Consider the following 57,671-nt stretch of genomic DNA (forward strand, 5'->3'; position numbering starts at 1 on the left):
ATGAGTCCGGTTCAATACCGAATGCATGCCTTAGAAGCTGCCTAAATATATATGTCTAACTTTATGGGTTCAGTTCAGAATGGCAGCCTATTCTTAAGAATTTTAATTATTGTTGAATGAAGGTTTTGAGTGTATGAACTTCTCTTCACCTCCATTACTGAAGTTTAAAATTACCAGATGTTATATCTACAATTATTTCATGATCGCCAGACCCAATGGTTCCGATAATTCGATCATTAGATTTTTCCTCATAGTTAACGCCATCTAATTTAACTTTACCATTACCTGAAGTAGCTTTAAAATTTATATAAAGTGATGATGGGGCTTTTTCGTATTCAATTTTTACATTACCACTTAAAGCATTTGCCGAAATATTACCAGAAGATTCCTCATTGTGTAAAGTAATGTTTCCAGATGAACTATGTGCAGTTACATTACCTACTACATTTGTTAAATACATGTTACCAGATGCTACTTCAAAGGATGAAGTAATTGCTTGCTGTTGATCTACTGTTATATTCCCCGATGCTGTTGATGTGTAAACTTTATCGGCTTGCATGTCTTTCATTTTAATATTTCCTGATGCTGCTGACACGTTCAATTGATTTGTGTTTAATTGTTCAGCTTCAATATTTCCTGACGCTGTATTTATTGTTACTGATTCATATACCTTTGTAGGTAAGTAAACTGAAACAGTAGTATCCACGATAGATACGCCAATATTAAAAAACGTGTTAGGATCTTGAAATTCTACCTTTAACAAATCACCTCGTTCTTCTACATTAAGTTTAAATTTATCCTTCAGTTTTTCACTAACTCTACCATTCACCTCAATGATAAAGGAATCATCGTCAGAAGGCTGAACCTCAATATCAGTTGATGGGAAGTCAATGTCTATTTTTTTGATCTCTTCATTCTTTACTTCTTTTTTTTCAAGTAAATCTACAGTATTAAAGGATAAGCCTCCTGTGGCATTTATTGAAACAACTGAACCGATTATTCCAATAAATAATACAACAAATAATCCTACTAACAGCTTTTTCATGCTGTTTTCCCTCCTTATATAATATGAGTATTAAATGTACACACAACTTACGTGATTAAAATACACCTGATGGAATAGCAATAACTTCTAATTTATTTCTATAAGCAAATATTTGTTTTGTTCGTCACTGTTACTTCTGGTTTAAAAGTATCGTCAGAGTGTATGGTATTCAAACTTCTCCTGTTACTATGAAATCTCTGTTACGAATTGAATGAGTTTCTTATAACTTGATTATAAAATCTCTATGTTTTCTATACCTATACTTAATTATTTTTATCATCAATCACCATTAACAATGTTAGTTAAGGTGTTTGTAATACTACGCATTTTATCCCTATCTAAGGATTCATTATTACTTAAAATAATAATGACAAGTTCAGTATTAAGCTCACGATAAAAATTTGCTATAAATCCTGGTAAGTCTCCAGCGTGTTCAACTTTTTTTTCTTGGGTAAACCAACCATATCCATAGTCATATTCAGATCCATATTCGAAGTTAGAAGGGATGTTAGTATAAGGAGCATACATCTTAGCTATAGTCTCTTTTTTTAGTAATTTTGCAGAATATAATGCTCTATCCCATGTTACTAAATCATTCATAGTTGTATACAAACCACTGGAGGAATGGGTTATATAATAGTCGTATTGAATAGGATAAAAATCATTTTCGGTATTGATTTTTTCATACCCTTGAGCTTTATTTTCTAGCACTTCCCAGTTAACACTGTAACCTGTATTTAACATCGCTAAAGGTTCAAAAATGTTCTTTTCTAAAAATTTATCGTATGATTCTTCTGTGGTACGTTCTATGATCAATCCTAAAATTAAATAATTTGAATTGCTATATTCAAACTTTTCACCAGGATTAAAGTTAAGAGGAATGTCTTTATATATTGCAATTGCTTCTTCTTCGGTTATCGAATAAGGAATATTAGACCCGAATTTTTTTTCTAAACTCTCAGCAAAATACGGATGATCTGTACTTACTATTCCAGATGACATCGATAAAAGGTGATGAATCGTAACCCCTTCCCATTTAGAAAGATCAGGTAAATAATCTGTAATTTGATGTTCTAGTTCAAGTAATCCTCTTTCCTTTAGTAATAATATCGCTGCGGCTGTAAATTGTTTAGTCAAAGAACCTATGATGAATTTCGTATCTAATGTATTTGCGATATTTTGATCAATGTCAGCCTTACCAAACGTATTAGAGTATATTTCTTCACCTCCCATACCTACATATACAGCCCCTGAAAAATTATAGTATTTTTCAAAGTGAGTCATCACATTATCCAATTTGGTATATACATCTAAGTCATTTGAATCTTGACTTACTTCTTGTACTTGAGCTGATGTAATGTTTTCTTCTGTTGACTTCTCAATAAGGTCTGTGTTTTCTGTAGTTTGACTTACTTTTTTGGTAGGATTTTCAGCAGAACACGCACTTATAACAAGTAAAAGACTAATGAACACAATAAAAGAGCTTTTTTTCATAGAATCTCCCCTTGTGATTTGTTATCCACGTGAATAGATTAAATTTTTTCTAAGAAGTTATTATTTTAAATACGGATTTGTATCGTAGAGGTTTCAATTTATTTCTTGGACATATAGTTGAATAAAGGATTGGAAGGATTGTTTGGTGATGGAATTAATGTAACTGTGTATAGAAAAATTAAAGGGTAATCAAGTATGAGGTACCAATATTGTTTGTTATCTTACCTATTAACAATGATTAACAATTACCTATTCCTACACCTCCATTTTATATAATACGTTTTAAATGTATTATTGTTATAGTGTTCTGTGTTAATGGTACACTAAGTTAATTTTATTGTCAATTTATTACTCTGTTTACTTTTTAATACAAAGTTGATAAAAAAGAGCTGTAAGTATAGGTAGGCAAGATGATACATTTTATCATACTTAATCAGTAATAAATTTGGGAGATGCGCCATTTTTTATTGCTTAGGAAGATTGTGGAGCAACGAAAAAACAATAATATGCTAAAATCAGGATTAGATCGTGAAAAAGAGAGCATGGGGGGGGGATATGTGACTGTTGCTATTCATTAGAAGTAATGCGAGTGCCGGAAATACGTAATAAGAAGAACAAGTATTAACAATTTTCACCATTAATTTGTATGCTACTTGGTATTTCCGACTATCTTAAGATATACTACCTTATGTTAACAGGCCATATAGGAAAAGCTAGTTCGTTTTATGCTCCAATTTCCGATAAGCAAACGAGAGCAAGATGGCTGGTATGGTACAAAGTAGCATTCCAACAAATGCGTATGTTGATTCTATTTCGTATAAGTAACCTCCTAAAATTGTAAACACTGCAGTTCCCCAGCTAAGTGCGAATCCCGAGTAAATACCTTGCGCGATTGGAATCTGTTCATAAGGAATATTTTTATTTAAAAATTTCATAAAGGCATAATGCGCCATCGCGAACGAGAATGCATGTAATATTTGTGAAATACTAAAAATAATGACATTAGGAAAAGTAAATACTATGATCCAGCGTATCGATGAACCAAGTGCTGCTAGTGTAAGTAAAGTAGCTACTGATATTTTGTAAAATCTTCTATCTGCAATTGCAAAGAAAATAATTTCAGCGATTACCGCAATGTTAATAATAAAACCGATTAAATAGTTTGGTGCATGTATTTCTTGTAAAAAAATATACCCGTAATTGTAATACGAAGCATGTGATGCTTGCAGTAATATCACTATGGCGAGTACTACAACAAAGTGGCTGTTCCGAAATAACTTTAGCATACCTCCTTTTATTGTTTGATCACGGTGTGATTTTTTTGATAAAACGTTGGGTGTTTGCATAAAGCCGAGGATCATGAAAACAATTACACCTAATAACATTGCCCATAAAATCACGTTATCCCCCATAAGATCGATAAAGATAGCTACGATTATACCAGCCAATACAAACCCAACAGATCCCCATAATCTACTTTTTCCGTAATTTTTCAATTCATTATTTTTCATAAGGACGCCAGCTGCACTGTCTAATGCAGGCATCAAAGTTGGATAAAAAACATGTAAGAGTATTGATACCACTAATAAGCTAGTAAAAGAACTAGCTGGAATACAGAAGAAAAGAACAATTAGTGTACCGATTGAAGCACCATTTAATATTGTTTTACTACTAAATTTTCCTGATAATAATGGGAAAACAATTAACGATGAAATACCTCTTGCAATCAAACTTAAGCTCATTATTAAGCCAGTTTGAGAAATCGTCATTCCTTTTATATGAATCAGCCACCCTGTCCAGTAAGGGAGGAAAACACCCCATGTCACAAAAAAACTAAAGAATTGTCTGCTCATCCACCGTTGAGTATTCATTTATATCTCTCCTTTGTTTGAATGATATAATGAATATGAATGTAATAATATGAGATATCTCATATTTTGAGGTGGATAATGAGAATTTATAATGATGAGAAAAGACAACATTATTTAAAAGAAAGCTCTATTGAGGCTTTGTTTTCTTTTCCGCTTGACGAATTTATCGAGGTTCATGAATATAAAAGGGATGAATGGATTATTCAAGAAGGCAGCGTGCCGAATTTTTTATTTTATCTCATCGAAGGAAAAGCAAAAATTTATGTAACCCATCAAAACGGAAAAGTCTCTTTGTTAAATTTTGTTAGTCCTAAGGAATATATTGGAGAAATGGAATTATTAAATGAGGTTTATTATACAAAAGGAATACAAGCATCTACCAAGACTATTTGTCTTGCACTACCTCTTCATCGATATCGTAAACAATTACTAGAAGATGTGGTATTTCTACGTGAACTAAGCAAATTATTAAGTTTGAAATCAACAATAATGGCTGCAAAATATTCTCAAAGTTTATCATTCCCGCTTGAAAACCGTCTTGCGGAATTTATCTTAAATACCTCTGATGATGGCATCTATATGGAGAAGCACGTAACTGTTTGTGAATTTTTAGGTGTTTCCTATCGACACTTAATGCATGTACTTGCACAATTTTGCGATAAGGGGTTATTAATGAAAGAAGGACGTCGATATCGTATAAAACAGCATAACTCACTATATAATCTTGCTGAAATGTTGTGGAATAAATAAGGGTCTCAATTTTTATTTTCATCACGATATGATGTAATAAAGATAATAGCATATTGAATGCTAGTATTTATATGTATGTTGCTACCCAAACAAATTAATGGAGTGTAGGTTTTACATAATTAATCTCTTAGATGTATATGTATTAATATTTTCGTATGAAAAGCAACAATGAGAAAACAAATGTTTGACATAAGAATCCTTATTATGACTTTCCGTTAGCATAAAGGTTGTTGATTTATTGTAAGTGTAGGATAATATATGGTAGTTTATTCGTTTAATGTAAATAATTTCATAAGAGGTGAAAGGATGGTTACATGGAAAAACCCTATCCTTTTATTATCAGGGATAGGAATATCTTATTTAGGGAATTGGATATACTTAATTGCACTTAATATTTCTATATTAGATTTAACAGGATCAGCAGCAGCAGTTGCTGGTTTATATGTTATTCGACCTATCGCGATGTTGATAACTAATACTTGGGCGGGGAGTGTTATTGATAGAATAAACAAAAGAAGGCTGATGATTTTCATTGATATAGTGAGAGGTGCTTTAGTATTCTTAATTCCTTTTATTGAATCACTTTGGGTTATTTATTTTATCCTATTGTTAATTAATATGGTTGGTGCATTTTTTGGTCCAAGCTCAGCTGTATACATAACTAAATTGGTTCCACCTGAAAATAGAAAAAGATTTAACTCGTTGATGAGTATGACAAGCTCAGGTGCATTTTTGTTAGGCCCAGCAATTGCAGGATTACTTATCATGTACGTAGGTACAGATTTATGTATTTTCATAAACTCGATTACCTTTATCATTTGTTCGTTATTCATTTATCTTCTTCCTAATGTAGATGAGGACTTATCAAAAATTCGGGAACCGATTCGATTGAAAACACTAGTGAGTGATTGGAAGGAAGTTAGAGAGTTTGTTATAACAGCGAAGTTTGTTTTTATTGTTTATTTGTTGTTTCAAATTGCAATGTTAATAGGGTTTGCTTTGGATTCTCAAGAAGTTACATTTATTAAACAAAACTTAATGTTATCAGATCGAGATTACGGATTAATTGTAAGTATTACAGGTATTGGTGTATTAGCAGGATCGTTAATAGCTGCAATTGTAACTAAAAAGGTACAACTAAAATTTTATTTAGGGGGAGGAATACTGCTAACGTCTATAGGGTACCTGTTGTTTTATTCATCCGATAATTTTATAACTGCAACAGCTGCATTCGTCTTTTTAGGATTTTTTATGGCATTTGCAAATGCAGGATACGCAACCTTTTTTCAAAATAGCATTCCAGTTCATATAATGGGGAGATTTGGAAGCATAGCGGAAATGGTACAAGGAATAATTCAAATTGGTTTTACACTTATATTAGGGGCTCTTGCAGAATGGTTTTCGCTACAATTGGTTAGTGTTTTATTTTCAATAGCTGCCATATTATTTGCTGTCACTCTTTTGATTATCGTATCAATGCCATCCAAATCTACTTATTTCAAAGATAACATGAATGAAATAGCGGGTTAACTATTCGATCATATGCATGTGAAAAGATCTTAAAGTAGAAATAGTGAAGGGGGATTTGTTGTTATCACTTGATAGGGGATAGTAAATATTATCATGAGTACCCAGCTAGTACAATAGTCTAATTGTTAATTCATTTCCATTCTTAAGTGGAACGTATAAAAGTATGATTTGATAATTTGTCGCGAATATTGATTAATCGTGAACATATTATATAAGGGCTGTTTTCCTATTGGGTGCTACTTTTCGTTCTTACATATAGGCACGTATACATCTAGCGCTGGTGGCAACTTTTCTTCTCTAAAGACTATAACAATCATTTGCTACGCATCAACGACTTAAGTGTAAGTAGAAAATAGCAACAAAGTTTACGAAAAGAGCCTATAAAATATACTGAGAAATATAGAGGAGGAACATTTGGTGGATGAGAGATACCCTATTGGACATTTTGAATTTAATGGTGAAATTAATGCTGATGTGACTAATGATTGGATAAATGACATTGAAAAGCTACCTCAATTATTACGAGATTCTGTAAAGGATCTAGATAATCAACAACTTGATACACCTTATCGAACAGGTGGATGGACCGTTAGGCAAGTAGTCCACCACCTTGCTGATAGCCATATGAATGCTTATATACGTTTTAAATTGGCTCTTACGGAAGATACTCCAGAAATCAGGCCATATGAGGAAGGGAAATGGGCGGAGCTCCCTGATTCCAAAATGCCGATAGATATATCATTATTACTGCTCGATGCATTACATGTACGCTGGACTAAACTACTTCGTAGTCTACATGCTGCTGATATGGAAAAGACATTTATCCACCCGGATTCAGGGGAAGTTACCATCGGTAAGAATATAGGCATCTACGCTTGGCACGGTCGACATCATCTAGCACACATCACTTCGATATCTAGTCACAAAGGTTCATGAAAATTTATGAGCGAATACTTTTGAGAATGTATGGTAAGGTGATGTAGCTATTTATATGCTCTCATCGTCATAATAGGTGCAAATAATTTTATGATGTTGGAGAGATAAAGAATATTAAATTACCTGAGAAATAGAAGCAGTGTTGTTTATATTTCAGTAAGAATAACAATAATTAATGTGAAATAAGTCAAATAAAAAGGAGTAACAAATAATTAAGTTATTTGTTACTCCTTTTTTTTATCATTTATTTAATGCCCAGAGGAAGAAGATAATCCTACTTGATTCACAATTGTTTGGCTATCTTCATTTAGACCTGTAATTATTACTTTTTTGTTTATGTTTTCATATTTTTGCTTTACTTTTGATATGGCAGTAACAGCTGAATGATCCCACACATGTGATGAACTAAAATCAATGACAATTTCATCAGGGTCAGCATGATAATCAAATAAATCTACGAAGTGAGCCATTGTACCAAAAAACATTTGTCCTTTAATATGGTATGTTTTTATACCGTCTTTAACGACTTCGTTTGATTTGATTTTTGCCATCTTCCAACCAAAGAATAAGGCACTTAATAATACGCCTGAAAATACACCCATTGCAAGGTCATGAGTCGTAACAACGATCGCGACAGTTGCTATTAAGACAACAGCATCAGGACGAGGGATTTTGGCAATCTCACGTAATGATGTCCAATCAAATGTACCGATAGAAACCATGATCATAACACCTACAAGTGCACCCATTGGAATTTGTGTTACGATGTCGCCTAACACAATAATTAAAAATAGTAAAAACACACCTGCAACTAAAGAGGATAAGCGTCCACGACCACCTGAACGAACGTTAATGACCGATTGCCCTATCATAGCACAGCCTGCCATTCCTCCAAAAAAGCCAGTTACAAAGTTGGCAAATCCCTGACCTTTTACTTCTCTATTTTTATCACTTTTTGTTTCTGTCATCTCATCGACAATTGTTGCCGTTAATAATGATTCAATGATACCAACAAATGCTAATGGTAAAGAATAAGGTAAGATAATTAATAATGTTTCAAGTGTTAATGGGATATTTGGTAAATGGAACATAGGTAAAGATCTCGTAATTGCCCCCATATCACCAACAGTACGAACATCAAGGCTCAACGTAATTGCCAAAATCGTCATGACGAAAATCGCAACAAGTGGGGATGGGATTGCTTTTGTAAACCTCGGTAATATATAAATAATTGCTAAAGATCCAGCAACCATCGCATACATCATCCACGTTTCTCCAACGAAGTGGGGTAGCTGAGCCATAAATATTAATATCGCTAATGCATTAACAAAGCCAATGATAACGGCTTGCGGAATAAATGTGATAAACCTGCCTATTTTTAAAATACCTAATATGAACTGTATAATTCCTGTTAATATCGTTGCAGCTAGTAAATATTCTAGGCCATGATCTTTAACTAAATCAACCATCAATAAAGCCATTGCTCCTGTTGCAGCTGATATCATTCCTGGTCGGCCACCAAAAATAGAAATAAGTACAGCGATACAGAAAGAGGCATATAAACCAACCATTGGATCAACACCAGCTATAATGGCAAAAGCAATCGCTTCAGGGATGAGGGCTAATGCTACTGTGATTCCAGCTAATATGTCACCTCTTACATTTGAAAACCATTGATTCTTTAAAGTTTCCGTATACAAATAATCACCTCTTTGTTTATATGAAATGGTTCGAAAAATCTGGCAAAAATGACTTATGAAACAACTTAATAAAATGTTCAAACCCCATCCTTACCATTGAAATTACTTGTTTTAGTAAGATGATTTTATACATGTATGGACAAGTGTCATTTCGTACGTCAACTGTTTGCAGAGAATTTAGTCCCCGAAACAATGCAGCAAAGATGTTTTTCAATAGGAGCTTCGCTATGATGCTACATTTCGGAGGCATGTCCTTATTGTTGAACTATTTATAATAAAAAAATTGAGTAATAATGAGTTCTATTTTATAGGCCCTTTTCAAAAATTCATCGTGAAAATTTACTGTAAGATGAGTTTTTCCGAGCCCCATAAGATGAAAATAGCAAAATGCTAGTTGGATTCGTGGTTGTATTGCTTAAATAACAATCAAACAGTTTAATAAAAACAATTAATTATGTTTACACTATGAATTTGACATTAATACACAAATAAACATTATACACATATTTATCAAAAACTCCAATATAGTTTTTATGTAGTGAAAACGCCTACATTAAATGATTGCTCTTAAATGCTTAGCTATATGTAGAAAATCACCAAATTACATAGCTTTAAACAATGTGCTCCTTTCATTACTTTTCTGACTAAGACTTAAACACCTCACGACTACGGCTTTTGACATGTATTCACCTTAAAATAATCAGTTAGCTTTGTAGTGTTGATGAAATGGAAATAATAATTTATAGATGTCTACCAAAAAACAACAAATAGGTCCCAAGATTATCTTGAGACCTTAGCCATGTTATTTAGTTTTGTTTACTATTACGGTTGTTGGTGGCCACCAAGTTGTGATTCAGCCATAGAAACTAATCTCTTGGTAATTTCTCCTCCAACTGATCCATTTGCTCTAGAAGTAGTGTCAGGACCTAAGTTTACACCGAATTCATTTGCAATTTCATATTTCATTTGATCTATTGCTTGTTGAGCACCGGCTACGACAAGTTGGTTTGACGACGAATTGTTTGCTTGTGGTTGATTTTGCATGATTTGTTTCATCTCCTCATCATTATTCTAATTTTGGTTGGGTAGGCTGGATTTGCACCAGCTGTATGGTTTTTAATCATATTCAGCATCTATTGCTGAACATCATACATCCACATGCCTAACTTGGCTTTACCCAATAATCAAATGTTTATTAAGTATTATGACGTATTTGAAAGATGATATTCATGAATTAGATTGGTAATGGTTGTTAGTAAACAATCATTACTTTTTCATTAAATGATACATTTATCCACCTCGTTATTAACAAACTAATTTTATGCGTATGTAAATGAGGTGGTTTAATGTTTATGTGTCCGCTTTGTAATGGGCTAGGAAATTTCTCGGTTAATTGTCCTGTATGTGGAGAAGGGTCTGAAGATAGGGGAAGGGTAATGGACTGTTATGATGATTACAGTCCTTATATGGAAATTGACGATTTAAAGAGAAATGATGGATATGGCACTACGTTAAGTAACCATGAATGTCCACACATATTATTTTGTGCAACTTGTCAACATGAGTTTGTGAGCTTAATTAAAGAACAAGAAAATAATATCATTTGAACATAATAAGCTGCTACCTGTAACGGTAGGTTAAAGCAACTAGGAATGCTATTGAAACGTGTTTAGGTGTTAGTTCGAAAAATACTACTTTTACGAAAACAGCCATATAAAAAGAGCCTAACACTACAGTCATTTATGTAGTGCTAGACCCTTTTCTATTGTAAGTACTTATCGAATACGTTCTTCTGTTTCATTGTCAAAGAAATGAGATTTGTTCATATCGAACGCAAATTCCACTACATCTCCGTGAGAGATTTTTGAGCGAGCATCAACACGTGCGATAAAGCTTTGGTTACCAAGCTGTGAATAGAGCATTGTTTCTGCACCCATAAGCTCAGCTACCTCGATTGTAGCTCTGAATTTTGTATCCGGTGATGATTCAAGGAATACGGGCTCATCATGAATATTTTCAGGACGAACACCTAAAGTTAACTCCTTATTTACATACTTTTTATCACGCAATGTTTTCATCTTTCCTTCAGGTACTGAGATAGTAATGTTACCAATTTTGAAGTTACCATCTTCCTGTAATGTACCTTTAAAGAAGTTCATAGCAGGAGAACCGATGAATCCACCGACAAACATATTTTCAGGGTTTTCATATACCTCTGTAGGAGTACCAATTTGTTGAATAATACCATCTTTCATAACAACTAAGCGTGTAGCCATTGTCATTGCTTCTGTTTGGTCATGTGTTACGTAAACAGTTGTTGTTTGTAAGCGTTGGTGTAATTTTGTAATTTCTGAACGCATAGCAACACGTAGCTTAGCATCTAAGTTTGAAAGTGGTTCGTCCATTAAGAAAACTTTTGCGTCTCGGACAATTGCACGTCCAAGTGCAACACGCTGACGTTGACCCCCAGATAACGCTTTTGGTTTACGTTTTAAATATTCTTCTAATCCTAAAATTTTTGCAGCATCATTAACACGCTTTTCGATTTCAGCCTTTGGTGTTTTTCTAAGCTTAAGTCCAAATGCCATGTTATCATAGACGTTCATATGCGGGTATAATGCATAGTTTTGGAACACCATCGCAATGTCTCGGTCTTTTGGTGCTACATCATTCATTTTTTTATCACCAATATAAAAGTCACCAGAAGAGATTTCTTCAAGTCCAGCAATCATACGTAGTGTAGTCGACTTACCACATCCTGATGGTCCTACAAATACGATAAACTCTTTGTCCTTAATATGAAGGTTAAAGTCTTTAACTGCTGTTACTTCATTATCGTATTTTTTATAGATATGCTCTAATTTTAATTCAGCCATTGTTGTTGCCTCCTAGTAGGATTATTGTGAACGCTTTCTTAATATAGTAATAGTCTACAAAATAATATATCTGATAGTAAATGTAAGGGTTGCACAAAAAAAGTTAGTACGATTGTGCATGTTTCACAAAATGGTATATAAAACACTAAAAACCTATGCTATCTTCACTTTATTGTAACAAGTTTCTAACGGTATTCTGTAAAATGGTTAAGAGTTTGAATTGATTTACCTATAATAGAGGATATAAGAAATTTTAAAAATAAAAACATAACAGAGCTCAATAGCTTAAGAACAAACAAGGAACAAGATTATATTTTAAAGGGGACAGTAAGTTGTAAAGCCAACTTATATCGTCCCCATTAAACATTAGGATTATTACTTTAAAAGTTAACATGTTTATAAACAATTGCTACGTACGTCGTAAAAGCACCTTTGAAGCTTTTAATATCAATCCCTGTTTTTTCTATAAAGCGATCAATTCTATATTGTAAGCTATTGCGATGTATGAACAGCTTTTTTGATGCGAGGGAAATATTTAAGTTACATTCAATAAACAATTTTATTGTTTGAAGTAATTCATCATCTTTTCCAATATTTGAAAATAAATTTTCTGCTACATGAGGCAAAATATTCTTTGATGGTTCATGTAAAAAGAGGATTGGAAAAACGTCTTCAAGCTTATATAACTTTTCATGTGAAAGCTTAGCTTTAGCCTGTTGAAAAAATACTTTTTCCTCGTGAAAATACTGTTTGACCTTCTCGGAGAATAGATGTACATGCCCTACAAATAATTGGATGTTTATAAACAGATCACTAGCAATAATTTCAATAAATTCATGAAACTGAATTTTATCTTGCTTCGGTTCATAATATTCAATGATCGTACCCATTTGATTGCTTTCCCAAAGAATGAAAATATTAGAGTAAAAAAGCTCTTTCATAGTATCTAGAAAGTCATTTTTATCGTATAAAGCTGTAGGTATGTAAAAGTGAATAAATCGTATTTGTGAAGGCTGAATGTTCGATTCATTATTTACCTTATCGTTAAACAGTATATTTCTCCAAAATAATTCTTCCTTTGATAAGGCTTCTTTATAGTTATGCACAGGTGTTAGCAGGAGTGCTAGTAGTTCTTTCTCTTTCTCTGTAACTGCGTTCTTAGCTATATAGATTTCTGTACCGTCTTTCGTTTCAAAACAATCATAATTATTTATGTTTGATGTTGGTTTTTCTAGCATGACTGCTTCACCATATAATTGTTGCAATTTTTCAATCATCGTAACTCACCTTAATATGTATTTTTAGTTCAACATGATTTAGTAAAGTATATCACGCTAATGCATATCACCTATCATTATAACAGTAAACGACAGGTACGCTATGTACCTGTCGAGCTTCTTTTTAGAGGTTTATTCAGTGACAATTATGTTATTTCATGTGGAGGTTCCTCTTCAATAACATCTCTGGCTTCTTCAATATTAGTACAATTGTAGCATGAATGAACTGAACCACCAGCCATTCCTTCGTTAATCATCCGATCAATATCGAAGTAAGCTTTGTCTCGCCCTTCATTTAGAAGGTCTTTTTTGTCAGTTCTTTCATCAGTCATCAATGAACACCTCCTATAGAAGTTACATTCATAGTTTGTGTAGAATTTAAAAAATTATTTTTAAGGGACAAATATTTCATGATGGTGTTTTAAAGGCGGTGACTTCTTGAAATAGTTGGACGAGGTTGTTTATTCCATTTTTTTGTATAGCCTTTTCGTCAAATACCATCGGTTTTGAATTGATTTCATAAATATACAACATACCTTCTTTCGATCTACCTATATCAATTGAAAATTCTCCAATAAACCCCATCTTTTTATTTAAAGCTTGCCCACATTCATCAACTAAAGTATATAGTTCATTTTTATTTATACGGTCTTGGATAGTTTCAAATGGAAGGAGCTTCCCCCCGTTTGGTACGTGGGTAGTAACATCTTGTGTAATAGACTGTCTAACACCGATACCGCTAATAATAAATTGTTTTGCTTGCTTATGGGCAAAAATACGCAAATCATACCGCTTTTGATCTATCTCATCTGAATCAATTGCTTGCTGAATAAGATAACTGCCGTTGAAAAGTATAGGGTATGCATGTAAAAACGTATCAATGCTCGAAAACTGTTCTGTTGTTTTTACATCTTCTACTTGAACTGTATCATTGTGCATTATCGTAACTCTTTTAATACCTTCCCCTTTACAGCCACGATTAGGCTTTATATAAACAACACCGTAAGTGTATAACATGTCTAAGCATTGCCGGGGATTTTGTAGCTGTGAAGTTTCAGGTAAATATTTTTTAGTTATGTTATTTTCAGCTAGCGAGGAAAATACATCTTGTTTTAAGAAAAAGGAAGGATTTACGATAGGTATTTTACGATCCTGAAAAAATTTTATTGCTTTAACATTTGCTCCTAATTGTTCATCCTCTTGAGAAGGTATACGGTTATATATGATATGTGGCAGTGGAGCATGAATTTGTAACCACCCTTTTTTCTCCTTATAATATACGTAGCCAGTTATGCCATTACTACGTATTCCTTCATAAGAAAAAACTACACATACTCCTCCGAGTGACTGCAACGCTTCTTGAATTTGTCGAAAGATATGGTGATTGCCAGAAAAAGCTTTTCCTTTTTTTGATGCACTGGTCATAATACCAATTAAGGGCCCAATCATTGACCCATTACATAGCACGGGGAAATGGATAAGAGAAGATGATTTTGTTTCTACATAAGTAGTGAGCTGTTTGTTCTGGCCGAAAAAAAAGGGGGTATCCTTTGCAAAAGATTGATGCCATTCTTGAGAGTGTGGATCATAATATAACTGTTTCATTGAAAGATAACCTCGGGCTCTAATATTGATTTTTCTGTTAAATAGATGGCAAATAACATGGATAACTTCCTGCTTAATAAATCGTATTCATGTAGTTTAGGATGATTAAAAATTGCTCTTCCTGGCTTAGAGTTCGCTTCAAATAACCAGATATTTAGCTCTTTATCAATGCCAATATCAAATCCAATTTCTCCAATTAAGCCTACTGTTCGAATTTCAATACTTTTACTAAGTGAGATAACAGCATCTGTTAAGCGGTCTACTATATCAGCTCTTTGTTCTTCATTTGGAAAGACTTCCTCGATTGTTTTGACCATTCCTCCATTTTTTAAATGAGTAGTAGCGCTTCCTTTCCCAGCAATTTTAGCAGCGATAACACTGACTTGCCAATTGCCCTCTCGATTTTTATTCGTATGAATACGAAAATCAACAGTTCTACCGTCAATTCTTAACAATGATATACCTTGTTGAACAATATATTGTTGAAGCTGGTTTTGTTTAAATAAGTGATTAATCATTGATTCGAGATTTGGAAATTTTTGAAGCCGATTTTTCGTAAATTTGTCTCTATATCGACAATAGTAGCACTTCTCATCTTCAACATAAAAAAGTTGAAAGACACCATATCCAAGACTGCCATTAATAGGCTTTAAATAAACATGTCGATATTTTTTTAGCAAATCATTTAATTGTGATAAGTCAGCATATTGTTCTGTTTCAGGAAGAAAATGTGAAATGGAATGATCAGTAATTAACTGTTCGTGAATACTCCATTTATTAAAAAATCCTGGATTATACCAAGGAATAGAATATTCTCTTTGTAGTCGTTCTTTAATATGTTTAAAGTAATGTTGATTTTCTGTTTTCCTATTTGGTAAACGATCGTATACCACGTTTGGGAGAGGAACCTCCATTTGCTTCCATCCAGCATCTGTATAAAAATGTCCTGTTACCAATCCTTTCTCCCAGCATATATGATGAGCACCAAATACATAAGCGTAAGCTCCGATTGCTTCTTCTACAGCTAATAGCTTTGCAAAAAACAATGATCTATTCCCTATCGGGCGCAAATTTGACTCTGTAAAACCAGCTGTAAATATACCTATAAGCGGACCTACATATACTCTTTCCTCATCTGTGAAAAGGTGAACTTTACTACATCGAGGTATATGCAAACGTTCATAGACATCTTTAGACATAATAACCTCATGATCATTGTATGAATGTGATTGTATCGAGCATGCGCATGATATCGTTCCGAAGAAAATTTGTTCCATTGTAGGTTTGTATATTTCTTTAGGAATATAGACAGTTTGACTGTGTTCATTTGTAACTATTAAGGAATACTTCATGCTTATTCAGCTCCTACTAAATCGTCTTAATGATTGGTTCTTTTTGCAAGGCTCTTTTCAAAAACTATGTTTTTTATCTACTTATATTTGAGAATCTGATGAGTATGAAATATTTGTTACAGTATTTAGAGTAGAAAAGATGCCCAGAACGTTAGTAAACATTGTGTTAAGCTTTTTTTATGAAAAGGAACAATAATGCGAAAGCAATTTTTTGCAAGGCTCTTTTCGTAAACTATGTCTTTTATTTACTTATATTTGAGAATCTGATGAGTATGAAATATTTGTTACAGTATTTAGAGAAGAAAAGATGCCCAGACGTTAGTAAACATCGTGTTAAGCTTTTATTATGGTAAGGAACAATGAATGCGAAAGCAATTTTTTGCAAGGCTCTTTTCAAAAACTATGTTTTTTATCTACTTATATTTGAGAATCTGATTGGTATGAAATGGTTGTTATCGTATTTAGAGAAGAAAAGATGCCCAGAACGTTAGTAAACATTGTGTTAAGCTTTTTTTACGAAAAGGAACAATAAATGCGAAAGCAATTTTTTGCAAGGCTCTTTTCGTAAACTATGTTTTTTTTACTTATATTTGAGAATCTGGTGTGTATGAAATGGTTGTTATCGTTTTTAGAGAAGAAAAGATGTCAGGAAACTGTATTGACTATACGTGTTTATGTTTTAAATCTGCAAAGGCCTAATAGTTAGATGTAGGTGAAACACGTAAATCATTTCTTTATATATTAGTATTCAAGTAACTAACACGTCATGTAATTATTATCAAAGGGCTTCCTGACTCTTTTCTTTTATGAAGTGGTCAGATTCTTGGTAAGGTGTTGACAATATAGGAGGGGGGCGGTAAAGAGCTCCGACTCTTTATTCGAATTAAGTTGAAAAATAACGCTCCTCCCAGGTTTAGAGTTCGTGTCAATTAGCCAAATTTTATTATCTTGATCAAGTCCAATATCAATACCAAGCTCAAATAGTTCAGAAAATTGCCTTTCTAATATTTGTGGTACCCGATCGATGATCGTTTCTAATTCATCTTTAATAATGTTATTTGTATTCGTAGAGAGTGCATCCAACCAATTTTTAAATGGAATATACATACCCCCACCATGGATATTTGAAATTAAATCGTTTTGTTGCCCCCTACGAATACCACGTCCTCTTTCAACCCAATGACCTTGTTCATTTTTTTGTAGGAGAATACGAATATCAAATGGTCTGTGCTTTTCATCGTGAAGTGATAACAGTGGTTGCATAAGGTAGGATTGGACTGTTAACAGCTTTGTTAACCATGATATAAATTCTGACTTATGTTGAAATTGTTTTGTAATAACTTTTTCTTTACGATGAGTTTTTGCTTCAATATATTGATCTTTAACTGAAAGGCTTATAACACCTCTTCCTTGTGAACCACTTTCAGGTTTTAGTAGTACTTGTTTTGTTTTTCTAAGGTATTGGATCACTTTGTGCCGAGATGTAACCTTTTCAGTTTTTGGAATATAGTGAGAAAGAATTGGGTCATTGTTTAGAATTTTATAAATTTCCCATTTATTTGGTAAACCATAGCCGAGAAAAATTGTGTCTGGCCTTGTCTTTAGCCAATTAACGATAGGTTTACTTCTCGTTGAAATTTCATTTTGACTGTAAAAGCAACGGTCGTAAAGGACAGTCGGAATAGGAAATGTATCCTGCACCCAAGTATTTGTTGTCAGATCAAATTTTTCTCCATGTACTAATTCAGTGTTCGGATCAATTGATAGTGGTGTAAGTCGATAAACTGTGATATTAAATGCTTCAGCATGCTTTGCAATTTCGGTTGCATAACCTCGCTCTTGATTTGGAAGAAGGGTTAAAAAACCAAATTGTTTCATGTTAATTCACTCCTTCGTTAAAAAAATTGGCTAAATTAAGACAATGATTGACAATTGCCTTCGCTGATGGTCTAATTGTATCTTGTTTTCGTTTCGGGTCATGATTTTTTGAAGGCTTAGTATTTATTTCGATAATCCATGGATGCCCCATGTTGTCTACTGCTAAATCAATACCTAATTCACCGTACAGGCCATCTGTTGCTTTACTTATGACAGAAGCGATTTCAATTGCTAGTTCTTTCAGTAATTTATGAATATGTTTTGCAGTTGTTTGATCAAAGCTCTGTTGTAAACAGTCTGTAACACGTATGAATTCTCCTCCTTGATAGATGTTCGATACGAATTGACCAACAGCAGAAACGCGTGCTACTGCGGAAGTGATAGTCCATTCTGTATGGTTTCTACAGTGACATAGAATGCGGAAATCAACTGGACGATTGTCAACAGTTATTAAATTTAACCCTTGTTGACCGACATATGCTTCTTTGATTAGCCGTGGTCTAAGTGATTTAAATAATGTAACAAATGAATCATATTTATGTTCTATTTCAGCAGTAAAGGTTGTGTAATCAAGTATAAATTCATGATCTTTTCTTTTTATTTGAAAAATTCTTTTGCCTTGACTGCCATGAATAGGTTTTATGAAAACTGTATCAAATTTTGTTGTTAAGTCTTGGATGTCTTGTTTATTGTACAATAATAGTGTCTCTGGAAGGTATGGTTGTAGATAATCTTCATTCGAAAGTATATTATAAGCATCCCACTTATTAATATATCGGTCGTTAAAAAATGGTATATTTAATTCATAAAGTGCCTCTTTTACGCTTGAAAAAAGTGTTGATTGCTCGCTTTTTCTTGAATGTATACGGTTGTGCACAACATGTGGCAGAGGTACAGGTGATTCAACCCAGTTGTTGTCTAAATTGTTATATATCAAACCTTTTATTTGTTGTTTACGGAAGGTTTTGGGTGACAAAGTATAGAATAGTACACCTACTTTATGACAATATAGAGCAATCTCTTCACAATATAACTGGAGTGAACCAAAAGTAAATTGATCATCATTCTTTTTAATTTCAGTTAATATTGCTATGAAGGGGCCAATCTCTAATTCATTCGATTGATGTATATGTTTTATTGAAGCAGTAAAAGGAATTGTAGGTAAATTAAGCTTATTTAGCAATTGTGTGCTAAAATATAAATTTAGGTCTTTTTCCTCAATACGAACGATTTCTGTGTTATTGGTAAGCTTGTGACAAGTTATATTCATTGTCTCTTGACATTTTAATAGAGCAAAAATTCTTTTAGGCATTTGAATAGTATCTGATTCTGTAGGTGTTTCAGTAACTATTGGAGAAATTTGAATTCTTAATGGCATTGTCATCATAAGAAACCCCATTATTTCATTATTTTATATAGGCATACGCTGATATCGTATCGTATGATAATGTTATATATTTTGTGACGATGAAAGGTTGATGGATGTTGGAAACTGTTTTAGTAATATTTACTATGATTTTGATCGGAGCGGCTATTGGTGGAATAACGAACTCCTTAGCAATTAGAATGTTATTTCGTCCTTATCATCCGGTGTATCTATTTGGAAAGCAGTTACCGTTTACTCCAGGCTTAATCCCAAAGCGAAGGGAAGAATTAGCAAACCAGCTTGGAAGAATGGTAGTTGATCATCTGCTTACTCCAGAAAGCTTACGAAGGAAGTTATTAGATAACAACTTTCAAGAAGATGCAGTGAAGTGGGTTAAGGAAGAAGGAGACCGTTTATTTTCCTCAACTATAACAATAGAAGAATTAATTACAAAAATGGGTGTGGAAAACCCTTCATTAGTTGTTGAACATAAATTGTCTATGCTTGTAGAGAATAAATATATACAAATGATGAATGACAACGGAGAAAAGTCTATTCGAGAAGTCATACCGGCTGACTTACTAGCCAAGGCAAATGATAAGCTTCCTTTATTGACAGAATATATTATTTCGAAGGGTGTTGTTTTTTTCGAAAGCAGTGAAGGTAAAGACAGACTATCACATATGATTGATGATTTTTTGGCTAGTCGAAGTGGTATGCTAGGAGGCATGCTACAGATGTTTCTTGGTAACGCAAGCTTAGTAGACAAGGTTCAACCAGAAATAATAAAATTTTTAAAGAATGACGGCACAACACAATTAGTTGTCAATATGTTAGAAAATGAATGGCTTAAGCTTCAAGAACGAAAAATAGGAGAGCTAGAAAAAGATATTCCTCGAGAAAAAATAATATCATTCTTAAAGCAAACTATTCATAAGCGCATAGCTGTGAACGTGTATATGGAGAAAGAGATCAATGAAGTATTAATGCCGTACAAAGATCGGATCCTCAATGACATGGTTCCAAAAATAGTTGAACTAGCTACCGGTTTTATAGCGAATCGAACAGAGAGAATGATGGAGCGATTGCATTTAGCAGATATAGTACGTACACAAGTAGAATCATTTCCTGTAGAGCGGTTAGAAGAAATGGTATTATCCATTTCACGAAGAGAATTTAAAATGATCACGTATTTAGGGGCATTACTTGGTGGTATGATTGGTTTAATTCAAGCTTTTATTGTATTATTTATTAAGTAATTATACAAAATGGATATAAAGAATACTTAATTCAAGTTTATATTGGATAATTGCAAGCACTGATGCATAACATCTAGTATGGATTTTGCATATTCATAGTTAAGAAGGAATGTGTTCATCATACTTTGAATGTTTGTTATAGTGTAAGAATTCGCATCGTAAAAAAAACTAGGAGGCTATTTAATGTCAAATAATTTATATGATGTTGCTTACGAATTAGAGAAAGCAATTCGCAATAGTGAGGATTTTAAGCAATTACAACAGCTCTATAATGAAGTAAACAATGATGCTTCAGCTAAGCGTATGTTTGATAACTTCCGTGAAGTTCAGCTAATGCTACAACAAAAGCAAATGATGGGTGAAGATATTTCTGACGAAGAGGTAGAGAAGGCTCAACAGTCAGCTGCTTTAATCCAACAACATACGACCATCTCAAAGCTCATGGAAGCTGAACAAAGAATGAGCATGGTTATTAGCGAGCTTTCCAAAATAATGATGAACCCACTAGAAGAGTTATACGGTAATATGGAACAATAAAATCATTAACAGTGAAACAGGGATGCATAAGCTGCATCTCTGTTTTTGATTGTTATAAAATGGAGTGTCGTTACGGTATGGGGACTTGCTAATTTATATATTTAGTTACAATTCAATTCCTAAAAAAAAGCTGTTTTCGCATTGATTGTTGTTTAGTATTCAGAATTAAACACGTACACAAATAGAGTTCGAGGCATCTTTTCTTCTGTACAATAATGACTAACAAAATAAAACCATTTTTTATAGTACTAATTTGATAACAATAGTAACTATGTTTACGAAAAGAGCAATAAAAAACAGCCCACATTAGGCTGTTTACGTAATAATTGTTATTCAATGAGATAAACTCGGTATAACTAAAGGTTCATGGCATTTTCTTTACACTACTAGAACGCGTGGCATCTTTCATTCTGTAAACCGATGACAAACGTATAAAACCACGTTTTACTCTCCTAATTTGATACAAATATTAACAAAGTTTTCGGTAAAAGATTTTGAACAACTTTATTAAATAATCAAATAACGTTTAGGGGAAGCACTATCCTTCATCAACACTTCTTGCTTTCTTTCTTCAATTTTCTTATATATATCTATATTCACTTTATTTTTTCGTTGGCGTCTAACGATTCCTTTTAACACTGTCATCACCCTTTACTTTTGATACTTTAAGTATAAGCCGATGCGATATTTTTTAAACCGACCGTTAGATTGTTTTTCTCTCATCCTTAAGACTGAAGGATCATCATCCCAATGCTCCATGAGTATAAGTTATTTTATGTATCAGAACTGTTGATAAACACAAACAAATTAAGTCTATACACACAATCATAGAAATGAAATCATGCTGAAAATATTTTATTGAAGCTATCCTTTATTAGAGGTCGGTAAACATGAGTAGTACTTTAAGAAGGTGAGTCCATGTTGTACGGATATACAACTACAGTAAAAGATGAGAATTTGTATAGTTTGTGACTGCCCGGTTGTTACTGATACATTTTAACGCGAAGGTGGTATAGCGGCGGGGCAAACATGTGTTATTAATAGTGGATAAAGCATTGGGTTCACTGAAGCTGTCAATGTAGTAAGTGAGAGTATTGGAATCAAAGAAAATTTCTATTTTAAGCAATGGAGTACAATAGATCAATTAAGGCTCTACAACAATTAACGACTAGACTAACTCCAAAAATGAGAGGTGCATAAATGTGCACCTCGCTGTTTACTTATTTTACATAGATACCATGTGTTGATAGGTAATGAAAAATTATATTGTTTAGTGATTCGTTTCCTTTTGAAGAATATCATTAACAACATCTTCGATCGTTACACCTCCTAAAGCTTTTTCTAAAGCTAATTGGGCAACTGAAAAAAGGGGAGCAATAGTATCCTGAATGTTTCTACCCACTAGACAAGCTGGATTTGGATTTTCATGAACACTAAATAATTCCTTTTCTTGAACGACATTAACGGCTTTATAAACGTCTAGTAAAGTAATATGAGATAAATCTCTAGCAAGGTCAGCTCCTGCTATCCCTGGTTGAACTTTGACCAAACCTGCTTTTTTTAGCATCCCCATAATCTTTCGGATGACTGCAGGGTTAGTGTTTACACTTCCTGCTATATATTCTGAAGTGCTAACACCGTCTTTGTTTATTTCGATGAGAGCTAGTATATGAATTCCTACAGCAAAACGACTGCTTATGGACATTGTAGTCACCTTCCTCATAAATATATTATTTCAAGAATAAACTTGTAACTTATTATATTACAAGTATTTATTATAACTGAAAAATTTAAAAAGTGTTGACAAACATATTAATTGTAATTAATATAGTTACATGTAATCAAGTTAGTTACAAATAACTTTAGGAGGCTTTATCATGACAACGAATAAAGAAAAAGTAATTCAAGTATTAACTAGCCTTGAAAATGGAGATTCAACTGCTATTCAAGAATTTATAAATCCACATAAATACATTCAACATAATTTAACTTTTCCAAATGGAAGAGAGGTCATGTTAGGGGCATTAAATGACCTTAAAGCAGCTGGCACAAAAGTTAATATACAAAGAGTCCTTGTGGACGGTGACTTTGTTGTTACTCACACAGATTATGACTTCTTCGGACCGAAAGTAGGATTTGACATTTTCCGTTTTGAAAACGGTCAGATCGTTGAACATTGGGATAACTTACAGCAAAAAGTAGATAAAACACCTAGTGGACATACAATGCTAGATGGTTCTATTGACATTCAGGATGAGGATAAAACAGCAGAAAACAAAGAGTTTGTTAAAAACTTTGTTTCGGATATATTAATGGGTCATAATCCGGAAAAACTGACCTCCTATTTTGAGGGTGATCACTATATTCAACATAATCCAGCAATTGCCGATGGTCTTTCCGGTTTAGGCATTGCGCTAGAGGGGATGGCAAAACAAGGTATTGAGATGATCTATGATAAAATTCATATGGTTATTGGACAAGGTAATTTTGTATTAACAGTTAGCGAAGGAACTTTTGCAGGTGCTCACACCTCATTCTATGATTTATTCAGAGTAGAAAATGGTAAGATTGCTGAGCATTGGGATGTAATGGAGACAATTATCCCTGAAGAAGAGCGTAAAAACAATAACGATAAGTTCTAAATGAACAGGCACCCCCAGTTCATAAATTGTTATTTATAACTATTCACTTTACTAGACAAAAGGTAAAGGATTCTGTTGGATAACCAATGGAAATGAATATATATAAATATCTATTTATTGTTTAACCATTCATCAGTTTGGGCAACAATATAAATCGAATACGAAGCAATTATAAAAGGAGAGATTTTTTTGAAGCATTTAGTTATATACGCACACCCAAATCCACAAAGCTTTAATCATGCCATACTCGAAACAGTGGTAAGTAGACTAGAAGATCAAGGAAATGAAGTCGTTGTTCGTGATTTATATGCTTTAAATTTTGAACCAGTGTTAAGTGGGAATGATTTTGCCGCTTTCCAATCTGGTAAAACACCAAATGATATTCAGACTGAGCAGGAACATGTAAAGTGGGCAGATGTTATTACATTGATTTACCCAATTTGGTGGACTGGACTTCCAGCTATTTTAAAAGGGTATATAGATCGGGTTTTTGCTTACGGTTTCGCTTATGCTGTGAATGAACAAGGTGGGTACGAAAAACTGCTAGCAGGGAAAAAAGCAGTAATATTAAATACGATTGGTCATCCAGAGGATTATTATGAACAAATCGGTATGATTGGAGCCATGAAACAAACAACGGATAATGGTATTTTTGATTTTGTTGGTATTGAAACACTTGAGCATAAGTTTTTTGGTTCTGTTCCATCAGTTGATGATAATACTAGAAAGCAAATGCTTGTAGATGTAGAGCACATTATTGCGAGATTATTCGGGTAAAATACGATTTAAAAAAATGGTCTTACTTTAGATATAAAATTAATCTATCGTAAGACTTTTTTGTTTGACATTTTCCAATCAGAAGACCACGAACATCGTGAGGTCAGATATGTTGTGGATAGTTCAATTCTTAAGTCAGGATAGTGCTATTATGGAAATTTAAGCACTAAACTTTTCAATGCTATGAATCATATGTGACGAAATATGAAGGTCGTGCAAGCTAAGCTTATTTGCTGCTAATTTAGGTCGAATTTTTATACTTTACTGGATAATATGTCCCTTAATATGGAAAGGATAACGATAGTAAGGGATGTGAGGTGAGTAAATTGTGGAAGTTTGGGAGGATTCTTTAAAAGTAATTATACGTATTATTACGATTCTTCCTTTAATGCTTGCTCTAGGACTTTTTATGGGGAAGCGATCAATAGGTGAGTTGCCAGTGTTTGATTTTCTTGTAGTTATCGTTTTTGGAGCTGTTGTTGGGGCAGATATTGCAGATCCAAAGATTGATCATATCCATACTGTGGTAGCGATGATCACAATCGCGATTCTTCAAAAAGCCATTGTGCTTTTTAAATTGAAAAATAGAAAGATTGGTAAGCTGTTGACCTTTGAGCCGACTATCGTTATATACAATGGCGAATTTCTCATGAAAAATATGAAAAAGATCCAATACTCAATCGATAACATATTACAAATGCTACGTGGAAAAGATGTATTTCATGTTGAAGATGTTGAAATTGCTATTGTTGAAGCAGATGGCAATTTATCTGTTAAAAAGGTCCCGATGAAGGAGCTAATTACGAACGAGGATTTCGGTATACATAAAGATGGGCATAATTATGAAATACCCGTTATTTTAGACGGTGAAATTCAATTAGATTTATTAAAATGGCTAAATAAAGATGAAGCATGGTTAAGAACAAAATTATTAGCTGAGAATATTACAGATCTAAATACTGTATTTTACTGTTCATTATCTCAAAATGATAAGCTCCAATTTTCTCTTAAAGTAGATGAACAAACAAATATCCCTCCAATTGACCATTAATAAAAGTTAACCTTTACTTCTTATTATAGAAAAACGAAGGATTACATGTTATAAAAATGATATGAATACTTAATGTGGTCAAATATGAGAGGAGTTACATAGCATTGTCTAATCAAAAGCAACTAGTTCTTGATATTGGAGGGGTTCTTGCTACAAATTTATCACCGTTTTTTTGGGAAGAACTATCTACAACATCAAAGATTCATTATGACAAACTAATAGAGTATAAAAATAGTGTGCGCACTGAGCTTTGGGCTGGGAAAATAACAGAGGATCAATTTTGGTCAGGTCTGTCCAAGAAACACCCTTCAATTGAAAAAGGAGTAGCCAAGCCTATGCTGTTATCTCATTTAAAATTACTCCCTGCTATACACCATGTTGCTAAATGGAGTCAGTTTGCTGACATTCATATACTAAGCAACCATCGTATGGAGTGGATTGAGCCAATTTTAAAGGAGATAGAAAATGATGTTAAGAGCGTTACAGTATCTAGTGAAGTCGGTTATTGTAAGCCTCATAAAGACATATATACAACCATTCAAGCTAAGCTAGACAGTGAAAAAGAAACATTGTTTGTAGACGATCAAGAGCAAAACTTTGTAGAGGCTCGTACACTTGGATGGAAAACTTTACTTGCAGACGAACAAGGAAGTTGGATAAATCAAATAATGCCACTATTATTGTCAGCAAAATTTAGTTTAGGGATGTAATGATATAGTAATTTTTAATGAATTATTACCAATTATCTAGCCTACATATTAGCTCCATCATCTTATCTTGCAATTACTTTAATTTGATGGAGCAGTTTTTTGAAAATCTCTTAGTATATTTCCTCAATTTTAGCTCACTTAACAGTCATTCAAAAGTTGTAGTGACATATCATTCTTCCTCCCCATGATACATTGTAGAACCCTTTTGTACAATGAAATTAAGCTAAATGAATGAGCAGTTAATCCTGAACATAGTATTATTGAGCCAGTCAGAGTCACTTAGTATGCAAAAATGAAATTAGGAGCTGTTATGAATGAATCAACAACAACTACCAAACTGGGCATATAGATATTTGGAACGATTAAATTTGACACCACCTAGCACAGCTTCATATGAATTTTTAGAGCTGTTTTCAAAAAGGCATCTTTCTATTTTACCTTTTGAAAATGTTAGTAAATTAATTTATTCTACTAGGAACAACTCAAATGGTTACTACATTCCTTCTGTTGAAGAATATGTTGATAATCTATTTAAATATGATTTTGGTGGTACGTGTTTTGTACTCAATCCGTACGCTTTACAGCTGTTAACACTATTAGGATATGACTGTTATCATGTAAGGTTAGGAGAGAGTCATATAGCGATATTAGTACAATTACCTGACTTTCCTGACGAAAGACTATATTTAGATTTTGGATCAGCAGCACCTATTATGAAGCCAGTCCGATTTGAAAACATGCAAAATTCTTCATCGTTTGGTGCAGATGACATTCAACTCATACCAGATGATGAACAACAAGGTTTTTACCGATTTACACGTTTTCGTCATGGGAAATTTGTCAATAATCACTGGTCATTTAATCCTAACATTCGTAGTAAAGTAGGAGATTTTGATGAAGCGATTCACAAATCATATTCCAAAGATGCTGTTTTTATGACTCGGCTTCGAGTAAATCTGTTTCAATTTGACAAAGGACGTACACTTTCATTAATCAACAATAAATTAACAATTACAACGCTGGATGATAAAGAAATAGTACGTAAGCTAAAGGATATTGAGGAAGTTGAGAGCATAATTTCTGAAGAGTTTATGTTACCAAAATTGCCAGTTAGGAAGGCTATCAATTTATTAAGAGATTTAGGTACAGATATATTTCACGTAGAAAACAGTTAATAGCTACTAAAAGATTTTTCAAGTAGCTAGATTTTTATTTTATTTACTGTTCGTTGAGATGCCAAGATTGATATTTAAATAATCAGTTTGGACAGTAAACCGTGTAAATTGGCAAGTAAATGCGGGATTTTGGACAGTAAACCGTGTAAATTGGTAAGTAAATGTGGGAGTTTGGACAGTAAACCGTGTGGTTTGGCAAATAAATGTAGGAGTTTGGACAGAAACCGTGTAAATCAGTCAGTAAAAACCTAAGAGTTAGATATATTAATAGTAAGTTGCTTTTGGATATATTTAGATATGAATGATTATATAAACAAGGATGAAAACAGATTTATATAAAAAATTTTAACCTGTTCAATATCCAAGAGTTGACAAACTCTATTACAATCCTTAGGAAATCAACATTAATTGATCTTTAAATATAATTTATTTAAAATAGTTCGCTTAACATAAAGCGTACTATTTTTTTTGTAAGGTAATGGAAAAATTGTGATAATATTATAATGAGGATTTTTAGTGATAGTTTTAAGTATAGGCGCTTTTCGTAAACTCTGTTGCTACAGTTCCTAGCTATCGTTTTATGAGCAAAGATGCTATCAAATCTAGTTGTATATGTGCTTATACCTTAGTACGAAAAACAACACTCAATGCGTAAACAGCCTAAGTAAAAGTTTGATTATGTGAAGAAGTGAAAAAATGACTAATTTAAGTCGCTGGGTAATTGCAGGTGTTTTACTTTTATTTGGAGTTTTATTGTTTACTGAAGGATTAAATTTATTGTCACTTGGGACAGATGTTGATGGAGACGGAGTTGGAGTATTTTTTTTAGGATTTGAAATAAATGATAGAGTAGCAGAAGATCGTATCCTCTCATTCGCAATTGGATTTTTTATATCGAGTTTAGTTGCTATCATCGTTGCTGTTGCATTTATTCTAACCAATTTGAAATATAGAAATAAAGCAAGTTAGAAATTAAAAGTATATAATCAAGATGGTGAATACTGAGAAAATACAAGCTTTTTAACTGCTTCTTTTATGGTATCTTATTTGAATTCAGCATTTCAACTCAACTCCTCTATTACTCTACTGTAAATTGGCTACTTTGATAGTTTACCTTTTGAACTTTCTGTATTACCAAATTAGAAGTCTAGAATTGCTACTTTTAATTTTATTATTGTATGATGGATCTATATTCCAATTTTTAAAGGTGTGATTGAATGAGTAAAAAATATCAAGAGATTATTTCTACAAGAGAAGAATTCGAATCTTTTCAACAGTTTATTGGCAAGCCAAGCCCAAGAGCTGCTAATAAAGTTATTTCATTTATCGACAGCCATTGTAGAGACTTTATTGATAAATCCCCATTTTTATCAATGGCAACTTCTAATTCAGAAGGACAATGTGACGTTTCACCAAGAGGAGATTCCCCAGGTTTTGTATCTGTTCTGGATGATCATCACTTGTTTATTCCTGAACGACCAGGAAATCGAAGAATGGACTCTGCTAATAATATAATCACAAATCCAAATATAGGACTCTTATTTTTTATACCTGGATTAGGGGAGACGTTAAGAATAAACGGAAAAGCGTATATTTGTCGTGATCCTGAACTATTAGAAAATAGTAAAGTAAATGGTCGTGCTCCGTTATTTGGAATTTTAGTAGAAGTGCAGGAATGCTATGCGCATTGTGCCAAAGCCTTTATTCGATCAAGTTTATGGAATCCCGAATCATGGTATGCTAAAGAGACACTTCCATCGGTTCCACAAATGTTGGTAGCTCACTCGAAGATACCAAATGCAACTTCTGAACAAGTAGCAAAAGAATTACAAGAAGGCTATAAAAATAGGCTCTATTGAATATTTCTTGCTAAATAAACAATAAAGCATATTTCTCAGATAAAAAGGTTGGGAGATAAGTAAGGTGATTAAATATTTTGATTAGTAACAGTTTGAAATGTCATTTAGAAGAAAAATACGGTGCATTTACACCTGTTCCTTTAACTGGTGGCTATACGAATGAAGTCTTGTTATTAAAAGGTTCTAACCCTCCCATAGTTATTAAAATAGGTAAGATATTCAATAAAGATATTTTTAATGAAGTGAAGTGTTTGGAATTAACTAGAGAAACAGATTTAACTCCAAGGCTATATGAATTAATGGAAACAGATGAAACGACATTTACAGTAATGGAATATCGACAAGGTGACAATGCTCAATCAATTTTCGATCAAAGTAATGTAACGATTTCTGAGAATATTTATATTGAATTAGGTAAAACACTCGCTAAACATATACATTCCTTTAAATACGATTTTAATTCTTATGGAATAAAAGAAAGTCATGCCAATGATATTAATCTAAATCTAGCATTTGTACCTGAGGGTCTTATTAACAAATCTAAGGAACTATTAAAGAACAAGAATGACTCAAAGGATGAGTGGGTATTGACTCATGGAGATTATGGAATACATAACGTATTATACAATTCAGACAGAGTACATACTGTATTAGATTGGGAGTGGTCAGAATGGGGAAATCCATTATCTGACTTAGCATGGGTATGTTGGTTCACTAAGTTACATTATCCTGAGCATGCAAATGTATTAAACAATCATTTTATTAATGAATATTTAAAATTTAATCCTATTCATTTACCCTCTAACACATTAAAAAGCTATTGTGTTAATAAAGTATGGAAAGTCCTTAATAGGATACATCATGCACCATTAGTAGTCCAACAAGAGTGGTGTAAACGTCTAGCATGGACCTTGGATACAGATATTTTTGATTTTATGGACGGCATAAAATAATGCACATTAATCTATATTATGAAAATGAGTTGATCTCATACTTTATAGTAAATGAAAAAAGAGAATTGAAGTTCAGTTGAATAGTATGATATACAATTGAATTAATAACAGTAGGAAATGAATTGAAATATACTTATTCATTTTGCGGTTCTAAAGACTTAAGATGAAGATCCCCCGTAACATTTGAGGTTTCCAGGGTTTACTGTGAAAAAGGTAATTATTTTCAATATCTTATGCCTGATCTCGAAGGGGGATCAAAAAAATAATAATTAATTAAATAAGTTATTTTTGAATTTTAGTGAAAATTTGAAATGTAACACTAAATTGATCCGTTACAACTCCGTAACAAGGACTAAAAGTGATTTTTTGCAATCGCATGTGAACAGTGCCACTTTCTTTTAATTAATCAAATATTTGCTTGGACTCTTCCACATCTGTTGTTGTAATACATATTCTAAAATGATTTCCCCTTTGATAAGGCTGACTTGGATCTGTATCTAAAAGCATTAGGATTTAGTCTCCGATTTTTAAGGTAGCGTATCCAACCAAGCCTTTATCTTCATGTGACATAGCAAAATGGGTGTTTTCAAGCATTTCTCCTAAAAATTGGAGAGAAAGGATTTCAGCATTCAGTGCTTGTTGATTAAATTGTATGACTTCATTCCCATTTCCCTTCACCCTCAAAATAAGGGCATACGTGTATTGACATACACCTCTCAATTCCTTATGTAACTTTATTACTCTATTTATACTAATAGATAAGTCATGTTATAACATTTATTTCCATTTAGGATCACTGTTAAGTTGCTTTCGTATTTATTGAGTACACAGTGTAATGAAAGGGACTGCCTCGTTATATCCTAGTTACTTTAATATAGATTAACGATAAAGTAATTGTTTGACGAAAATATGAATGGTCAAGACGATATGTATTTAGCATGTGAAAATGTTAGAATTGGATAATACAACTTATTGCATATAGGAGTGAGTTCTTTGGAAAAAACTGTTCTTGTCATCGATGACGATAAAGATATCGTAAGGCTTATTGTAGAAACATTAAAATATGAGCGGTTCAATACAGTTTTTGCTTACTCTGGAATAGAAGCAATGAAAATGATTGATAAAGAAAAAATTGACTTTGTTATTTTAGACATAATGATGCCGGAAATGGATGGTATTGAAGTATGTAAAAAAATACGCGATCAACATAACATGCCCATCTTATTACTTAGTGCAAAAGATCGTGATATTGATAAGATTGTTGGTCTTGAAGTAGGAGCAGATGATTATTTAACAAAACCTTTCAATGTACATGAGCTAACAGCGCGGGTAAAGGCACACTTTCGGAAAATTGGAAGATTAAAACAAGAGTTATCAGAAAGTAATCCTACACACTCAATAGCTAAGACTCCACTTATGTTAAATGAAAATTCGTATGAAGGATTTCTAGAAGGAAAGAAACTACAATTATCTTCAAAGGAATTTCAAATTTTATTATTCTTCACTCAACATCCAAACCAAGTGTTTAGTCGGGAACAGATTTATCAGCGTGTTTGGGGAGATGATTTTGGTGATTTAAACAATGTGACTGTACATATTAAAAATATTCGAAAAAAGCTTGGGAAAAATCATGACTATATAAAGACGATATGGGGCGTTGGCTATAAATATACTTTAGATGGTGTGAAGCTATGAAACTAAAATATCACATTCCATTATTGTTTTTAATATTTGGTATTGTATTCTTTTTTATCGTTTTATTGTACATAGAGCTCGATGTTAGAGATTCAATTACAAGTGATTTATCTACAAATAATGAACGCTTTATAGAAAAACATGAAGACATTGCCGAAGAAGTAGGAAAATTATATCCTGATCAACAAAAAATGACGACATATTTAAAGAATTTAGGAGAGAGAGAGCAATTAACGATAAAACTGACAAACCCAGCATTTGAGCAAATATTATTTGAGTATGACGCCATAGAAAAAGAAATTTCTACAGGTGATAGGTGGTTACCTGTTAAAACACCAGATACGAATGAGGTCGTATTATTTTTGTCGTTAGAACGTAAGCTAGACGAAATAAATGAAGCAATTTTCCAAGTAGCCATCGATATTTTTATATTTGTTGTTCTTACACATCTTACCCTTTTCATATTATTAACACTGTATTTTCACGAGACAATTACAAACCCAATAACCAATTTAATAAACCGTTTTAAAATGGTTAGTTTACATAAACAGCTTCCAGCGGTACATCCTACTCGAAAAGATGAAATAGGAGAGCTCTATCATCGCTTTTATGAATTAGAAGCAAGACTTCATCGTGCATATCGAGAGCAAATTGATATGGTGTCGTCGATAGCACATGATTTAAAAACTCCATTAACATCAATTAATGGGTTTCTCCAGCTAGCTGTATCGCCATTACATCAAACAGCAAGCCAAAAAGAGGAATACATTAAATTAGCTCAAAAAAAAGCGTTGTATATGACAGAGTTAGTACAAGAATTCTCAATCTTTTCTACTAATGAAATTGCTCTACAGGAAATGGACCGCTTTGACGTTCTAATTGGTAAGTTTTTTGAGTCAATAGGAGAAGAGTACGAAGCTGAGTTAGCTGGTTTAGATTATTCCTTTCATTGGGATCATGATTTTCACACCGACACATATTTTCTAGGAAATGAAAAGTTTCTTCGCAGATTGTTTGCAAATATTGTAAGTAATTCAATTAAACATGCTTATAATAATGATCTAAAAATTACTATGAAAGGCACAATAGAAGAGTCATTAATTGTAATTAATATAGAAGATAATGGGGTAGGTGTTGCTGAAGGTGACATACCATACTTGTTTCAAAAATTCTACACAGTTGAAAAATCGAGACTACGTGAAAAGGGAGGCACAGGGTTAGGACTAGCGATTGCTAAGTCAATCGTAGAAAATCATGACGGTTTCATTTCAGCCTATCGCTCAAAAGGACTAGGTGGGTTAGGTATTAAAATACAAATACCTATCTCTCGTTTTCAACAATAAACGTTTTGTAATTAAAACGTTTATTTTTTTTTATTTTTATTTCATTTTATTTTTATTTTTCAATGCTAAATTAAGGACGAATGGATAATAAAGGAGGATTTCGATGAAGACAATTATAAAATTTCGTTGGGCAATGATTATTTTTTGGTTAATTGTATCTGCTTTATTAATAACAACAATGCCTAATTTAGATGATTTAGTTAGGGAAAAGGGGCAGCCCAAAATACCAGATGAATATTCATCAGTTGTGTCTAATCAATTACTAGATGACTTGAAGGGTACAACTACAAGTAAAGAAAATATAGACGTCGTCGCCGTCTTTCATGAAGATGAACCTCTTACACCTGCTCAGCTAAATAACATTGAGCAGGAAATAGCCAATTTACAGAACAAACAAGAGGAACTAGCGATCACTCATATCGCTACACATTTTAAAAACGAAGAATTATTAAATCAATTTGTTTCTGAAGATGGTACAACAGTAATGGCAGTTATCAGTGTAGACAAAGCTGGGAAAAAAGTGAGTGAAGTACGTGAAGAACTAAAAAAGGAATTAAATGGTAGTGAGGTGAAGACTTATTTAACAGGTAACGAATTTATTAATGAAGATCAAATTCAGAATACAGGAGAAGGTGTTAAAAAAACCGAACTTTTTACAGTTATTTTTATTATCCTTGTATTAATTGTCGTATTTCGTTCTCCAATCACACCGATCATTTCATTATTAATCGTTGCTCTCACTTATATTTGCTCATTAAGTATTGTAGCGCATTTAGTTGATGCATTTGATTTCCCATTTTCAACAACTACACAGACATTTTTAATCTTAGTTTTATTCGGTATTGGTACGGACTATAATATTTTACTATTAAGCAGGTTTAAGGAAGAGCTAAGTAATAATCAAGAAATAACTGAAGCGATAGTCACCACATACAGAACAGCTGGTAAAACAGTTGCATATAGTGGTTTAGCTGTGTTTATTGGTTTTAGTATATTAGGTTTTGCTCAGTTTTCTGTTTTTCAATCCTCTGTCGCTGTAGCTGTGTCAGTTGCCACGTTATTAGTTGTGTTATACACAATGATGCCCTTTTTTATGAGTGTAATTGGTAAATTTATGTTCTGGCCAGTGCAAAAGCAGAAAGGGCATGGTGAAAGCAGACTGTGGTCTATATTAGGAAAGTTTTCAATGGCTCGTCCAATTATTTCAATTATTATTGTAGTTATGATTACAATCCCATTTTTACTATTGTCTAAAGGAGAGTTATCGTATAACAGTATAGATGAAGTAAGTGATACGTATGAATCAGTACAAGGCTTTAACATTCTTGCTGAAAAATTTTCACCTGGTAAAGCATTACCTACTACGGTTGTTATTGCTGCTGATGAAAGCTTAGATTCTAATGAAAAGTTAGCTCTCATCGATGATTTAACTGCATCCCTTATGAATATAGAGGGAGTGGAAACTGTATACGGACCAACAAGACCACAAGGAGAGAAAATAGCAGAGTTATATATTGAAGATCAAGTAGGTGAAGTGAACGAAGGTTTATCAACAGCTAACGATGGACTAATAGAAATTGCAGATGGATTATCAGGTACGAATGAGAATTTCTCATCACCAAAAGATTTTGCTGATTTAGATAGGCTCATAGATGGCACTGAAGAAGTTGCAAATAATATGAAGCAGCTAACAAATGCATTACAGCAAGTTAATAATGGCTCAGAAATTGGTGTACAAGGATCAAGAGAACTAGCTAATGCTGTAGCAACTTTAGAAAATAACTTAACAAAGCTAGATACATCATTGGCAGGGTTACTTGCAAACTATGAACAGCTTCAAAGTGGGTATGGTTCATTTGCATATGAATACGGTAATTTGGAAAAGCAATTAGCATTCATTCAGTCAACAACAATTGAAATGCAAAGCTTAGTTACTCAAATAGAAAGTGCATACCCAGAAGTGGCATCTGACCCAAATATGTTGGCATTGAATACAGCCATTGATACATTAGCAGTACAGTCTACAGCTTTAACAGATGGTTTGATAGAGCTAAACAATCGATTTTCTTCGACTAATGATGTGTTTGTTCAAGCAAATGAAGGGCTTGAGCAAATCATAGCAGGACATAATCAATTAGTGACTGCTTCGAAAGAATTGACTCAAGCAGCTTCAGAGCTTGCTGATGGCTTAGAGATAGGCAGTCTAGGACAATCAGAAATTCTATTTAATATGGAAGGGATAGAAAATGGAATTTTAATGATCAATGATGGCCAGCAACAACTGAAGAATGAACTAGAGGAATTATCTTCTGGAATGAATGAATTAGAAAAAGGTCTCTCTAAAAGCTCAGAAGGGTTAAACGAAATTTCAGTAGGACTTCACGATGCAACCAACTATTTAGATAAGGTAACACAATCTGAGGGAACTTCTTCGTTCTTTGTTCCTGAAGAATTACTTGAAGGAGACTATCAGGATGTCCTAAATACGTATATGTCTGATGAAAGAAGTACGTTCAAATTGACAGTTGAGTTATCTGTAGATCCGTATTCAACAGAAGCAATTTCAGTCATTAATCAACTAAACTCTGTCATTGAAAGTGAACTTGTATCTTCCAATATAATGGGTACAACGTATGCAATAGGTGGGATTTCTTCAATAAATAACGATTTAAATATGATGGCAAACGATGACTTTTCTCGCACAATTATTTTAATGTTAGTAGGAATTTTTGTCGTACTCGTCTTAATTATGAGGGCCTTTTGGATACCAATATTTATTATTGCATCTCTTATATTAAGTTATTATACAGCTCTATCAATGACTGATTTACTTTTTGTTCATGTTTTTGGATACAGTGGATTGTCTTGGACCATTCCATTCTTTTCATTCATTATGATCATTGCACTTGGAGTCGATTATAGTATTTTCCTAATGATGAGATTTAAAGAAAATATTGAACTTTCAACAATTGAAGCATTAGTAATTGCTAAAAAACAAATGGGTAAAGTCGTTATTTCAGCTGCTACAATTTTATGTGGAACGTTTGCAGCAATGTATCCAGCAGGTGTGCTGTCGTTAACTCAAATGGCTACTGTAGTAATCATTGGTTTAACACTCCTGACTGTCATTATGCTACCTGTTTTTATACCAGCACTTATTTCTTTGCAAACGAAAATGAATAGAAATCATTTCACCAAAACTAATAGGTCTAAAAGTTTAACAGATTAATAACTATTTACATGACATTTTTGTGAAAATACAATTAGGTTAAATAAGTAACTAGAATCATACATTTAACGAAGATGCAAGAGGACATTCATCCTTTTAAAGAATACTGCAATTCATTAAAAGGATAGAATGTCCTTATACTTAACGACATATAGGTTAGTTATAAAAAAGTTAGATAGCTATTAATCTTCATTCACTTTGTTGTAAATGTGCTATAGCTTTGTCTAAGGCATCTTCAGGAGCACATTTGATATTTGGAATGACACCTTCGCCCTCCCAGTTAGAACCGGTTATTTCAACAATAGGTTCCCCAGTTGAAATAGATAGTCTTATTCCATCAGTTAATGGATAATACGTATTTCTATTTGCAGCTCCTGCTGAAGGTTCACCTACAATAATTGCTTTCTCATGAGCTAGGAGTACATAAGTAAAGTACTCAGCTGCTGATCCAGTTTTACAGTTAATTAATATGTAAAGTGGATGATTTAGTTTGCGTTTGCCAACAACAAAAGGATGGGTGAAAGTTTGGAAATCTTTTATATTCATATCATGAGTAGTAGATAGTAGTATAGGTTCATCATCAAAAAAGTAGCTAAGTATGTATTCTCCTAGCTCTCCATATCCCCCACGATTGTGACGTAAATCAATAATTGTTGCATCCGTATTTTCTAACATTTTCATCGCTGCAATGGCTGTATCTATACCTCTATCAGGATTCATAAACTGTGTTATTTTCATGTAACCGATATTATTTGGCATAACCTTTACTTCGGTAAACCCAAAGTTGTTTGTTCTTTCTGATTCCAGTTCTTTTTTTAGCCAATCCTCCTCTAGAAAGTTACCATCTTCTTGATCAGTGAATAAATCAATGTATAAATGCTTGTCTCCACTAAGCTGCATCAACATCTCTGTTACAAATGTAGCAAATTCGCTTAGGGATTTAATATTTTTAAAATCGTCAGAATTCTTTTCCCGTAAGCCACTTAGTAATTTTTCTTTTTTAGATGCAACAACGTAATGCTGCTCTAACAGTTCTATCACTTTTGAAAAGTGATTAAATAAAATTTCTTTGTCCATCGAATAACCTCCATCTTTTATGATTGTTTTCGCATGTGTGCCAAGTTGAACAAGGCTTTACTTTTGATTTTAACATCAACATATCATAAAAAACTAATTATTTACAAAATTATAAATAAAGAGAAAGTTATTTTGTTATGATAAACTTATTTATATAAATTACAAAATATTCCTGTTGTTTAGTAAAGGGGGTATACACAATTAAAAAGCTAGTACTTTTTTTATGCTGTTTTTTACTAGTTGCTTGTAACCAATTCAAAGAGCCAAGCTTTCATATTAGAGTGAACGTAGCAAATTTAACTGAAGAAGAATATCAATATGTAGGAACAGGAGATTTAGTCAATCCAACAATAAATGATTTTAGAAAATTGATATTTCACTTTGAAATAGACTCTAAGCATAACGTTATAGACTTAAATATTGATACCCCAGAATATGGAGAATGGAAAAATGCAATTAATGCTATTGACGAGCAGAGGTATTGGTACGGTAAAGGTAGTTCTCAAACTAACGCAACCTATAAATATGATTTTGTCTTTTATGCGAAGGGCTTAACAGAGAATGATATTACAAAAGCTTTTGATGAAATGATCATTTCAGTTACTTGGAAGAAGGATCATGGAGTTGAACAAATAAGAGAATTTTTCATTAGTAACCTAATAGTGTTTGATGGTGAAAGCTAAGCTAGTAAAAGCTGGTTACTATAGAAATACAGCTTGAACTAGAGTCTTCAGGATAGGAGGAACTTAAATTGAAAATCATTGAAAATAAAAACGGTTTACAGTTTCTTGATTTTATTAATTGCAACGAAGATGAAGAAATATGAACCGCGTAGCGGTTCTTTTGCGGTAATCATATGTGGAGAGCGTATTCTTTTATGCTATAACGTATGGAGAAATCAATGGGAGATACCAGCAGGTAGAAGAGAAGAAGGTGAAACCCCGAAGCAGTGTGCTATAAGAGAGTTGTTTGAGGAAACAGGACAAGAAGTAAATGATTTATCATTTAAAGGTTTACTTAAGGTGAAAAATAAACATAGTGGTGAAGTAAAGTATAATCCTGTTTATTACTCAACAGTAGATAAATTGCAACCTTTCAGAGATAACGATGAAACTTCAGAAATTATGCTATGGAATTATAAGGATAATATTAGGAATGTTGATCTCGTAGATATACAAATTCTAGATTTTATCTAATTTTTTTGCATATACGTTGCTGCTATTTACTTAATTGACAATCCCCATGATGATGTTTTACTAAGCAACAATAAATGCGAAAACACCTTCAACTAATAGGAGTGTTATGTCATTTCGTATCGTATCGTAAAAATAAGAAAAGGTGTAACGATTATTAGTTGTAGACGTCTAATATTTCATAGTACATACACGAAGTAGGATATTTCCATTCTAAAAAGATATTATTTTAGTAAATTATGGGTAGAAAACAATAAATAACAATGCTAAAATCATAATTAAAAATACAAAAATTCCCTTTGTAGGTGCCATGAATTTGGGAGGAATTTAGGGATGAATAAATCATCATTGTTAAAGATGTCATTCGTATTCGCCGCCACAACTTTATTATGGCTGAAGACATATATTGTCTATAAAACTAGCTTTGATTTAAAGGTTGAATCTTGGAAGCAAGAATTTATCCTATTTATAAATCCGCTAAGCTTTTTACTTATTATTTTTGGAATTGCACTGTTTATTAATATCAAGAAACGTAATCGTTATTTAATTGTTACAAGCTTCATAGTTTCATTCGTGTTGTATGCAAATGTGTTGTATTATAGGGAATTTTCAGATTTTATTACAATGCCATTACTTTTCCAAACTAGCAATATAAAGGATCTACATAATAGTATTTTTGAGCTATTGCATGTGACTGATATTTTTATGTTTGTCGATGTGCTTGTGTTATATTGCATTATGCGTCACAGGAATAAGGGATCTAATGAAATCATTTATACGAAGAAAGATAAACGAGCCTATTTCATATTAGTTACAAGCATTGCTTTAGTTAATTTAGTACTTGCGGAAACGGAAAGACCGCAGCTGTTAACGCGTACATTTGACAGAGAAATAATAGTGAAGAACATCGGGTCATACAATTACCACATTTACGATCTTTTGTTAACATCTAAAACAAAAGCACAAAGAGCATTTGCAGATAGTAGTGAGTTTGTTGAAATAGAAAATTATATAAAAGCAAATTACAAAGAACCAAATCAAGACTTTTTTGATATCGCAAAAGGTCGTAATGTGATTATCGTTTCAATGGAATCTTTGCAAAATTTTGTGATAAATGAAACAATTAATGGGGAAGAAATTACGCCTTTTTTAAATGAATTTGTGAAAGAAAGCTATTATTTTGATAATTTTTATCATCAAACGGGTCAGGGAAAAACTTCTGATAGTGAGTTTTTAGTTGAGAATTCATTATACCCTTTAGGTAGGGGGGCAGTATTTTTTACTCATTCAGAAAATGAATATCGTGCGACACCAGAAATCTTGAAAGAAGAAAATTATTATTCAGCGGTATTCCATGCGAATAAAAAAAGCTTTTGGAATAGAGATGTAATGTACCCTAACCTAGGCTATGATCGTTATTTCTCATTAATTGATTTTGATGTTAATGAGAACAATTCAATTGGTTGGGGGTTAAAGGATGCAGAGTTCTTTTCCCAATCTGTAGATATATTAAAGACACTACCGCAGCCGTTTTATACAAAGTTTATTACGTTAACAAATCATTTTCCGTTTGTACTTGAAGAAGAGGATAAGATGGTAGATGAGTTTACGTCTAATAGCCGGACAGTTAATCGATATTTTCCAACTGTGCGATATATGGATGAGGCTCTTAAAGATTTCGTTGAATTACTAAAGCAAGAAGGCATATATGAAAATTCGATTCTCGTATTCTATGGCGATCACTATGGAATTTCCGAAAATCATAAAAAAGCTATGGGAGAGTTTTTAGGAAAAGAAATGACACCATTTGATGTAGTGAATTTACAAAAAGTCCCTTTAATAATTCATATACCGGGAATTACAGATGAAAATCCACTTGTAGTTTCGAAAGTATCAGGACAAATAGATGTGAAGCCGACACTTTTGCACTTATTGGGGATTGAAACAAAAAATGACGTTCATTTTGGTGCTGATATCTTCTCGACAAAAAAGAGTGACCTTACTGTCTTGAGAGATGGAAGCTTTATAACGGAGGATTATATATATACAAAATCTATATGTTTTGACAAACGTACTGGAGCAAAAACGACTAGTTCTAGCTGTGAACCATATGAAGAAAAAGTAAAACATGAGCTAGAATACTCAGATAACATTGTTTATGGAGACTTATTAAGGTTCTATGATGGGACATCATATAATGAGGCTTTAACTGGTCAATGATGAAGCTTCTAGAAAAGTTAAGGTATTTGATCAAAGCTTTCAATATGACACCTAGTAAGTAGTAGGTAGCACAAAGAATTTAACTATAAATAAGTCATGCATATTAGCTAAAAGCTACATGCATGACTTATTTATTTTGGTTGTTTTTGTATTAGCCGCTTTTTGTAAAAGTTACTATGATGAGGTTTGAACCTTACCACAAAAGGATTATAAAAAAAAGGTGACCAGATTTAGTTGTATACGTGTAGATATCTTAGTAAGACTCCGTAAACTAAAGTATCTTTTCTTCGAAAAACAATAACATTACCACTAAATTTCATTTTGTTATTCATTAAGAGACTTGTTGTTAATACCTATGCTAAAGCTACTCTTTTTAACTGAAAGATATATGGGTGTTTAGTCATGAATGACAGTTGATTTCTGCGTCATTTGTTTAGGTATATTTATGCCCTTTATATTTGCTCCGACAACACCTATGATAATCATAATAGTGCCAATCAAGTGATAAGTGTAAAATGTTTCATGCAGAATGAAAACACCTGCAAGTATACTTACAATTGTTGAAAGGTTCATAAATACAACAGATTGTGAAGCTTTCATTCTAGATACCATGTAATTGCTTAAGAAAGATGTAACTACAGAAGATAAAATCGCTAAGTATAACATCGGTAAAATAAAATTGGCTTTTAATAAGACTGTAAAATCAGCTTTTTCAGGTGAGACAAAAAGTACTAAATTAAACATGATCATGCCCATGCCCATCATTGCATACGTTAATTCAATTGGTGAAAATTGTTTAGAAAACTTTCTTGCCAATACAGTATAAAAAGCCATTGATACAACAGATAAAAAGATGAGTATAATACCAAGCATATTTGCTTCACCGTCAACGCCTTTCATAACAGTAATGTAACTTACACCACCCACGGAAAGCAGAATAGAAGCTTTCTGTATTGTTGTCGTGCTCTCTTTTAACAAGATAGTTGCGAATAACATGACAAAAATGGGGACTAAGGCTGTAATAATACCAGCTTCACTGGAAGAAGCATATTTCATTCCATAAGTTTGAAATGAAAAAGAAAGTACAGGTTGAACGATTGAGAATAATATAAGTGGGAGTACGGGTTTATGTCGAAAATCTACGCGTATTACTTTTAATAAAATAAATGCTGTCATGACAATAAATGCAATAGTAAAACGGTAGGATAATATAGCTAAAGGTGAAGTTTCACTTACAATATTTTTTAAAAATAAAAAGCTGAAACCGACTATGCCAGCACTTAATATACCTGCCACTATAGGTAATAGATTATATTGTTTCATCTTTCATTCCTCCTAGTTGCTATCTCTTATGTATAGCATACTTAAAGGGAGCTTATCGTACATCAATGAATAGGATGAACATGGTCTACTACTTTAGCCTGAGGTACTCATCTAGTTGATATTTACATAAAAACTACCGTTGCGACTGATCTTCATATGCTTACGTTTTTTCGAGCTTTGTGCCATCCTTCCTTAAATTAGTATTTTTATCTAGATGTTGTTGTTTTTAAATGAAAAGATGCCAAGAATACTAGCTGTTTACGTGTTTATTCTTAGTACGATAAACACGTAAACAGCTTTTACTTATGTGTTATTATCTTGACATCATTAGTTAATGTTTAAGGTTACTTATTCTGAACTAAGCTAAAAAAGGTAATAAAACATATAACACTACAAATAATATATTGATATAATTAATATGAAATACCATTTTATAACATTATATTTTCTTATATTACAAACACCTTTAGCAATTTCTTTGTTGCTTTTTTATTTTAATTTGAGTTATTGATGTGTATATATAAATGATTTTTACAGTCATTAAAAAAGAAAAGGTGTCCCGAACGATAGTTGTTTTCATGTTTAGCTGTTATTACGATAAACAACAATGACTGCGAAAACAGTGCTATGTTAAAGAGTTAAACACAAATTTAGTAAGCATTGCAGAATATTATGGTGTATTCCTATAGAAGTTATAAAACAAAGCTTATGAAAGAACATTTACAAAGCTTAAGGTGATTGTATACTTTCCTTAAGAAATTCTTCATATTTTTCTAATCCAAATGTTAAGAAATGACAAGTATAATAATGAGCAAATGAGTAGGAGATGAGGTGTAATGATGAACGAATATACAATTCTAGTTACCGATGACGACAAAGAGATAAGAGATGGCATTGAGATTTACCTTAGTAATGAGGGATATAAGGTCATAAAAGCAGCAAATGGAATTGAAACACTCCAACAGCTTGAAAATAATGAAGTGCATTTAATTATAATGGACATCATGATGCCACAGATGGATGGAATTGCGGCAACATTTAAAATACGAGATAAGTACAATATTCCTATCATTATGCTCAGTGCAAAAGCTGAGGATACAGATAAAATTCATGGACTTTCAGTAGGAGCTGACGACTATATTACGAAGCCATTTCATCCGATGGAGCTCATTGCGCGTGTAAAATCACAAATGCGCAGGTATGTACAGCTAGGCACATATCATGAGCAACAAACAATCACTGAAGTAAATGGCTTAGTTCTTGATCAGGAAGCAAAGGAAGTGAAGCTAGACGGCAACTCAATTAAGCTTACACCGATTGAGTATAAGATCACAGAGCTATTATTACTGAATGCAGGGCGTGTGTTTTCCATTAATGAAATTTATGAACGAGTATGGAATGAGCCAGCATATAACGCCGAGAATATCGTAGCAGTGCATATTCGAAAAATACGAGAAAAAATAGAAGAAAATCCAAAAAATCCTCGTTATGTTAAGGTTGTTTGGGGGATTGGTTATAAGATTGAGAAGTAACCTTCTTTAAAGAAAGTTCGCAAACATATAGATAAACAACGTTTTAATGGATTTTTTATAGCTTAGTGAGTGTAAGAAGGGGGTTTGTAAAATGAAGAAGAATTTCTATAAAACAATTGGTTGGAGTTTATTAGTTAGTATAATTCTAATTGCCGTAACTTCAACTCTAGAAAATGCTCATCGATTTATCGGTAATCAAGATTATTTTCAAACCGATGAATTTCAATCAGAATACCATAACTATATAAGGGAATTAAGTTCAATTGTGTTAAATAATCCTGATAAGGAGCAGTTGAAGGAAACAGTTTCTGTTTCTCAACAAGAAATAGATCAGTATAGGTTTTACTACGGTGACTTAACTTCGCAAATTCAAAATATACAAGGGCAATATCAATCACGTATTTTAGAAGCGGAGGCTTCAGGTAATACCTCTGTGAAAGATGCCCTTACGAAAGAACGAGACGCCAAAATAGCTGACGTACAAAAAAACTTTGAAGATGATGAATATGTCGAAAAAAAGATAAAAGCAGTTATTAACACAAATATTGATTCGTATATAGCGGAACTAAATGCGAAAAAACAAGACTTCGTGTCCGATTTCACATATTTCTCATATGAGTTGAAAAATATTGAGACAGGCGAAACCTTCTCATCTGGAGATGTATCAGAAAAAGCTGCGTTTACTATGGAGTTCAGTAAAAAGAATGGATATTTAAAGGCATCACAATATTTAGATAGTGCATCATATTATATCGGTGGAGAGTACAACGAAGAAACTGGAATCGATGTCAATAATAAAATAACCACATTATTAAAAGCTTCTCCATCAACATTTGAAGGAAAAATAACTATACCCGTTGCAAACATGAATCAAGTAGAAAGGGCACAATATTTTATTTATCAAAAAAATCTGTCATTAATCATGCTGGCAATAGCTGTTGTTGCTTTATTAATTATATTATTAATATTTAAATTTCGTAAATCTTGGTACGTAGATAGTTCTGTAAGACGACAATATGAAAATTGGCCATTAGACATAAGGCTTGTCCTAATTTTGATCAATGGCTGGATTGTCATGATATTTACTTTCATGCTTAAGCAAGATTATTATTCATTATTTTCTTATTACAATTATCAGAGTGTTGAAGGGCTATTATTTAATCATTTCATTCATTTATTTGCAATATGGTTTGGCATATACCAAGTTGTATGGACGTATGATGAGCTAAAGCAAGGATTGGGCTTTATCGAAACACTTAAAAACGGTATTGTTGTTAAAAATATAAAGTTAGTAAGGGATGCTTTTTTAAAAACCGCTATCGGGAAGCAAATGTTGGCGATATTAATCGTTATCTTTTTTTGGGGGATTGGAACTGCAATTGCCTTTGCTAATTCTTACGATGATGGTTTAATCATGTTTTATCTTATTTGTGTCTTCTTCATCGGTATACCGTCAATTTTGTTTCTGATGAAAAGGATTCGTTATTTAAATCGTGTATTTAGAGCAACCGAGCAAATGGCAAGTGGCACCTTACTTGAACCAGTTCCTGAAAAAGGAAAGTCAGTTATAGCTAAGCATGCGAAACATCTTAATAAACTAAGAGCTGGAATTAAGACGTCACTAACAGAGCAAGCAAAAAGTGAACGATTAAAAACCGAGCTTATAACAAATGTAAGTCATGATTTAAGAACACCTCTGACCTCAATCATCACATATACCGATTTGTTAAAAAATCAGCAGCTGACAGAGGAAGAGAGAAATGAGTATGTAAATATATTAGAAAGAAAATCCAATCGCTTAAAAATACTCATTGAGGACTTGTTTGAAGTATCAAAAATGGCGAGCGGGAATTTAGAGCTTCATAAGCAACAGGTAGATTTAACACAATTAATACATCAAGTACTTGGTGAACACCAAGAGGATATTGAAAAATCCGGTCTTGATTTTCGGATAACAATTCCAGATACCTCAGTGATGAGCTACGTAGACGGACAAAGATGGTGGCGTGTGTTAGACAATTTAATCGTTAATGCACTGAAGTATTCACTTACAGGTACAAGAGTATATGTTAGTCTAAAGCATGAAAATAACCAAGCAGAATTTGTTGTTAAGAACATTACTAAATATGAGCTTGGTGAGAATATTAACGAACTACTTGAAAGATTTAAACGAGCAGATACATCACGAGCTACAGAGGGATCTGGCTTAGGGCTTGCGATTGCTCAATCGATCGTTGATTTACATGGCGGTACATTACAAATAGATCTAGATGGCGATCTATTTAAAGTAATTGTTAAAATACCAACATCTTAGAGTTGGAATTAGAATAAATTTACATTTATGTCAGGGAATTATTTATAATAATAAGGACACTTCTTCGTAGAATGATAGGCACATTTATCATATGAGAGAAGTGTTCTCTTTTTTTATCTTAGCTTTTTTTGCATATCCAAATTAAGAAATGATACACGCCCTCTACTACATTTTTCATTGTAATTTCTTCCGTTGTGATTTTAGTGAGAATTGTAACAATATTTAAGAACAGAGCCTTAACTGGAATCTTAATCATATGAAAGGGAGAGAGCAGGAATGAAAAAGATATTATTTTTGCCATTGTTAAGTATGCCTTCCGGACATCATCAAGTAGCAGAGGCTTTAATTCATTCAATTAATAGGACTACCAATGGGATAACAACGAATAAGGTTGACCTACTTAGTTACTCTCATCCAGTTTTAGAAAAATTAATTACAGCATTTTATCTTAAATGGATAAAAGTATCACCTAAAACGTATAAGTGGGCATATAATAATTTCGGTTATTCAAAATCAACAACCTACTCATTACAATGGTATGAAAGGTTGTTTTTAAAAAACATGGAGCAACTTATTCAACGTGAACAACCTGATGTTATCGTAGCAACACATGGCTTTCCATCGTTTTTAGTTAGCCGCTTAAAGCAAAAGAGAATGATTGATGTTCCGTTAATGAATGTTTATACAGATTTTTTTATTAACAATGTCTGGGGAAGAGATGGTGTTGATTATCATTTTGTACCAAGTGAGCACATACGTACTTCCTTAATAGAGGATAGCGGGGTAACTGCAGAAAAGATAGTTGTGACAGGTATTCCTATTAATGGCAAGTTTAATCGGGTGAGCCGACAGTTCGAACAAAAACAAATCCATCATATTTTGTTAGCTGGTGGAAGTTGTGGCTTAGGAAATATGGTAGACCTTCTAAGGCAAATAGATCATTCAGCAAAGCATTTTCATTTTTCCGTATTATGTGGAAATAACGTGAGGATGTACGAAGAGTTAACAAACTGTAAAAAACCATATATTACGCCGTTGCAGTATCTTTCTTCGCGAGATGAAATGAATGATTTGTATGAAAATGTTGATGCTATTGTAACGAAGCCTGGCGGTGTAACTGTTAGTGAGGCTTTGCATAAAAAGTTACCAATCTTTGCAATAGCTGGTTTACCAGGACAGGAAGAAATTAATTTATCTTATCTCCAAAGTGAAAGCTTAGTGTATAAACTTGATTTGAATATGTCTATCTCATCACAGATCATTGAGAAACTAACGAATAAGCAGGAATGGAATGAGCACCAACAAAGAATTGAGGGTTATCTGCAGACGTGCCAGTTTGCTTCTGAGAAATTATTAACAGTCATAAAAGCTATTAACAACAAAAAGGTAGATAAGGTTGGGTAGTTTATGTCAAAGGAGAAATGGTTAACAGATTAATAGGATAATCTGTGATTATTGAAGTCTCTAAACCAGCATCTTATATAGGAAAAAGGGTGAAAGATAGATGAATATGCTAGAACTTATACAAAATCTAGGTACGATTGGTTTATTTATATCCATGTTTTTAGAAGGCTCATCTATACCATTCCCGGGAATTGTGGTCGTTTTATCGTACGGTCTGTTGCTAAATCCTAGTCATATGGAGATTGTACTCACCTCGCTTGGTATGGCAAGTATGTATACGGTAGCGAGCCTCATTCCTTATGTACTCGGTGCAAAAATGACCTTCTTATTCCCAAAGAGATTTTGGATAAGTATGGAGAAAGCTAGATGTTGGTTTAGAAGGTATGGAGTTTGGAGTATCTCTTTATCAAGACCATTCGGTATAGGAAATTATATTTCTTATGTAGCTGGTATAAGTAATGTAAAGTTACGTATTTATCTTGTTCATACTTTTTTGGGAATCCTGCCATGGTCAGTTGCCGTTCTCATGATTGGCAAACTTGGAAATGTAACGAAAGTAAAGCAATTGTTTCAGGAATATGATGTATATATTTATCTCTTAGGCGCATTAATTCTCATTAGTTATCTCATTTTATTGTGGATAAAGTTAAAAAATAATGCTGGAACTTATATGAAGGAGGAAATCGAGAACAGCAAACAACAACAAGATAGTGTAGCTTTGAACAAGTGAACTACAGTATAAGGACATCATCATGTGTTAACTCTGAAAGCTGTTACCAACCTCTAATCAAAATATTGGGCTGGGAGGTAAGTGGAATGATCAGAACAGGCTTATCGTTGAGTGGTGGCTCCATAAGAGGTGCTGCTCATATTGGCGTACTTAACGAATTGAAGAAACAAAATATGGAAATTACACATATTGCTGGAACGAGCGCAGGAGCTGTCATTGCCGGCTTATACGCTTGTGCTATGAAACCAGAAACAATGAAAAAGGAATTAGATGAACTTTCATTAAGAAAATTAATAGATATAAGATTGGGTAAAAAAGGATTTGTTAAAGGGAAAAGAATTTATGACAAGCTACTACAGCTCACAGACGGCAAGTATTTTACTGATCTAGAGATCCCACTTGCAATAGTTAGTTTAGATCTGTTATCTGGCAAACTAGTTGTCATTCGTTCAGGTGAAGTGGCCAAAGCTATTCATGCAAGTGTAGCCATTCCTGGCATATTTGCACCTGTTAATTATGGCAATCAGCTATTAGTTGATGGATATATATTAAATAATAATCCTGTCGATATCGTAAAAGAAATGGGTGCTAAGCATATTACTGCTGTTTGCCTACGAGGATCAAAAGATCAACAGCCAAAAAATATACTACATCAGCTTTCAAGATACATAGGCGTAGCAAGTAAATATCATACAAACCAGCTTGTAGAAAAATATGCAGATGTAATTATAGAAATTGATTTACAAGGTGTAGGTGGATTTCAGAAAAAATCCTTAGGTAAATTTGTAGAATTAGGAAGAGAGCAGGCATGTGATGCTTTTTCCATTAGTGAGCTCAACCAACATACGAACAATTGCATGTATCCTCAAGAATTCAGCGAGAAAAGGTTAACTGTCTAAAGTTAGTAAAATGAATGAAGAAAACGTACGAAAATTATTTTTACAACTAACAGTGAAAAATCTAGATAGATTCATTTATCGATGAATCTATCTAGATGATGGTACGCCAATTCGCTATTGCAATGTATATGATGGTGGACTTACTTTATCTATCAATATAAGGCCATCGTATTGCTCACTCGGTATAAATAGAATATCACTTCTACCATCGTGTTTTCCTATTGCTTCCGAATTCCACCAATAACTATTTGCTTTATCATCTTTTATATTGATATTTAAAAAGGTCACTGGATATCCTGATTGATTAAGCCGATGTTCTATTGAGTTAGTTTTGTGGTTCGTATTAACATCCACAATTTCTTTAATGTCAAGGGATTTATGTTTACCACTATACATATATAATCCGATAACATATGCTTCATTTTTTATAGACTCTGGTAAATATTCTACCATACTAACGTACCAACCATTGCTAGTGGCTGAATTGTTTTTCATAATGTGACCGTTATGTCCCCATACAACGAATTTTTCATCAGGATATAATTCATTAAGCAACCATACTAAATTTTCTGACATGATTTTATCTCTTAAGTTCATATAATTTATTTCTTCACTACTGTTGTATATGTTAGTAAGTAAATATAATCTTTGTTTGAATATTTTATCAAACAATTGTTGGATATTCTCGTTTAAAGATCGAGCTAGATTAGAATTTTCTTCGTTCAAACTACTTAATAAATTCTTATATTGATCGATTAACTTTTTATTTCTTTCATCTGGAATAGGATTGCCTAGTTGTGTTAAAGAATAAAACTCTTTTTCTGCTATTTCAATAGCTTTTGCATACTCTAAATTTATATCCTCAAAAAAATCGTATAGCAATCCCTCCCTTGTACCCATTGAATTCATATCAAATCCAACAAGGTTGATAGGTTGACTTGTAGATTTCTGTTCTCGTATATATTTAAATAAATATGTATTATTGTTCGTATGCCAAATATTATAAAGAGATTTCTTCATGCCAGTAATTGAATCTAGCTCAAGCAACAGTTCATTTGTCAGATTAACCTCTGTCATGCCGCTTTCGAAAGCTACTACATTGTAATCTAACTCTTCATGTAAAAATTTAATGAGCCTGCCTTTCATTTGATTATATTCTGCAACCCCATGAGAGCTTTCACCGAGCATGACAATTCTTTTATCTGCTAATATATCTTTCAGAAACATTAAGTCACTAAAGTCATTACCTTTCAAATCTATGCTTTTAAAATCGAAGTTAGCTTTGTTAGAACTACTTATTTGACCGATATGATCTGCTTTCAGTGAGATAACTTTTTCACTATTATGTGATGATGTTTGGATTTCACATCCTGATAAATATAGAAAAGTGAATAAAGTATAGATGAATAATGATAAAGTTTTCCGAAATAATCTCATATTTTACCTTCTTTTTTTAATATTTTTCTTATAAATCCATCAACAATTCTTGTGAATATGGAATGTGTTTTTTGCTTTTTTAAAACGATTTTGCGTAATACTGAGATAACTTAAGAGCTAATAAAGTGTTCACACCCTTTTCAGTATATTTAGAAAATTTAATAATCATTTACCTTTTTTTTGCTTAGCGCTTGGGATTTTCTTATTAACGCTTTTATTGTGATTTCTTTCTGTTTTTAATTATTAATGTCACTTGAAAAATAAGTAAACCTAATCTACCATATGGAGTAAAGTAAATGAGTATTGCTGTTTATACCAAAACAATAAAAAAAGATTATTTCATTATTGGACCTCAAGCAGGTAATGATTATCCATATTTTACTATATGGTGAAATGATTATCAATATAGTTAAATTTAGTTAAACTTTGAATTGTTAAGTTTATCTGATAAAGACTATTTTAGTAATTTGAAATTATTTCTATATAGTTTGCGTTATATCCAGTGATTTCAGAAGGGGGAGGGAAATGTTAGGTTTGAACAAAGGTGAAGTTAAGCTAGTAGAAAATAAATATTCAGAATGGAATAGCCTGTTTTTAGAAGAGAAAGAGACTTTGGATTTATTAATTGGTAACTATGTAAAAGATATTCAACATATAGGTAGTGCAGCTATTCGGAGTATATTGGCAAAGCCCATACTTGACATATTAGTTGGTGTTGAATCTTTAAGTGATATACAACAGTTTGATACAAACGTTCTGAAAGAAGAAGGCTATTATCATTTATCTAAAGTTGAAATAGAAGGTAAAGAAGTGTTTGCGAAATTTTCAAATTTAAATACCATGACAAAATCTCATATTCTTCATATCGTTGAATATAAGGGTGATTGGTGGCAACAACACACGTTTTTCAGAGATTATTTAAATAATAACCCTCAAATGGCTAAAGAATATGAAGCACTTAAAAAGACCCTAGCTATTAAATATCCCAATAATGTATCTGCCTATTCCGAAGAAAAAAATAGTTTTGTAGCTAAGGTTCTAAGTCAAAGACAAAATTGACATCAATTTTGGAGTAGGTTAATGAATTAAAGTTTGTTGCATTTATGAGAAAATTAGAGTACTAAATTTATCATCTACACCTTAAGGGCAGTATAAATGATCGGGATAAGCTTCGACTAAAATATTTTATTAAAATTTCATTGGGTTCCAATAATATATTTAAGGACTATAATGAATTTAATAGCTTGATAAGCAAATACAAACAGCTTTATTTCTTCCAATTAATGTATAATAAGTTGGAGGAGTGATAAATGTTGATAGTTAAGATGACAAGAAAGGAATTTGACACGTTAGCTCATGAGGAGCTTTGTAAAGTATGCTTTGAACCTTTGATCATAGCCTATAAAAATAGTATGGTTGAGCAAACTTTACAAAGCATGTCCGCTTTTAAAGAGCAATTTTATGAACAGCTAACTACTGGGCAACAAGCTTTATTCGTATTTCATATGTTTTATGATCATGCAAGAAAATCCGTAGTAGAGTTGTATTGGTGGAGTTCATATTTTTATGCCCAACCGAAAAATTGGTCATCAATAAAAGCTAGTGTTCATCACTTTCAGGATATCGATATGTTCAAGTTACTTGAAGAGATCGAAAGCGTTTTGCTACAACATCAATACCCTAGTAGTTTAGAAGATTATCATATTACACGAGAAGACTTAGCTAATAATAAAGAACTTATTACTAGGTTTAATCGTTTTCATCTTCAGTTTATCGAGAACACTTCTAAGACGATTAAGCTTATAAGTAAGGGTATTCGAGGATGTCCAACTGAGTTTGTATTCATTGAGGAATAAGGTTATTAATTACCCATAAACCAGCTTCCTTTAAGGGAGCTGGTTTTTAATAGTAAAACACAAACTTATTTGAAAAGGTATGATATATTAATTAGGATGGAAGTTAATGTAGGAGGTAAAGCTAAATGAAAGTTCGATTAAGTAAATATCGTATTAAAGAAGGTAAAACGAAACGTGTGGATGAATGGATGGACATGTTAAATCAAAACATGGATAAGGTACTTATTATATTGAAAAATGAAAATTTGTATGTAGAAACAATGTTTCGTGAAAAAAATGCTGATGGTGAATTTCTTTATTGGTATGCAATACAAGGTGATAATGAAATGAATGTAGAACTTACGGAAGATGAAATAAACAATAAGAATGAAATAATTAAGAAGCATATGGAGTATTGGGAAGAATGTATTGATCAAGAGGAACAAACACCAATAACTACAGAAGTTGTTATGGTACCTGATAAAATTAGCAAACATATCATTTAATTCTAACAAATTTTTTTCTAGGCAAAAGATACATACGTGAATAAAAATTCGGATTTAATCTAGTCGATTTTAACCCCCACTTTTACATTTAGTGGGGTTTTTGGTTTTATAGGTGGAGTAGAACCCCACCTATAAAATTAGATCAAAGTCTACTAAAGGTAAACATATTAATTTAAATTATTTAATTCAGCAAAAACATTCATGAGTGCTCTAGAAGGTGAGCTTAAGTAACGTTCGTGATGATAAGCAAAGACAAGTGTCCTTGTTGGATTTGAATCTATTTTAAAGTAAGTAAGTTGTTTATTAACATTTTGATGTACGACCATATTCGGTACAACCGTCACGCCGAGGCCATTTTTTACTAGTGACTGCGCTGTTTCAATACTACTTGTTTCAAACTCTATCTGAGGTTGAAACCCACTCTTTGCACATAACTCTAATACCGAATTTCGAAACCCAAAACCTTGCTTTAGCAGGATAAATGGACATTGGGACAAGCTTTCTAATGAAAGAGTACGGGCGTGCTGTATCTGTGATGGTGTTAATAGACTTTGAATATGGCTCGGCATCCAAGAGGTTATTTTTGTCGGTAGAACGATGTGAAGTGGCTCGGTAAACATTGTTTTTGTAGTTAAGTATGTATTTTCTATTGGGAGAGCTACTATAGCAATGTCGATTTCCCCTTTAGCAGTTAAGGAAGTAAGCTGTTTTGTTGATTCTTCAACTAGCTTAATTTGAACATTGGGGTATCTTTGTTTGTATTCTTGAAGAAGTGGAGGTAATACATGACCACCTGTGACTGCTGTTGAACCGATGATTAACTCCCCGCTTGTTCCTTGATTAACTTCTTTCATTTCACGAATTAAGTCGTTCCGCATAAGGACAATCTTTTCCGCTTTTTTTAAGAATCTCACTCCAGCAGGAGTTGGAGTAATGTTGCCATGCTTACGAATAAATAATTGTACCCCTAATTCATTCTCTAATTTAGAAATTTGCTTACTTAATGATGGTTGTGCAATGTGGAGGCTCTCTGCTGCTTTAGTAAAATTTCGGCTCTTGGATATAGCGAGTGCGTATTCTAATAATCTTATTTCCAACAATATAACCTCCATAGCTAAAAGCTATTAATATAATAGATTATATATCTTAGACGAATACTTTTCCATTGGCTATGATGAAACTACCTTTAATTAATGCTAGAGGAGGGGTAAGCCATTGAATAGCTGGAATGCAAACTTGTACGATGACAAGCAACATTTTGTTTCAAATTTTGGCAAAGAACTAATAGAACTGCTTAATCCACAAGAAGGAGAAGAAATTCTTGACTTAGGTTGTGGAACAGGTGACCTTGCAAATGAGATATTTCAATTTGGATCAGTGATAGTTGGAATTGACTCGTCTGAAGAAATGATTCAACAAGCACGAAGCAAGTATCCGTCCATTTCATTTCTTATCCAAGATGGTGAAACCTTTCTAACTCACGATAAATATGATGCTGTATTTTCCAATGCGGCTATTCACTGGATGAAGCAGACGTCAAAAGTTGTTGAAAATATTTCACATGCGTTAAAGCCGGGTGGAAGGTTTGTAGCTGAGTTTGGTGGGAAATACAATGTAGAAACAATTATTAAAGCTATATCAAGTGTACTATATAGTGAGTTTGGGATAGATGCTTCAGTAAGAAACCCTTGGTATTTTCCAAGTGTAGGAGAATACACTACTTTACTTGAAGAGCATGGTTTTACAGTTCATTACGCTCAATATTTTGATCGACCGACATTACTGGCCGACCAAGAAGAAGGGTTGAATCATTGGTTAGATAGTTTTGCTAGCGATTTTTTTGTTGGGTTTAGTGAAGAACAGCAGCTTCATTTATACAGATTAGTTAATGAGAAAATAAAACCTCAATTGTTTCATCAAGGATCTTGGGTTGCGGATTATAAAAGGATTCGTATTATAGCTGTAAAATAAGTTCGCTGTATGCGTATAGAATGAATTTTTCGTACGAAAAAATAAACACGTATACTACTAGGTTTAGGGGCATCTTTTCTTCAATAAAACGATGACTGTTGAGTAAAACGACTTTCTAATCTTCAATTTAAGGAACTATAGCAACAAAGTTTACGAAAAGAGTCAATAATTTAGATATATATGATTTATTTGTTATAAAAATCATATTATTATGAATATATTGAATGCTAAATTTTAATCTTCTATACTATATGTTAGCATCGGGAAGTGTTTAAAGCTATATAGAAAGGATGACGTCAATGGGGTATGAATTTATTTTTATATGAATTAAATGAGTTTGAACATCTGCTCGTAACTTATTAATTGGTTGCTACCCAAGAGCTCCTTCAATTTTTGCTTGACGAAAGTATAAGTTTGCAAAAAAGTTGAAGGAGTGTTAACTGAAATGAAAGAAAAGAATTTCCGCATCCTATTATATTCATTTGTTTTATCAAGTGTAGCGGTCGCTATGTATCAGGGAGTTTATAAAAATTACTTATTAGATCATTTGTCCTTTTCTCCGACTCAATATGGTTGGGTTGATGGAATGAAGGAGCTGCCTGGATTATTTGCAGTTGGAATTGTCCTTATTGCATCACGGTTTACCCCAAAAGCTGTGTGGATTTGCTCTCTAATTGTGATTGCAGCAGGGTTAGTTTTATATACTGTCTCTGACAATTTGTTATTCATTATTATTTTCACTTTAATTTATAGTACTGGGACACATTTAAGGGGGATACAAGGAGATTATTTAGTAACTGATTTTTCTACAGAACGGGATCGTTCCTATAAATTTGGACTAATTGCAAGTTATAATGCAGTAGCAAGTTTATTAGGAATGGGTTTAGTGTGGGGAATTAGTACGGTATCTTCATTTGAAACAATCTTTATTATAAGCAGTATTTTCGCATTGATTAGCACAATTGCAGGGGTGAAGATCGTGCGAGCTAAAAGTTACTCTTCTCCCACAGTGAAATTAGTTTTTAAAAGGGCGTATACTCCTTATTATTTGTTGACTATCTTGTCTGCGACAAGGGAAATGTTTTTTATTACTTTTGGGACATTACTCTTGGTTGAAACATTTAATACTTCTGTACAATTAATGGCACTACTTATGGCTGCTCACAGTATATGCGCCATTATTACGCGTCCATTAGTTGGTAAGGCAATACAGCGATGGGGTGAAGGAAGAGCACTTGCGGTTAATTATATCCTAGTTACGTTTGTATTCGTAGGGTATGCTTTGTTCGATTATGTCTATCTTATTTATTTTCTTTTTATCATTGATGATGTGTTAGTTGGTTTTGACGATATCGGTATTTCATCTTTCGTAGGACGTCTTGTTCCCAGAGATGAATTAAGTGCGACGTTAGCAATGGGTAGTACAATAGCGCACGTTGTCGCAGTTTGTATCCCAATTCTAGGGGCAGTAGTTTGGACAATGTTTGGATCTATGATTATTTTTCTGATTGGTGCGATTGTAACGATTATAGCAGCGCTGTTTTCATTCAAGTTGACAAACTTTAAACCAATTTAACATTGTTTAGTTGTTATAAAAAAATGAGGCTATTTGAAAAGATCAATTTCAAATAGCCCTCCTTATGTTCTAATAAAAGCATGCTATATTATTATCTTAGTTTTACAAGTTGTTAAAATGTAGCTTGAGCAAAATAAAAATGCTCAAAAGCGCTTAATAGATCGTGTCTGTTGTTGAAATATCGCTTGTCAATATCCTCAGGAGAAAGGTGTTCGTAAAGTAGCATATCTATTTGCTGAAGTGATAAGTCCATCGTATTTGGGTCTAAGCCAGTTTTTAGAGGTTCTTGCGCTTGTTTAGCTATTTCTTGCATTTGTAATATACGTTTTGATGCTCTGTCTGGGTCAAATGCAGTATCATCTAAATAGTCAAATACAATTGAACTTCCAGTGGGTATAATTCTTTTTAATGCTTGTAATGTTTCAAATATCGTGTCTATCGTTAAATAATACGTTACACCTAACCAGCTGATAAACGTCAATTTCTTAGGTGAGAATGAAGATTTAATAAGCACATTAGTAATGTTTTCTTCTGTGAAGTCTATAGGGATGAATTGCACGTTGTTAGGTATTTCCCACTTGAGTTCAGCCATTCGCTTTATTTTGAGAGTCTGAGTTGCAGGATGATCAAGTTCAAAAACTTGTAAATGGTTTATTAATTCCGTTTTGCGATACGCAAATGTGTCAAAGCCTGCTCCCAATATAATATATTGTTCAACCCCTCTAGTAATAGCATTTTCTAAAC

At 32.9% G+C, this 57,671-nt stretch carries 50 protein-coding genes (1 of these 50 running past the window's edge); 30 read left to right on the forward strand and 20 right to left on the reverse strand.

Translation table 11 applies throughout. The annotated features are described in order from the left end of the window. Positions 1-154: 154 nt before the first annotated feature. From JM172_RS16015 to JM172_RS16025, 3 genes are all read right to left on the reverse strand, one after another. Complete coding sequence (locus JM172_RS16015) at positions 155-1,045, reverse strand: DUF4097 family beta strand repeat-containing protein (RefSeq protein WP_214483384.1); 891 nt, start codon at positions 1,043-1,045, stop codon at positions 155-157. A 279-nt stretch (positions 1,046-1,324) separates the two neighbouring features. Further along, the gene (locus JM172_RS16020) at positions 1,325-2,539 is read right to left on the reverse strand and encodes a serine hydrolase domain-containing protein (RefSeq protein ID WP_214483385.1); all 1,215 of its coding nucleotides are present in this window, start codon (positions 2,537-2,539) and stop codon (positions 1,325-1,327) included. 713 nt (positions 2,540-3,252) lie between these two features. Then, positions 3,253-4,410 carry an MFS transporter gene (locus JM172_RS16025; RefSeq protein ID WP_214483386.1) on the reverse strand — a complete coding sequence of 386 codons (1,158 nt, stop codon included), beginning with the start codon at positions 4,408-4,410 and terminating at the stop codon, positions 3,253-3,255. 78 nt (positions 4,411-4,488) lie between these two features. On the opposite strand from JM172_RS16025, the gene yeiL reads away from it, so the two are divergent. The 3 genes from yeiL to JM172_RS16040 all read left to right on the forward strand — a co-directional run bounded on the left by yeiL (position 4,489) and on the right by JM172_RS16040 (position 7,626). Continuing rightward, positions 4,489-5,160, forward strand: coding sequence for a transcriptional regulator YeiL (yeiL, locus tag JM172_RS16030; RefSeq protein ID WP_214483387.1), 672 nt, complete (start codon positions 4,489-4,491; stop codon positions 5,158-5,160). Between the two features lie 306 nt (positions 5,161-5,466). Then, positions 5,467-6,690, forward strand: coding sequence for an MFS transporter (locus JM172_RS16035; RefSeq protein WP_214483388.1), 1,224 nt, complete (start codon positions 5,467-5,469; stop codon positions 6,688-6,690). A gap of 414 nt (positions 6,691-7,104) precedes the next feature. Beyond that, on the forward strand, positions 7,105-7,626 hold the full coding sequence (locus tag JM172_RS16040; RefSeq protein ID WP_214483389.1) for a YfiT family bacillithiol transferase: 522 nt from the start codon (positions 7,105-7,107) through the stop codon (positions 7,624-7,626). A 248-nt stretch (positions 7,627-7,874) separates the two neighbouring features. On the opposite strand, the gene JM172_RS16045 is transcribed toward JM172_RS16040, so the two are convergent. Both JM172_RS16045 and JM172_RS16050 read right to left on the reverse strand, forming a co-directional pair. Beyond that, a complete protein-coding gene (locus tag JM172_RS16045) occupies positions 7,875-9,326 on the reverse strand; it encodes a SulP family inorganic anion transporter (protein ID WP_214483390.1) in 1,452 nt (483 codons plus the stop codon). A gap of 822 nt (positions 9,327-10,148) precedes the next feature. After that, the gene (locus JM172_RS16050; RefSeq protein WP_214483391.1) at positions 10,149-10,370 is read right to left on the reverse strand and encodes an alpha/beta-type small acid-soluble spore protein; all 222 of its coding nucleotides are present in this window, start codon (positions 10,368-10,370) and stop codon (positions 10,149-10,151) included. 302 nt (positions 10,371-10,672) lie between these two features. Here JM172_RS16050 and JM172_RS16055 point away from each other — a divergent pair, with 302 nt between their 5' ends. After that, on the forward strand, positions 10,673-10,933 hold the full coding sequence (locus tag JM172_RS16055; protein WP_214483392.1) for a hypothetical protein: 261 nt from the start codon (positions 10,673-10,675) through the stop codon (positions 10,931-10,933). Between the two features lie 168 nt (positions 10,934-11,101). Here JM172_RS16055 and JM172_RS16060 read toward each other — a convergent pair whose 3' ends face one another. From JM172_RS16060 to JM172_RS16090, 7 genes are all read right to left on the reverse strand, one after another. Next, entirely contained in the window at positions 11,102-12,202 is a 1,101-nt protein-coding gene (locus tag JM172_RS16060) for an ABC transporter ATP-binding protein (protein ID WP_214483393.1), read from the reverse strand. A gap of 380 nt (positions 12,203-12,582) precedes the next feature. Further along, positions 12,583-13,479, reverse strand: a complete 897-nt coding sequence (locus JM172_RS16065) for a PucR family transcriptional regulator (protein ID WP_214483394.1) — start codon at positions 13,477-13,479, stop codon at positions 12,583-12,585. Positions 13,480-13,625: 146 nt separating this feature from the next. After that, positions 13,626-13,811: a hypothetical protein gene (locus JM172_RS16070; RefSeq protein WP_214483395.1), complete on the reverse strand. Its 186-nt coding sequence runs from the start codon at positions 13,809-13,811 to the stop codon at positions 13,626-13,628. 76 nt (positions 13,812-13,887) lie between these two features. Then, a complete protein-coding gene (locus tag JM172_RS16075; protein WP_214483396.1) occupies positions 13,888-15,084 on the reverse strand; it encodes a YheC/YheD family endospore coat-associated protein in 1,197 nt (398 codons plus the stop codon). After that, the gene (locus JM172_RS16080) at positions 15,081-16,436 is read right to left on the reverse strand and encodes a YheC/YheD family endospore coat-associated protein (RefSeq protein WP_214483397.1); all 1,356 of its coding nucleotides are present in this window, start codon (positions 16,434-16,436) and stop codon (positions 15,081-15,083) included. The genes JM172_RS16075 and JM172_RS16080 overlap by 4 nt, the downstream gene beginning before the upstream one ends. A gap of 804 nt (positions 16,437-17,240) precedes the next feature. Beyond that, positions 17,241-18,314 carry a YheC/YheD family endospore coat-associated protein gene (locus JM172_RS16085; RefSeq protein ID WP_214483398.1) on the reverse strand — a complete coding sequence of 358 codons (1,074 nt, stop codon included), beginning with the start codon at positions 18,312-18,314 and terminating at the stop codon, positions 17,241-17,243. A gap of 1 nt (position 18,315) precedes the next feature. Next, positions 18,316-19,698 (reverse strand): YheC/YheD family endospore coat-associated protein, encoded by a 1,383-nt coding sequence (locus JM172_RS16090; RefSeq protein WP_214483399.1) that lies wholly within the window; start codon positions 19,696-19,698, stop codon positions 18,316-18,318. Positions 19,699-19,796: 98 nt separating this feature from the next. Here JM172_RS16090 and JM172_RS16095 point away from each other — a divergent pair, with 98 nt between their 5' ends. Both JM172_RS16095 and JM172_RS16100 read left to right on the forward strand, forming a co-directional pair. Next, the gene (locus JM172_RS16095; RefSeq protein WP_250886711.1) at positions 19,797-20,939 is read left to right on the forward strand and encodes a DUF445 domain-containing protein; all 1,143 of its coding nucleotides are present in this window, start codon (positions 19,797-19,799) and stop codon (positions 20,937-20,939) included. A gap of 183 nt (positions 20,940-21,122) precedes the next feature. Further along, a complete protein-coding gene (locus JM172_RS16100) occupies positions 21,123-21,476 on the forward strand; it encodes a YlbF/YmcA family competence regulator (protein ID WP_214483400.1) in 354 nt (117 codons plus the stop codon). A 507-nt stretch (positions 21,477-21,983) separates the two neighbouring features. On the opposite strand, the gene JM172_RS16105 is transcribed toward JM172_RS16100, so the two are convergent. After that, positions 21,984-22,121 (reverse strand): hypothetical protein, encoded by a 138-nt coding sequence (locus tag JM172_RS16105; protein ID WP_214483401.1) that lies wholly within the window; start codon positions 22,119-22,121, stop codon positions 21,984-21,986. Between the two features lie 625 nt (positions 22,122-22,746). Further along, the gene (locus tag JM172_RS16110; protein WP_214483402.1) at positions 22,747-23,181 is read right to left on the reverse strand and encodes an Rrf2 family transcriptional regulator; all 435 of its coding nucleotides are present in this window, start codon (positions 23,179-23,181) and stop codon (positions 22,747-22,749) included. A gap of 172 nt (positions 23,182-23,353) precedes the next feature. Here JM172_RS16110 and JM172_RS16115 point away from each other — a divergent pair, with 172 nt between their 5' ends. From JM172_RS16115 to JM172_RS16150, 8 genes are all read left to right on the forward strand, one after another. After that, positions 23,354-24,118 carry a nuclear transport factor 2 family protein gene (locus JM172_RS16115; protein ID WP_214483403.1) on the forward strand — a complete coding sequence of 255 codons (765 nt, stop codon included), beginning with the start codon at positions 23,354-23,356 and terminating at the stop codon, positions 24,116-24,118. Positions 24,119-24,307: 189 nt separating this feature from the next. Beyond that, positions 24,308-24,895: an NAD(P)H-dependent oxidoreductase gene (locus JM172_RS16120; protein ID WP_214483404.1), complete on the forward strand. Its 588-nt coding sequence runs from the start codon at positions 24,308-24,310 to the stop codon at positions 24,893-24,895. A 328-nt stretch (positions 24,896-25,223) separates the two neighbouring features. Continuing rightward, the gene (locus JM172_RS16125; protein ID WP_214483405.1) at positions 25,224-25,946 is read left to right on the forward strand and encodes a DUF421 domain-containing protein; all 723 of its coding nucleotides are present in this window, start codon (positions 25,224-25,226) and stop codon (positions 25,944-25,946) included. Positions 25,947-26,050: 104 nt separating this feature from the next. Beyond that, a complete protein-coding gene (locus JM172_RS16130) occupies positions 26,051-26,656 on the forward strand; it encodes an HAD-IA family hydrolase (RefSeq protein WP_214483406.1) in 606 nt (201 codons plus the stop codon). Positions 26,657-26,970: 314 nt separating this feature from the next. Next, positions 26,971-27,831: an arylamine N-acetyltransferase gene (locus tag JM172_RS16135; protein ID WP_214483407.1), complete on the forward strand. Its 861-nt coding sequence runs from the start codon at positions 26,971-26,973 to the stop codon at positions 27,829-27,831. Positions 27,832-28,527: 696 nt separating this feature from the next. Beyond that, on the forward strand, positions 28,528-28,800 hold the full coding sequence (locus JM172_RS16140) for a hypothetical protein (protein ID WP_214483408.1): 273 nt from the start codon (positions 28,528-28,530) through the stop codon (positions 28,798-28,800). A gap of 248 nt (positions 28,801-29,048) precedes the next feature. After that, positions 29,049-29,690, forward strand: a complete 642-nt coding sequence (locus JM172_RS16145) for a pyridoxamine 5'-phosphate oxidase family protein (protein ID WP_214483409.1) — start codon at positions 29,049-29,051, stop codon at positions 29,688-29,690. A gap of 77 nt (positions 29,691-29,767) precedes the next feature. Next, a complete protein-coding gene (locus JM172_RS16150) occupies positions 29,768-30,643 on the forward strand; it encodes a phosphotransferase family protein (protein ID WP_214483410.1) in 876 nt (291 codons plus the stop codon). Positions 30,644-31,156: 513 nt separating this feature from the next. Here the strand turns inward: JM172_RS16150 and JM172_RS24855 are convergent. Continuing rightward, complete coding sequence (locus JM172_RS24855; RefSeq protein ID WP_250886712.1) at positions 31,157-31,321, reverse strand: hypothetical protein; 165 nt, start codon at positions 31,319-31,321, stop codon at positions 31,157-31,159. Positions 31,322-31,636: 315 nt separating this feature from the next. On the opposite strand from JM172_RS24855, the gene JM172_RS16160 reads away from it, so the two are divergent. The 3 genes from JM172_RS16160 to JM172_RS16170 all read left to right on the forward strand — a co-directional run bounded on the left by JM172_RS16160 (position 31,637) and on the right by JM172_RS16170 (position 36,910). Next, positions 31,637-32,338: a response regulator transcription factor gene (locus JM172_RS16160; RefSeq protein ID WP_214483411.1), complete on the forward strand. Its 702-nt coding sequence runs from the start codon at positions 31,637-31,639 to the stop codon at positions 32,336-32,338. Continuing rightward, complete coding sequence (locus JM172_RS16165; protein WP_214483412.1) at positions 32,335-33,681, forward strand: sensor histidine kinase; 1,347 nt, start codon at positions 32,335-32,337, stop codon at positions 33,679-33,681. The genes JM172_RS16160 and JM172_RS16165 overlap by 4 nt, the downstream gene beginning before the upstream one ends. A gap of 103 nt (positions 33,682-33,784) precedes the next feature. Further along, entirely contained in the window at positions 33,785-36,910 is a 3,126-nt protein-coding gene (locus JM172_RS16170; protein WP_214483413.1) for an MMPL family transporter, read from the forward strand. A gap of 189 nt (positions 36,911-37,099) precedes the next feature. Here JM172_RS16170 and JM172_RS16175 read toward each other — a convergent pair whose 3' ends face one another. Continuing rightward, the gene (locus JM172_RS16175) at positions 37,100-37,987 is read right to left on the reverse strand and encodes a S41 family peptidase (protein ID WP_214483414.1); all 888 of its coding nucleotides are present in this window, start codon (positions 37,985-37,987) and stop codon (positions 37,100-37,102) included. Between the two features lie 281 nt (positions 37,988-38,268). Between JM172_RS16175 and JM172_RS16180 the strand changes: the two genes are divergently transcribed. The 3 genes from JM172_RS16180 (at position 38,269) to JM172_RS16190 (ending at position 41,400) form a co-directional block, all read left to right on the forward strand. Continuing rightward, positions 38,269-38,670, forward strand: a complete 402-nt coding sequence (locus JM172_RS16180; protein WP_214483415.1) for a hypothetical protein — start codon at positions 38,269-38,271, stop codon at positions 38,668-38,670. A gap of 78 nt (positions 38,671-38,748) precedes the next feature. After that, positions 38,749-39,183, forward strand: coding sequence for an NUDIX domain-containing protein (locus tag JM172_RS16185; RefSeq protein WP_250886713.1), 435 nt, complete (start codon positions 38,749-38,751; stop codon positions 39,181-39,183). Between the two features lie 330 nt (positions 39,184-39,513). Next, positions 39,514-41,400 (forward strand): LTA synthase family protein, encoded by a 1,887-nt coding sequence (locus JM172_RS16190; protein WP_214483416.1) that lies wholly within the window; start codon positions 39,514-39,516, stop codon positions 41,398-41,400. Positions 41,401-41,796: 396 nt separating this feature from the next. Here JM172_RS16190 and JM172_RS16195 read toward each other — a convergent pair whose 3' ends face one another. Further along, positions 41,797-42,723, reverse strand: coding sequence for a DMT family transporter (locus tag JM172_RS16195; RefSeq protein ID WP_214483417.1), 927 nt, complete (start codon positions 42,721-42,723; stop codon positions 41,797-41,799). An 839-nt stretch (positions 42,724-43,562) separates the two neighbouring features. Between JM172_RS16195 and JM172_RS16200 the strand changes: the two genes are divergently transcribed. The 5 genes from JM172_RS16200 to JM172_RS16220 all read left to right on the forward strand — a co-directional run bounded on the left by JM172_RS16200 (position 43,563) and on the right by JM172_RS16220 (position 49,602). Continuing rightward, positions 43,563-44,255 carry a response regulator transcription factor gene (locus JM172_RS16200; RefSeq protein ID WP_214483458.1) on the forward strand — a complete coding sequence of 231 codons (693 nt, stop codon included), beginning with the start codon at positions 43,563-43,565 and terminating at the stop codon, positions 44,253-44,255. Positions 44,256-44,346: 91 nt separating this feature from the next. Continuing rightward, the gene (locus tag JM172_RS16205; protein ID WP_214483418.1) at positions 44,347-46,569 is read left to right on the forward strand and encodes a sensor histidine kinase; all 2,223 of its coding nucleotides are present in this window, start codon (positions 44,347-44,349) and stop codon (positions 46,567-46,569) included. A gap of 276 nt (positions 46,570-46,845) precedes the next feature. Then, positions 46,846-47,973, forward strand: a complete 1,128-nt coding sequence (locus JM172_RS16210; RefSeq protein ID WP_214483419.1) for an MGDG synthase family glycosyltransferase — start codon at positions 46,846-46,848, stop codon at positions 47,971-47,973. 100 nt (positions 47,974-48,073) lie between these two features. Beyond that, the gene (locus JM172_RS16215) at positions 48,074-48,703 is read left to right on the forward strand and encodes a DedA family protein (RefSeq protein WP_214483420.1); all 630 of its coding nucleotides are present in this window, start codon (positions 48,074-48,076) and stop codon (positions 48,701-48,703) included. A gap of 86 nt (positions 48,704-48,789) precedes the next feature. After that, positions 48,790-49,602, forward strand: coding sequence for a patatin-like phospholipase family protein (locus JM172_RS16220; protein WP_214483421.1), 813 nt, complete (start codon positions 48,790-48,792; stop codon positions 49,600-49,602). Between the two features lie 114 nt (positions 49,603-49,716). Here the strand turns inward: JM172_RS16220 and JM172_RS16225 are convergent, their stop codons facing one another. Then, positions 49,717-51,039 (reverse strand): erythromycin esterase family protein, encoded by a 1,323-nt coding sequence (locus JM172_RS16225; protein WP_214483422.1) that lies wholly within the window; start codon positions 51,037-51,039, stop codon positions 49,717-49,719. Positions 51,040-51,564: 525 nt separating this feature from the next. Between JM172_RS16225 and JM172_RS16230 the strand changes: the two genes are divergently transcribed. The 3 genes from JM172_RS16230 to JM172_RS16240 all read left to right on the forward strand — a co-directional run bounded on the left by JM172_RS16230 (position 51,565) and on the right by JM172_RS16240 (position 53,380). After that, positions 51,565-52,098: a GrpB family protein gene (locus JM172_RS16230; protein WP_214483423.1), complete on the forward strand. Its 534-nt coding sequence runs from the start codon at positions 51,565-51,567 to the stop codon at positions 52,096-52,098. Positions 52,099-52,349: 251 nt separating this feature from the next. Then, positions 52,350-52,895, forward strand: a complete 546-nt coding sequence (locus JM172_RS16235; RefSeq protein ID WP_214483424.1) for a hypothetical protein — start codon at positions 52,350-52,352, stop codon at positions 52,893-52,895. A gap of 125 nt (positions 52,896-53,020) precedes the next feature. Beyond that, the gene (locus tag JM172_RS16240; RefSeq protein ID WP_214483425.1) at positions 53,021-53,380 is read left to right on the forward strand and encodes a DUF6176 family protein; all 360 of its coding nucleotides are present in this window, start codon (positions 53,021-53,023) and stop codon (positions 53,378-53,380) included. Between the two features lie 167 nt (positions 53,381-53,547). Here JM172_RS16240 and JM172_RS16245 read toward each other — a convergent pair whose 3' ends face one another. Then, on the reverse strand, positions 53,548-54,477 hold the full coding sequence (locus JM172_RS16245; RefSeq protein WP_250886714.1) for a LysR family transcriptional regulator: 930 nt from the start codon (positions 54,475-54,477) through the stop codon (positions 53,548-53,550). Between the two features lie 118 nt (positions 54,478-54,595). On the opposite strand from JM172_RS16245, the gene JM172_RS16250 reads away from it, so the two are divergent. Then, complete coding sequence (locus JM172_RS16250) at positions 54,596-55,351, forward strand: class I SAM-dependent methyltransferase (RefSeq protein WP_214483427.1); 756 nt, start codon at positions 54,596-54,598, stop codon at positions 55,349-55,351. A gap of 445 nt (positions 55,352-55,796) precedes the next feature. Further along, positions 55,797-56,927 (forward strand): MFS transporter, encoded by a 1,131-nt coding sequence (locus JM172_RS16255; RefSeq protein ID WP_214483428.1) that lies wholly within the window; start codon positions 55,797-55,799, stop codon positions 56,925-56,927. A gap of 112 nt (positions 56,928-57,039) precedes the next feature. Here the strand turns inward: JM172_RS16255 and JM172_RS16260 are convergent, their stop codons facing one another. Next, on the reverse strand, positions 57,040-57,671 hold the 3' portion of the coding sequence (locus tag JM172_RS16260) for a class I SAM-dependent methyltransferase (protein WP_214483429.1). It continues 277 nt past the right edge of the window; only the last 632 of its 909 coding nucleotides appear in the window; the start codon falls outside the window, past its right edge — the gene reads right to left on this strand; the stop codon is at positions 57,040-57,042.

Origin of the sequence: Bacillus sp. SM2101, assembly GCF_018588585.1 — a bacterium.
Classification (GTDB): domain Bacteria; phylum Bacillota; class Bacilli; order Bacillales; family SM2101; genus Nanhaiella; species Nanhaiella sioensis.

Excerpts from the sequence above, each read along its gene's own strand:
- JM172_RS16015 (WP_214483384.1), bottom strand. The coding sequence starts at position 1,045 with ATGAAAAAGCTGTTAGTAGGATTATTTGTTGTATTATTTATTGGAATA.
- JM172_RS16020 (WP_214483385.1), bottom strand. The coding sequence starts at position 2,539 with ATGAAAAAAAGCTCTTTTATTGTGTTCATTAGTCTTTTACTTGTTATA.
- JM172_RS16025 (WP_214483386.1), bottom strand. The coding sequence starts at position 4,410 with ATGAATACTCAACGGTGGATGAGCAGACAATTCTTTAGTTTTTTTGTG.
- yeiL (WP_214483387.1), top strand. The coding sequence starts at position 4,489 with ATGAGAATTTATAATGATGAGAAAAGACAACATTATTTAAAAGAAAGC.
- JM172_RS16035 (WP_214483388.1), top strand. The coding sequence starts at position 5,467 with ATGGTTACATGGAAAAACCCTATCCTTTTATTATCAGGGATAGGAATA.
- JM172_RS16050 (WP_214483391.1), bottom strand. The coding sequence starts at position 10,370 with ATGCAAAATCAACCACAAGCAAACAATTCGTCGTCAAACCAACTTGTC.
- JM172_RS16055 (WP_214483392.1), top strand. The coding sequence starts at position 10,673 with ATGTTTATGTGTCCGCTTTGTAATGGGCTAGGAAATTTCTCGGTTAAT.
- JM172_RS16060 (WP_214483393.1), bottom strand. The coding sequence starts at position 12,202 with ATGGCTGAATTAAAATTAGAGCATATCTATAAAAAATACGATAATGAA.
- JM172_RS16065 (WP_214483394.1), bottom strand. The coding sequence starts at position 13,479 with ATGATTGAAAAATTGCAACAATTATATGGTGAAGCAGTCATGCTAGAA.
- JM172_RS16070 (WP_214483395.1), bottom strand. The coding sequence starts at position 13,811 with ATGACTGATGAAAGAACTGACAAAAAAGACCTTCTAAATGAAGGGCGA.
- JM172_RS16075 (WP_214483396.1), bottom strand. The coding sequence starts at position 15,084 with ATGAAACAGTTATATTATGATCCACACTCTCAAGAATGGCATCAATCT.
- JM172_RS16080 (WP_214483397.1), bottom strand. The coding sequence starts at position 16,436 with ATGAAGTATTCCTTAATAGTTACAAATGAACACAGTCAAACTGTCTAT.
- JM172_RS16085 (WP_214483398.1), bottom strand. The coding sequence starts at position 18,314 with ATGAAACAATTTGGTTTTTTAACCCTTCTTCCAAATCAAGAGCGAGGT.
- JM172_RS16090 (WP_214483399.1), bottom strand. The coding sequence starts at position 19,698 with ATGACAATGCCATTAAGAATTCAAATTTCTCCAATAGTTACTGAAACA.
- JM172_RS16095 (WP_250886711.1), top strand. The coding sequence starts at position 19,797 with ATGTTGGAAACTGTTTTAGTAATATTTACTATGATTTTGATCGGAGCG.
- JM172_RS16100 (WP_214483400.1), top strand. The coding sequence starts at position 21,123 with ATGTCAAATAATTTATATGATGTTGCTTACGAATTAGAGAAAGCAATT.
- JM172_RS16105 (WP_214483401.1), bottom strand. The coding sequence starts at position 22,121 with ATGACAGTGTTAAAAGGAATCGTTAGACGCCAACGAAAAAATAAAGTG.
- JM172_RS16110 (WP_214483402.1), bottom strand. The coding sequence starts at position 23,181 with ATGTCCATAAGCAGTCGTTTTGCTGTAGGAATTCATATACTAGCTCTC.
- JM172_RS16115 (WP_214483403.1), top strand. The coding sequence starts at position 23,354 with ATGACAACGAATAAAGAAAAAGTAATTCAAGTATTAACTAGCCTTGAA.
- JM172_RS16135 (WP_214483407.1), top strand. The coding sequence starts at position 26,971 with ATGAATCAACAACAACTACCAAACTGGGCATATAGATATTTGGAACGA.
- JM172_RS16140 (WP_214483408.1), top strand. The coding sequence starts at position 28,528 with ATGACTAATTTAAGTCGCTGGGTAATTGCAGGTGTTTTACTTTTATTT.
- JM172_RS16145 (WP_214483409.1), top strand. The coding sequence starts at position 29,049 with ATGAGTAAAAAATATCAAGAGATTATTTCTACAAGAGAAGAATTCGAA.
- JM172_RS16165 (WP_214483412.1), top strand. The coding sequence starts at position 32,335 with ATGAAACTAAAATATCACATTCCATTATTGTTTTTAATATTTGGTATT.
- JM172_RS16170 (WP_214483413.1), top strand. The coding sequence starts at position 33,785 with ATGAAGACAATTATAAAATTTCGTTGGGCAATGATTATTTTTTGGTTA.
- JM172_RS16175 (WP_214483414.1), bottom strand. The coding sequence starts at position 37,987 with ATGGACAAAGAAATTTTATTTAATCACTTTTCAAAAGTGATAGAACTG.
- JM172_RS16190 (WP_214483416.1), top strand. The coding sequence starts at position 39,514 with ATGAATAAATCATCATTGTTAAAGATGTCATTCGTATTCGCCGCCACA.
- JM172_RS16195 (WP_214483417.1), bottom strand. The coding sequence starts at position 42,723 with ATGAAACAATATAATCTATTACCTATAGTGGCAGGTATATTAAGTGCT.
- JM172_RS16200 (WP_214483458.1), top strand. The coding sequence starts at position 43,563 with ATGAACGAATATACAATTCTAGTTACCGATGACGACAAAGAGATAAGA.
- JM172_RS16205 (WP_214483418.1), top strand. The coding sequence starts at position 44,347 with ATGAAGAAGAATTTCTATAAAACAATTGGTTGGAGTTTATTAGTTAGT.
- JM172_RS16210 (WP_214483419.1), top strand. The coding sequence starts at position 46,846 with ATGAAAAAGATATTATTTTTGCCATTGTTAAGTATGCCTTCCGGACAT.
- JM172_RS16215 (WP_214483420.1), top strand. The coding sequence starts at position 48,074 with ATGAATATGCTAGAACTTATACAAAATCTAGGTACGATTGGTTTATTT.
- JM172_RS16220 (WP_214483421.1), top strand. The coding sequence starts at position 48,790 with ATGATCAGAACAGGCTTATCGTTGAGTGGTGGCTCCATAAGAGGTGCT.
- JM172_RS16225 (WP_214483422.1), bottom strand. The coding sequence starts at position 51,039 with ATGAGATTATTTCGGAAAACTTTATCATTATTCATCTATACTTTATTC.
- JM172_RS16230 (WP_214483423.1), top strand. The coding sequence starts at position 51,565 with ATGTTAGGTTTGAACAAAGGTGAAGTTAAGCTAGTAGAAAATAAATAT.
- JM172_RS16235 (WP_214483424.1), top strand. The coding sequence starts at position 52,350 with ATGTTGATAGTTAAGATGACAAGAAAGGAATTTGACACGTTAGCTCAT.
- JM172_RS16240 (WP_214483425.1), top strand. The coding sequence starts at position 53,021 with ATGAAAGTTCGATTAAGTAAATATCGTATTAAAGAAGGTAAAACGAAA.
- JM172_RS16255 (WP_214483428.1), top strand. The coding sequence starts at position 55,797 with ATGAAAGAAAAGAATTTCCGCATCCTATTATATTCATTTGTTTTATCA.